A 56161-nucleotide genomic window follows, 5' to 3' on the forward strand; every position below is an offset into this window, starting at 1 on the left:
GCCAGCCTCCTGGTGGTGACGCTGCCGGCAGCCCTCGTCGCCATGGCCCGGGTCTCGGTGGCTTTGGTGGAAGATCGCAACACCTATCTCCTCAGGGACTTCACGGAAGCGTTCCTGCGCTATTTCTGGCGCGCCACAGCCTGGGGCCTGGCACTGGCGGGCGGGCTTGCAATCGGCATCCATGCGATCCTCACCTATGCCGCTGGCGCGCGCGACAACCTGTTGCTGAGCGTGCCGCTGGCGATTGCCCTCGTCGCCACTGCCTTCCTCGCCGTGCTGGCATGCCATCTCATTGTTCTGATGGTGATGCGCGATCTGCCGGCGCTGCGGCTCCTGCGCCTCGCCGCCCTCGCATCCGTCATCCGTCCGCTCCCGGCGCTTGCAGCGCTCGCCTTCGTCGCCAGTCTCTGGCTGGCGCATATCCTCTTCTATCCGGTTTCCGTGTTCATGCCGGCAACCTTCAATTTTTCACTTGGAATGTTCGCCGCCGCATTCGGCGTCCATCGGGCGTCGGTGTTGGTTCTGGACCTGCCAGAGGCAATGCAGCCGCACCGACGCTTCATAAAATAACTGATCCACAGACGATCCAGGGAAGGAGAACGGGAATGTATTTGGATAAATTCGGGAGGACGATGAAACTTGCCTTGGCGGGTTTCACCTTGGCCGCGACGACGGCCGGCGCAGCGCTTGCTGAGGACGCCGTGACGCTCAAATGGGCTTTGTGGGACTGGGACAAGACCGCCTACTACAAGCCGTTGATCGAGGCCTATCAGGCCAAACACCCCAACGTGAAGTTCGAGCCGATGGACCTCGGCTCGCAGGACTATCAGCAGATGATCTCGACGCAGCTGACAGGCGGCTCGAAAGACATCGACATCGTCACCATCAAGGACGTGCCGGGCTACACCAATCTGGTGCGCGCCGGTAATATCGCCGATCTCAGCAGCTTCGTGACCGAGCAGAAGATCGATCCTGCACCCTATGGCGGTCTGATCGCGGAGCTTACCATCGACGGCAAGATCTATTCGCTGCCGTTCCGCTCCGACTTCTGGATCGTCTATTACAACAAGGACATATTCGACAAAGCCGGCGTCCCCTACCCCACCAATGACATGACCTGGGCGCAGTTCGACGCGACCGCCGACAAGCTTGCAGGCGGCATGGGCACCAACAAGACCTATGGCGCGCTGCTGCATACCTGGCGTTCGACCGTCCAGCTGCCCGGCATCCTCGACGGAAAACACACGCTCGTCGATGGCGACTACGCCTTCCTCAAGCCGTGGTACGAGCGGGCGCTCACCCTGCAGAAGGATGGCGCCATCCCCTCCTATGCCTTCCTGAAGACATCTAACACCCATTATTCGGCGCTGTTCTTCAACGGCACGATCGGCATGCTGCCGATGGGAACCTGGTTCGTCGGCACCCAGATCGCCAAGGTGAAATCGGGTGAATCGAAGAGCAAGAACTGGGGCATCGTGAAGTTCCCGCATCCGGACGGCGTGGCAGCCGGCACAACGGCTGCGCAGATCTCGGGCCTGGCGGTCAATACAAATTCCGAGCACAAGGCTGCAGCTCTCGATTTCATCAAGTTCGTCACCGGTCCCGAGGGCGCAGCCGTCATTGCGTCGACAGGCACCTTCCCGGCGCTCAAGACCGCTGACGTCAGCGCAAAGATCGCAGCAACGCCCGGCTTCCCGCAGGACGAGGCCAGCAAGGAAGCGCTGATACCATCGAAGGCCTATCTGGAGATGGCGGTCAATCCGAACGCCGCCAAGATCGAGGTCGTGCTCAATCGCGTGCATGACGCGATGATGACCGACAACACCTCAATCGACGACGGATTGAAGGAAATGACCGAAGGCGTGAAGGCCATCAAGTAGGCCCAAGAAATATCGACGGTCGCGGGTCAGCATCTGCCCGCGGCCGATCCCGTTTTGAGGTATTGAGCTTACAATGATATATGATCCCGCCCGGGCCAATCCGCTTTTCGGTAATCCTCTGAAGACACGCGACGACCTCGCCAAGGCCGTCACCGATCTCTTCGAGCCGTTGCTGCCGTATTTTTCCGAAGGCCGCGCCCGTGTGCGCCTCGGTGCGGCCGGCGCGATCTTCGATCGGGCGGCGGCGGATCTGGAGGGATTTGCGCGGCCGCTCTGGGGGATCGTGCCGCTCGTTGCCGGCGGCGGCGCGTTCCCGCACTGGGATCTCTATCGCCGCGGGCTGGCAAACGGCACCAATCCTGCTCATCCCGAATATTGGGGCGATCTTGCCGACCGCAATCAGCGGCTGGTCGAACTCGCCGCGGTCGGCTTCGCCCTGGCGCTCGTGCCCGAGCACATCTGGGAACCGCTTGACGACAGCGAGAAGAAGACGGTCGCCGCCTATCTTCTCAGAGCGCGCGAGCTGGAATTCATCGACAACAACTGGAAATTCTTCCGTGTGCTCATCGATCTCGGGCTGGAACGCGTGAGCGTGGCGTTCGATCACCGGAAAACCCTCGCCTATCTCGACGAATTGGAAGCTTTCGACCTCGGGGACGGCTGGTATCGCGACGGGCCGGTCCGGCGGGTTGATCATTACATTCCCTTCGCCATGCATTTCTACGGCCTGATCTATGCGGTGCTGGCCAAGGGTGACGAGGCGCGCAAGGAGCGCTTCCGGGATCGCGCGCGGACATTCGCCAGGGATATCCGCCACTGGTTCGGCCCCGATGGAGCAGCCCTTGCCTTCGGCCGCAGCCAGACCTACCGCTTTGCGGCGGGAGGTTTTTGGGGCGCGCTTGCCTTTGCCGGCGTCGAAGCCCTGCCCTGGGCTGAGATCAAAGGCTATTACATGCGCCATATCCGCTGGTGGTCGACAATGCCGATTGCCGAGCGCGACGGCGTTCTCTCCATCGGCTACGGCTATCCGAATCTCTTCATGAGCGAGAGCTACAACTCGCCCGGTTCGCCCTATTGGGCGCTGAAATTCTTCCTGCCGCTCGCTCTTGCGGGGGATCATCCGTTCTGGACCGCCGAGGAGGCGCCGCAGCCGGAATTTCCGGAGCCGGTTGTGTTGAGGCCGGCGGGAATGGTCGCCGTGCACACGCCGGGAAACGTGGTCGTGCTCTCCTCAGGGCAGCAGCACGACAAGATGCTCAGCGCAAACGAGAAATATTCGAAGTTCGTCTACTCCACGCGCTACGCCTTCAACATCGAAGCCGACGACCGGAATTTCTCCGCTGCAAGCTTCGACGGCATGCTCGGCCTCTCCGACGACGGCGTCCACTTCCGCATGAGGGAAACCCTCGAAGAGGCGTTAATCGCTGACGACCGGCTCTATTCGCGCTGGCGCCCCTGGAGCGATGTCACAATCGAAACCTGGCTGCTTCCCGAAAACCCGTGGCACATTCGCATCCACCGCATTGCAACGCCGCACACCCTCAGCACGATAGAAGGCGGCTTTGCGATCGAACGCGCGGATTTCAATGCCGACCGCTCCGATGCAAGCGATGGCCGGGCCGTCTGGTACGGACAAACCGACGTTAGCGCCATCATGGATCTATCGCCCAATCCGAGGGCCGGCCATGCGATGAGCCCGATCCCGAACACCAACCTCATCCACGCCAAGACCCAGTTGCCGCAGCTGCGCGGTAACGTCGGTCCCGGAACCACCGTGCTCGTAACCGCCGCGATGGCCCTGCCCAACCGCGAGAACTGGGCAAAAGCGCTCGATAATCCGCCAGCCTGTCCTCGCCTCGACAAGGTAGAGCGGCTCTTCCGCGAGAAAGGTACCCGGGTGCCGGCATTCGACCTTCAGCTGTAACCTGAGGTTGGAAGAACAGGGGACGACGGAGGTGTGCGGGCATTCGGACTGCAGACGCCCATTGCAATCGACTTTGCATGACTTAAGTGATATTGTGATGTCATCACCAATCTCACGTGGCCGAAATGACCGAAGCTCTCTTTTCCGAATTTCTCATGATTGACAGGTCGTTCGCCAACGAGGGACGAACCGTGCCATTGGCTGGCCGCCAGCGCAAAGGCGTTGCTCCAGAACGGACCTCAGATGAAAACGCTCTGCGTGATGCGTTCGCGGATGCCTTCCTGCAGACCCTGACGAAGTTCGCCATCGATCGATCTGCCTTTCCTGAGAAGGCGGACCCCGAACTCGCGAAGCTCGCCAGGGCGATGGCAAATGTTGCGGTCGGGGATTCCGTGGTAATCCGCTTGAAACCCGATCTCCCGGAAGGACATCGCAGATCCGTTAAGACCTTCTTCCAGACGATGGTCCGCGTCAGCGGCTCGCTGGAGGAGAGCCGGCTGGAAGACGCGATCAACAAGCTTGCGGACGTTATTCTGCCCGATGAGCTTGGTGAGGCTCGGGGAGCGCTCGCAGCGGACAATCTGGAACTCAGGGACCGCTTCATCGCCGAGGTCCCGCAACTTACCAGCGCCGAGATTGGAAACCGCGCCGGTTCTAGCGCGAGAAACCTGTACGCGACTGCGGCGCGCTGGAAGAAAGCCGGCGACATTTTCTCGGTACATCATCGCGGCACCGAATATTTTCCCGCGTTTCAATTCCGGGACGGACGGCCGCATCCTGCGATCAAGAAGGCGCTTGTAACGCTTCCGGAGAACCTGTCTCCATGGCAGCGCGCATTCTGGTTCGTTTCGACGAATGGCTGGCTGGGCGGCAAGGCACCCATGGATGTGCTTGACGATATCGACGCGGTGGCTGCTGCCGCGGCCCGTGAACGGCAAGAGGTCATTGGGTGAGCCACCCTCCTTTGCCAAGCCCGCCGTCGCCTTTTCCAACGATCAACATCCGGACGATGAAGGCAGGTACGGCGTTTCATCGAAACCATCTGTCCTCATTCCGGGCAGGGCAATTCAATCCCTGCAAGGGACAGCCGACGCGCTTTGCGCCGTTCAACGACGCGCAAGGCAATTGTGTCGCGACGCTTTATGCGGCAACGAGCAGAGAGGCAGCCGCTTTCGAGTCGATCTTTCACGACATCGAACCAGCCGCCGCTTTCAAGACGGTCCGGCTTGCCGTCGTCGAAGCGCGGACGGTGAGCGTCGTCGCGCCGAAGCGTGATCTACGGTTGGCAAGCCTTTTCGCCCCCGATTTGAAGGCCTGGAAACTCAGCCGAACGGATCTCATCGAAACACCGAAGTCGTCATATGGCGGGACCGTGCTGTGGGCCGAAGCCATTCATCGTGCACGCGCAGACGTTGACGGGTTGATCTGGACGTCCCGCCAGTGCGACCCCGAGCAATGCATTATCCTGTTCGAGGATCGCATGGCAGAGGACCGGCTCGACGTCGTTCAATCCATCGACGTCGGTGCGGACGCCGATCTCCTTCTCGAACTGCGGGACTATGGGCGCCGTGCGGGCATCACGATCATATCCTAGATGCAGTAACCGCGGCTGATCATCTGATCGCGTGCCTGCATATGTCGCCCTGCCAACCCTGACTGCTACCGGCCATTGGAAGCGCTCCAACGAACAGTCACGGACTGCGGAATTATGGCCAAAGGCATTCAACAACGCACAGTCAAACCGGCTGAAAAACTATAATATTTTCGGATTACTCATAATAATCATATTTATATATTCGACGAACCAATCACTAAACCACGTTTCGACGCAATATTATTGAACTGAAACTCAGTCAATTTTGGTGGTATACTCGAATTTCATTTTCAAACGATGAGAGGAGAACGCAATGCCCACCATAATGATCTGTCACGACGTCAAAGACACGAAGCACTGGCTCGCTTCACCTGTACGCAAGCAGGTATTGGAACCCGTTGGCGTCACGAACATTCGCACGTTTACAGACCCTCAGACGTCCAACCGCGTCGGCTTGGTCATGGACGTTGCAGACATGGATAGGTTGATGGCCTTCATGCAGACCAAGGCAGCGGCCGATGCGATGGCGAGTGACGGCGTCTTGCCCGAAACCATGGTGTTCCTCGTTCAATCGTAACATGTGTCTCGACCAAACCCGGAAATGCAACGCGGGAGGATGATATGACGACGTTATTCGTAAGGCACGAGGTCTCCGACTACACCGCCTGGCGCAAGATATATGATGCCTTTTCGCCAGTGCAGAAGGCCAATGGGGTGACAGCGCAAGCTGTTTATCGTGCCGTCGACAATCCGAATGACATTACCGTCACCCACGAGTTTGCCACGCTGGAAGCGGCTCAGTCGTTCAGCAAGCTGGACGAGCTGAAGACGGCGATGCGCACGGGAGGCGTACTCGGCGCCCCGACGGTGTGGTTTACCAACAAAGCATGAAATAGGGCCAGAAGGCCTCCGCCGCAGCGGAGCAGGTTACGGTCGCTCCCGGGACATGACATGGAAGCGGGGTTATGCGCGCGATCGCGCCGACCGCCGACCGGGCAGGCAGTTGTCACCGAATTGGCAAATCCATCCGTGGCTCTATTGTTTGTTGCTGATGTCATGCAGGAGATCCAGGCCGCGCTGGTATTTTTCCGTTTTCTTGCCGGACTGTTCGGCCTGCCGGAGATTATCTTCGAGATCGGCCTGTTTGACGGGCAAGGCCAGCGGGTTTGATGCCGCACGTCTGACGAAATCGTCATCCGACTCGTCCGGCCGCCGTGTCAGAGCATTCACCGCCGAGATGATCGCCGGCGGAAAGCCTTCTTCCCTCAGCCTGTCGAGCGTCCAGCCGCTGCCCTTCTCGACGACGTCATGAAGGTAAGCAACCGTTCGCGTCTCGTCACCGGAAACCAGAAGTGCTACGCGCTGGCAATGCTCGAAGAACGGCCGGCCGGTTTTGTCCGCCTTACCTTCATGGGCCGTAAGAGCGATCTGAATGGCATGGTCGAGATGCTGCATGGCGATCACGGTCCCTCGGTCTTCCTGATCTTGCGCCGGGAAGGCCTTTCGCCCGTCGTCATCTCGATGTCAGGGACGGCAACCACGTCGGTCTGGACAGGCCTCGCCCGTCGCTGATCGAGATCGCCGCTCTCACCGGCGCCTTGAAGCAGTGCCGCATCATCCCTGTCGTCTTCATCAAGCAGGTCCTGCAGCGTCTCATTCTCATCCTCGCCGGCCAGTTCGTCGCAGGCTTGCAGCCAATGGCGCTGGTCAGCGCCGTCCGGGCGACCCTCGGCCTCCCAGATTTCGTAGGCGCGTTGGCGTATCTGCTCGTGCTTGTCTATAGCCATGATCTCCTCCAAGCGCATTTAAATGAGCCGTTCGAAGAGCGGCCCGGCCGCCTATCAGGGCGTGTTGATGGTTGGAAGAAAATCCTCCACCTGTTTGCGTTGATCCTTTGGAAGCGTCTCCACCCGTTCCTTCCAGAACCGTTCGGCCTCCGATGTATCCTCATCCCATTGGCGAACATCGGTGATATTGTCGTCGATCATGGATCGGCGGTGGCCGCCGAGACTGAGATATTCTTTCGCTAGCTTGAGGCTTGGGGTTTCGGTGCCGCTATCGCGGCTCAATACCGAACTCGCGTTGCGCCGGGCAGTTTCCAATGCCCTTTTGCGATCGGTCTCGGCCCGTTCAGTATCGGCGGACCGGGCATCGTCTGTGCCGCTCTCTGGCGGCACGTTGGATTTGGAAGTCGTCATGGATCACCTTTCGATGTTGTGATCCAATAACCTTTGCAAACAGGGAGAGTTCCGCGCGCGCAGAGAATGATTTGAGCGGGTGACGAGCCGCGTCGCCCGGGGGCGCGATCAATGAACGGCCATACTCACCATGCGATAAGGATGCACGGCCTCGAATTGCGAAATCATCGCCGTTGCCTGTAGCAGCACGCGCTCGGCATTTTCGGGGTCGTCACGGGCGAGTTCGTCGGCGTTAATGCGGATCGCTTCAGCCATGTTGTTGGAAATTGCCGCAAAATGCGTATTGCCTTCGACAAGCGCCTCACGCGCCGTATCCTCCAGCGTCCGCGCAATATCGACGAAGATTTCCTCGCGTTCCGCGATACTGAGGTCTTTGATTAGTTTTGTGTTCTCTTCCATGTCACTCACTCCTAAAGACGTGGGACGGTGACCGAGCTCATCAAGCCTCGGCCACCAAAGAACTGGGAATGCCGAAATCCGGATTCAAGCCTCAATGCCATGCGCCTTTTATTCGAACGCTGGAGCCGATTGTCTGTTCCCTGTCGGGCATTAGCAGTCACCGGCAGAGAGTGCCAATTTTTCTTTCGTCCCCTCTTGAAATTGCCGAATCGTCGAACCAGATCATTCGCGCAAGGCGCGCGCGCGAACCTGCACCCGCCCGGATTGGTCATCCGGTCCGGCTAGGGGACAACGTCATCACTGTTCATCGATGGAGGAAGACATGTCGTTCCGACCGCTTCATGACCGCATTCTCGTCCGCCGGGTCGATTCAGAGGAAAAGACCAAGGGCGGCATTATCATCCCTGATACCGCCAAGGAAAAGCCGCAGGAAGGTGAGGTCATCGCCGTCGGCCCCGGCGCGCGCAACGACGCAGGCCAGATCCAGGCGCTCGACGTCAAGCCCGGCGAGCGCATCCTGTTCGGCAAATGGTCCGGCACCGAGATCAAGATCAATGGCGAAGACCTGCTGATCATGAAGGAAAGCGATGTCATGGGCATCCTCGAGGCCCGGGGCGAGAAAAAGCAGGCCGCCTGAGATCCTGCGGACATCCGTCAATGCTGGAGCTTCAGCCTTTCATGGAAACGCAGAACCGCTCCAACCTTTCATTTCTGACGCAATTCCAAACGGAAACCGCATTGCACTTTTCCTGGAATTGCTCTGGCTGCCTATGAAGGAGTGAGGACATGGCTGCTAAAGAAATCAAATTCAGCACCGAAGCCCGCGAGAAGATGCTGCGTGGCGTCGACATCCTGGCCAACGCCGTGAAGGCGACTCTCGGCCCGAAGGGCCGCAACGTCGTGATCGACAAGTCGTTCGGCGCGCCGCGCATCACCAAGGACGGCGTTTCGGTCGCCAAGGAAATCGAACTCGAAGACAAGTTCGAAAACATGGGCGCCCAGATGGTTCGTGAAGTTGCTTCGAAGACCAGCGACGTCGCCGGCGACGGCACCACCACCGCAACGGTGCTGGCCCAGGCGATCGTCAAGGAGGGCGCCAAGGCGGTTACCTCAGGCATGAACCCGATGGACCTGAAACGCGGCATCGATCTTGCGGTCAGCGCTATCGTCGCGGAACTGAAGGCCAATGCCCGCAAGATCTCCAACAATTCCGAAATTGCCCAGGTCGGCACAATCTCCGCCAACGGTGATGCCGAAATCGGCCGCTTTTTGGCGGAAGCCATGGAAAAGGTCGGCAATGATGGCGTCATCACCGTCGAAGAAGCCAAGACTGCGGAGACCGAGCTCGAAGTCGTCGAAGGCATGCAGTTCGATCGTGGCTATCTCAGCCCCTATTTCGTCACCAATGCCGACAAGATGCGGGTGGAGTTCGAAGACCCCTATATTCTCATCCACGAGAAGAAGCTGTCGAACCTGCAGTCGATGCTGCCGGTCCTCGAAGCCGTCGTCCAGTCCAGCAAGCCGCTGCTCATCATCGCTGAAGACGTCGAAGGCGAAGCGCTTGCGACGCTCGTCGTCAACAAGCTGCGCGGCGGCCTGAAGATCGCTGCCGTCAAGGCGCCCGGCTTCGGCGACCGCCGCAAGGCCATGCTCGAAGACATCGCCATCCTGACCGCCGGCACCGTCATCTCCGAAGATCTCGGCATCAAGCTCGAGAACGTGACGCTCGACATGCTCGGCCGGGCCAAGAAGGTGTCGATCGAGAAGGAAAACACGACGATCGTCGATGGGGCAGGCGCCAAGACCGACATTGAAGGCCGTATTGCCCAGATCAAGGCCCAGATCGAAGAAACCACCTCCGATTACGACCGGGAGAAGCTGCAGGAGCGCCTCGCCAAGCTCGCCGGCGGCGTTGCCGTCATCCGTGTCGGCGGCTCGACGGAAGTCGAGGTGAAGGAAAAGAAGGACCGTGTCGACGACGCGCTTCATGCAACCCGTGCCGCCGTCGAAGAAGGCATCTTGCCCGGCGGTGGCGTTGCCCTTCTGCGCGCCGTCAAGGCGCTCGACAACGTCAAGACCGCCAATGGCGACCAGCGCGTCGGCGTCGACATCGTTCGCCGCGCGGTCGAGGCACCGGCTCGCCAGATCGCCGAAAACGCCGGAGCGGAAGGCTCGGTCATCGTCGGCAAGCTGCGCGAGAAAAGCGAGTTCTCCTACGGCTGGAACGCTCAGACAGGCGAATATGGCGACCTCTATGCGCAGGGCGTCATCGATCCGGCCAAGGTGGTTCGCACCGCGCTGCAGGATGCGTCCTCCATCGCCGGGCTTCTCGTCACGACGGAGGCCATGATCGCCGAGAAACCCAAGAAGGACGCCCCGCCGCCATTGCCCGCCGGCGCCGGCATGGACTTCTAAAACAACTGCCGGCCCGCCTGTACCCCAGGCGGGCCTTTTCTGAGGGAATAGAGATGGTTCAAACGATCAAAAACCGATCGCAGGTACCGCTGGACTCCCGCGATCTTGAAATATGCCAGCGGGTCTTCGACAAGATCAGATCCGATTACCAGGTGGAAAAGGACAGCGACGAAGCCGAACGAACGGCGAGCATCATCATCGAACTCTACCGACAGGGCGTGCGCGACCCCGATCACCTGCAGTCAATGGTCGAGGCGGCGCGCGGCCTCTTCGAAACGGGCGAGCGTTAATGAATCCCGCGCGCAATAAGCATGGCGCGAGACCATGCTGACGATGGTGTCAGCGCGGATGCCGTCCGGAGGATTTACCCAGAACGGTCATCTGCTCCTGCTGCACTTCATTTTCATCGTTCAAAACCGCTTGCCAGACCCTATTGCCAAGCCGAAGCGATACCCGTTTCGTCCCCTCGTGTTCAGCAGTCCCGATTTCCACGGAGCTGACGACGGAGCCATGGCGCATGTGGCGGCGAAGATCGACCAGCGACAATCCGAACCGTTTCGCCAGCTCCGATGATTCCAGGATAAAATCGCCATTTGAATCGCGCTCGATCAGCACCGATTTTTTCTCCAGCTAAGTTCCACACTCACGGCTCAGGCCACCGCCGGAATCGCATTGTCTTCCTTTGGCAGCAGCCGCGCTACTGCGCTCAGCAGATCCGTCTGCGATATCAGGCCAAGGATCCGGGAATCGTCATCGACGATGATGACGGCATGCGTGCGCCCGTCCGTCAGGACGGGCAACAGCGACAGAGCAGGATCCGAAGGTCTCGCCACCGCCGGCCTCGAGATCGCATGCCCGATGGTCTCGGTGCTCATCGACAACTCCCGCAAGCCGACGGCGCCGACGAGACGGCCCTCCGGGTCCCTGACCGGCAGCGTACGGATATTATGCTTCAAGAGAAGATGCCGTGCGGCATCCGCCTCCGAAGCTTCGCCAATGGCGATCACGTCACGCGACATGATATCGGCACAGCTGATCTTGCCGTTTGAGCGGATGGCCGCTTGCAGCTCGACCTGCTGCAATAGCCGGCCGAGGTCTGCCCGATCGATATCGAAGGTTTCGTCGAGCGCCTCAAGGGCCGCATCGACATCCTCCTCGCGAAAACCCACCCGCACGGCCGAGGGCAGGTCAATCGTCTGATGGGTGTTCTCCGCGGGTTTCGGAACGACGTGCGGATAATTCCGCTTGGAAAGCTTGTGGAACAACAGGCCAAGGCCGACGAGAATGCAGGAATTCAAAGCGACGGGCACGAAGGGAAAGAGAAATCCCCAGCCGGCAACGACAGGACCGCCGAGCACAGCGGTCAGTGCGGCGGCTCCTCCTGGCGGATGAAGGCAGCGCGTGAAGGACATCGCGCCGATGGCAAGCGAAACGCCGACGCCGGTCGCGATGATCGGATCTCGAATGAAATAGGCGGCAATAATCCCCATCAGGGCGGAAATGGTATTGCCGCCGATGATCGACCATGGCTGCGCCAGCGGGCTTGCCGGCACCGCGAAAAGAAGCACTGCGGACGCCCCCATCGGCGCGACGATCAGTGGAAGATGCGGCCCCTGGCCGAACAGATAGCCGCTGATGACGCCGGTGAGACCAATGGCCAGCAAAGCGCCGAGACATGCAATCAATCGCTCTCGCAAGGTCGCACCGGCCAAAATAGGTGAGAACAAACGGAAGCGGCGGAAGCGGCTCGGTCCCACCTTCGGAGAAACGGGATACTGCATGACAAGACCAATTTTAAGCGAGGATTATCTGGCGGCGAAGGAGAGAGGCGTGCGAACTAGTTTGTTGTCAGCCTGACATCTCTGCCTTTTGTCGCGCTGAGAACTTCGTGGAACGCGTTGAAGGCGCTGGGACGATCATTCTTGCGATAGACGAGCAGCGTCTCGACAGGGCCCAACTGATGGGTCTGGACAGGCGTCGGCCAGTGCATGAGGTCAAGGACGGATCGCGGCATGACACCCGCCGTATTGCCGGTCGCTACGCTCGCCAGGATCGCGTGGTAGGAACCGAGCTCGCTCGTCGGCAGCGCGCTCGATTTACGCGCCCAGTTTTCGGCGATCCGGCGATAGGTGCAGCCGGGCTCTAGAGCAGCGAGCGATCCGACACGCAGGTCGGCGGCGGATTTGATGGAGGGATGCCCGGACGGCAACACGATCAACAGGTCCTCGACGAAGACCGGCTCGATCTCGAGTGCCTTGAGTTCGGCATCGAAGCTCGAGTCTTCCTCGCGCATCGTCTTCGGCGGGCGGGCAATCAGCGCGCAATCCAGCGCATCGGAGAGAACGTCGCGGGCAAGATCGCGGGACGCCCCCATCGTCAGATGAAGCGACACATCAGGCCACATCTGATTGAATTGCGTCAGCGCCGCCGGCAGCCTGCTTGCCGCCGTGCTCTCCATGGTGCCGACCCGCAATGTCCCCGATGGGGCGAGAGGCCGCACGGCCTGCCGCGCTTCGAGCGCAAGCGCCATAAGCCGGTTGGCATAGCCGAGAAACGTCTCACCCTCGCGTGTCAACGTCATCTTCTTGCCGTCACGGCTGAAAAGGGAAACGCCGAGGTCCTCCTCCAATTGCTGGATGCGCGTCGTCACATTTGACGGCACCCGCCCTACGGCCTTCGCCGCTTTCGTAACGCTGCGGTCGCTGGCGACAGCGAGGAATATCTCGATCGATGAAAGGTCCAATGAAAGGATCTCGTTTCCGGAATTAAGACGACAGATAATTCTCTATATAGAAATCATTATGCCATCTCAAGCCGGTTTCGGTATCGGACGAAAAAACGCGGGCCGGGTACCGGACAGGCAAGCAATTGCCGAAAAAAGGATCGCGACGCCGAGGAAATAGCCATGCAAGCCGCGGCATTGCCTCTGCAGGATAACGATTTTCAGGTTTGAGGCTGGCATGTGGTTTGCATCCGCAAGGCTATCTGCAGATCGATCGGCGACGACCTCATGTTGCACCTTGTCTTGACTTGTCTTCTTCTGAGCATCGCTTCCGGCTTGAGCATGCGGCGTTTTCTTCTGCCGTATTTTTCAAGCGGCGATCTCGCGGAGAAATCCGCCCCTGTGACCATCGTCGCCAGCGCCGTCTTTCTGGCGGCAATCGCTTTCACTGTCTCCGATCAGGATCTTTGGGCAAAATCCGTCATTCTGATGATCGGCCTTTCGCTGGCTGCCATGTTCGACGATGCGAGACCAAGGCTGACGATCGCTCTCTCCGCCGTCAGTTTGGCGGCCTATCTCGGGCTGCGTTCGATTAGCTGAGCCATCCAACCATCACAAAAGCAGATCAGTGGTGATTGAACACCGCAGCTCATCGCCGGTGTCCTAAGCCCGATCGAGGCGTTGTATCCGCCGGCGAAATCATTCGTCAACAGAGCCACATCTTACAACCTGAAACATCCCCCGACGGCGGAGAGGAAAGACTTCGCGCAATACGGGAAAATGATCTCCATTGAAGAATATTCCATCGCTGTTATTCTCCACAATAGAACATTTGCCGAGGCACGCCGGGATCGCAACAGCTCCCGTGCCGCACGGATGTTCGATGTGCCGGTATTGAGGAGGAGAGCGGCGATCATGGGCAGCGACCCGGCAGGAAAAATCTGGTCGGAGTGGTATGCGTGGCACCCTGTCTTGCCGATCGATGACTCAGTGTTCTGGCTCGAGACCGTATATCGACGGGAAAGCCCGGAAGGTCTGTGGCAATATCGTTCGTTCCGGCCCGAATTTGAACGCCGGCAGGCTCTGACGGACATACCGGTCTGTCCGGGCGCTTAAAACCCGACAATGATCGCCAGGTAGGTTTGCGTCAACCGAGTGCCTGGCTGACGAGCGCATAGGTCTTCGGCTCGGGCGCCACCGCGCGTCCGGCAACCGGAAGCCAGGGGCCACCCAGCGACATGGTCGTCACGATATCGTAGACAGGAAGACCACAGCGGGAGAGGAAATCGGAAAAGGCTCCGCCCTGCTCGCGGGTGTCGAGGCGTAGGAACGCTCCTGCGTGCTCGGCAGCATGCGGGCGGACGACGGCGATCGCGTCTGCGTCACTGCGCGCCACCACGGGACCGATGACATGGCCGCGCCCGAACCGTCGGCACAGCGAGAACGCCTCGATCCGGCCGGCGCGGCTCAACACGATGCCCTTGGAATTTGCCATAAGCCGGGCCAGGAGCAGTTTGCGATCCGTGCCGAAGGCCACACAATCCAATTCGGCGATCGCTTCCAGATCGCCAGCCTCCACGGCCCGTATCACGGCACCGGACGGCGGCTCCACATCCGGCGGCAATATCGCTTCGCCATGGCATTGAAAGACCAGCGCCTCCCGAACAAAATTCAGGGACCGATAAAGGCGGCGCGCTGCGCGCGTCGCATTCAGCCCGAGGTTCCGCCCGGCGACCTGATTCAGCGCGTGGCCCATCAGCCATTGCCCGGCGCCATTGGTTTGAAGACGCGGCGAGGTGATGACCATACCGATCGTGGCAAATTGCGCGTCATAGGGAAACCACATCGCAGAGCCCAGGATGCGGCCGATTTCATCGATCGCCACGATGCCCTGGCCGAATTCCCGCAAGAACTGCCAGTCCTCACCACGATGCGGCCAGGCGACGGTCATCGACAGCGCATGCAACTTGTCGAGGGCAACGCTGTCGATCCCGGCGATATGCGTCTCGAAACTATCGACGAACCTGGATTCGGATGTCAGTTCACTCACTCCCACCCCCTGCCGCATTTTCTGGCCAAGTCTGCGCCCGGAAACTTCTCCGTCCAGACTAGAGCAGATCGTTCGATACAATTCACTGGTGAAGCCTGCGCAAACACAACAATCGACCAAATCTCGATGCGCTTTCGGCAAGTAACGCCTGCGGCTCCCTCTAGACTGATTGACAGATCCAGCGGCCGGAGTCGCTTTTCACTGTAAGAGCCCGGAAATGTCACCTCCCTCAGCCCGATTGCGAACACCTCTAACATCTCGCTGGGCCGCATTGTCGTTTCCGTCGGCGGCATGGGCGCCGTCTCGGCAGGCAGGGCATGCTTGTGAGGTCGCCGATGCAGGCAATTGAAATTCTCGAAAGGCTCGTCGGCTTCCCCTCCGTCGTCGGCACGCCGAACGGCGAGATCGTGGCGTGGATCCGGCACTATCTGCAAAGCCACGGCGCTGTCGTCACGGAGCTTCCCGGCCCGGAGGGCGACCGGTCGAACCTCTTCGCGACGATCGGCCCGAAGGAAACGCCGGGCTATATTCTCTCCGGCCATATGGACGTGGTCCCCGCCGCCGAAAGCGGCTGGACCAGCGATCCGTTCCGCCTGCGCGCCGAAGCGGACCGCCTCTACGGTCGCGGCGCCACCGACATGAAAGGTTTCCTGGCCGCCGTTCTCGCCGCCGTCCCAGCGCTTGCCGCCATGCCACTTCGCCAGCCCGTCCACCTTGCCTTTTCCTATGACGAGGAGGCCGGTTGCCGCGGCGTGCCGCACATGATCGCCCGCCTGCCGGAACTCTGCGTAACTCCGCTTGGCGCGATCATTGGCGAGCCGAGCGGCATGAGGGCGATCCGCGCCCACAAGGGCAAGGCCGCCGCCCGGCTGACGGTCAAGGGCCGGTCCGGCCATTCCTCGCGTCCGGACCAGGGACTGAACGCAATCCATGCCATCACCGATGTTCTGGCGCGCGCTCGCACCGAAGCCGAACGGCTTGCCTGCGGCCCGTTCGAGCATGTCTTCGAACCGCCCTACTCCTCCCTTCAGGTCGGCACGCTGAAGGGAGGCCAGGCGGTCAACATCATTCCCGACACCTGCGAGGCCGAGTTCGAGGCGCGGGCCATTTCCGGCGTCGATCCGGTCACACTATTTGCACCGCTGCGAGTGGCGGCCGAGGCGCTGTCGCCGCTCGGCTTTCAGGTGGAATGGCGCGAACTCAGCGCCTATCCGGCACTTTCGCTGGCCGCCGACGCGCCGCTTGCGGCCCTGCTTGGCGAACTGACCGGCATCGAGCCGCTCGCCGCCGTGAGCTACGGCACGGAGGCCGGGCTTTTCCAGCGCGCCGGCATCGATGCGATCATCTGCGGACCGGGCGACATCGGCCGCGCCCACAAGCCGGACGAATTCATCCTCGCCGGCGAGCTCCTGGCCTGCCAGGCGATGGTCGAGGCGCTTGGCCGCCGCTGCGCCTGATGACATCGAGATCAAGGAGCCGACGCATGACCTTTCTCTTCAATTCGGATGCGAAACGCGGCGCCATATTCGCGGAAGCCTTCGCGCGCGAACTGCCCGACATTGCCTTCTCCATGGATCCGAAGTCAGTCGAACCGGATGCCGTGCGCTACCTGATCACCTGGACCGTACCGCAGGATCTCGCCCGCTATCGCAATCTCGAAATCCTCTTTTCGATCGGCGCGGGCATCGACCAGTTCCGCATCGATGCCGTGCCGGTATCGGTCAAGGTCGTGCGCATGGTCGAGGACGGCATCATCAGGATGATGCAGGAATATGTGACGCTGGCCGTGCTTGCGCTCCATCGCGACCTACCGGCCTATCTCGACCAGCAGCGGCGCCGGACTTGGGAGGCGATCGCATCGGTGCAGGCCTCGGAGCGCCGCATCGGCGTGCTCGGCCTCGGCATGCTTGGCGGCGCAGTGCTCGAGCGGTTGCAGCCCTTCGGCTTTCCACTTTCGGGCTGGAGCCGCAACCCGCGCGAGATCGACGGCATCCGATGCCTGAGCGGCCGCGACGGCCTCGATATTCTGCTTGCAACCACCGACATTCTCGTCTGCCTGCTGCCGCTGACGGACGAGACGCGGGGCTTCCTGAATGCCAAGCTTTTCGCCGGACTGCCGGCCGGCGCCGCACTCGTCCATGTCGGCCGCGGCCCTCAGCTCGACCATCAGGCGCTCATTGGCGCGCTTGACGCCGGGCATCTCTCCGGCGCCGTCGTCGACGTCACCGATCCGGAGCCGCTGCCTGCGGATCATGCCTTCTGGAGCCATCCGAAGATCTTGCTGACGCCGCATATTGCGAGCGTCACCCAAGCGGAAACCGCCGCGGCCGCCGTGATCGGCAATATTAAGCGGCATCAGGCGGGCCTCGATCCAATCGGCCTGATCGATCGCAGCCGCGGCTACTGAGTTCTCAACCTAGGAAGCAAAATCATGTCCCTCCTCAAGACGATCGACACCAACCCGACCTTCGCGCCCCGCGAGTCCGGCCCCCTCCCCGAGAGGCTGATCTCGGGCAATCCGGCCTTCAAGACCTGGGCGCAGGATGTCGCCCGCGGCGAGACTATTCATAGCGGCGTGTGGGAAGCGACACCCGGCGAGACGCGCTCGATCAAGGGGGAGACCTTCGAGTTCTGCCATATCCTGTCCGGCCTGGTCGAACTCACGCCGGAAGGCGGTGAACCGGTGACCTACAAGGCCGGCGACAGTTTCGTCATGAAGCCGGGTTTCGTTGGCATCTGGAAGACGATCGAAACGGTGCGCAAGATCTACGTCACCGTGACGTGACGCCGTAGATTTGACTGCGGCAGCGGCGAAAACGCAATTTTTCGCCGCTGCGGCATCGCCGGTCGACGCATGCTGCTCGCCTTCCCCGGTTAGGCTTGCCTCAGCCCATCCCGAGGACATGCGATGACACTCAGCTTCGATCCGAACACGATTTCCCTGCCCGTCGGACATTTCATCGGCGGTCGGCTGGTTTCGGCCGAAGCCGTCATCGACATGCATCGTCCATCCGACGGCAAGGCCTATGCCGGCTGCCCGCTAGCCGACGAAGCCCTGGTCGACCAGGCCGTCGAAGCCGCCAGAGAAACACTGAAGACGAGCAACTGGGGTGGCGTGCGGCCGCGCGAGCGCACCGTGGCGTTGCAGCACTGGGCGAACCTGATCGAAGCCGAGGCGGAGACCCTCGCCAGGCTCGAAGCGCTCTCCTCGACACGTCCCGTTGGTCATCTTGTCGCCGGCGACATCGCCGTCACCGCTGAACAGATCCGTTTCTTTGCCGAATTCGCCGACAAGGAGGGCGGCGACCTCGTCCCGACCGACGACGCGAACTTCGGCATGATCATGACGGAACCCTATGGCGTCGTCGGCGCCATCACACCCTGGAATTTTCCCTTGTCCATGGCCGGCTGGAAGCTCGGCCCGGCGCTGGCGGCAGGCAATGCGGTGGTGCTGAAGCCATCGGAAATGACGCCGTTTTCGACGCTCTATCTCGCCGAACTTTCGGTGCGGGCCGGCCTGCCGGCCGGTCTCGTCAACATCGTGCTCGGCGACGGCCCGACCACGGGAAATGCGATCACAGGACACCCCGGCATCTCCAAGGTCAGCTTCACCGGTTCGACTGCGGCCGGCGCGGCAATCATGACCAACATCGCCCGCACCGGCGTCAAGCCGATGACGCTCGAACTCGGCGGCAAGAGCCCGCAGCTGGTTTTCGCCGATGCCGATCTCGAGCTTGCGGCGGGCGCAATCGCCGGCAGCATTCTCTCCAACGCCGGTCAGGCCTGCGTTTGCGGCTCCCGCCTCATCGTCGAGGCGAAGGTGGCGGACGCGCTCGCAGCCGCTCTCGTCGAGAGGCTGGCGGCCATCCGCCCCGGCCCCACCTGGGACGAGGCGACCGATTATTCGCCCGTCATCTCCGAACGCCAGATCGCCCGCATGGACGGTATCATCCGCGCCGCGATCGACGGTGGCGCCGAATGCCTCACCGGTGGCCGCCGCCTCGACCGCGAAGGCTATTTCTACGCACCGACCCTGATTTCGGGGGTGACGGCAACATCGCCGGCGGTTCTCGAGGAGATCTTCGGACCGGTGCTGACCATTCAGACCTTCGAGGACGAGGAGGAGGCGCTGAGCCTCGCCGACCATCCGGCCTATGGGCTCGCCGCCGGCCTCTTCACCCGCGACCTCTCGCGTGCCATCCGCGTGACCCGCCGCCTCCAGGCCGGCACCGTCTGGGTCAACCGCTACGGCCGCTCGCGCGACCATATCCTGCCGACCGGCGGCTACAAGCAGTCCGGCATCGGCAAGGATCTCGGCCGCGATGCCTATCTCGCCAACCGCAAGAGCAAGAGTGTGCTCATCAGCCTGTGAGGATCTGCGATGAAAACCTACAAGATCGCCCTTCTGCCCGGAGACGGGATCGGCCGCGACGTGACGGCAGCAGCCTGGGCCGTGCTCGAAAAGGCAGCTCGCCTGAACGGATTTTCTCTTGACGCAACCAGCTATCCCTGGTCCTGCGACTACTATCTGGAGAACGGCAGCATGATGCCCGCCGATGGCATCGAAACGCTCAGACCCTTCGACGCCATCTTGCTCGGCGCCGTCGGTTGGCCTCGCAAAGTACCGGATTCGGTGTCGCTGCACGGACTTCTGCTGCCGATCCGCAAGGCTTTCGTGCAATATGCCAATATCCGCCCGCACCGGCTGCTGCCGGGTGTGCAGGGGCCGCTGAGGGCTGACCGCTTCGATATCCTCTGCATTCGCGAAAATACCGAGGGCGAATATTCCGGCGCCGGTGGCCGCGTCCACCAGGGCACCGACAATGAGGTGGCGGTCGAGACCTCGATTTTCACCCGCACGGGGGTCGAGCGCATCCTGCGTTTCGGCTTCGAGCAGGCGCGGGCACGACGCGGCAAGCTTGCTTCGGTGACGAAGTCCAACGCCCAGAAATATTCGATGGTCTTCTGGGACGAAATCACCCAGAGGCTTTCAGCGGAATATCCCGATGTCGAAGTGACCAGCTATCATATCGACGCCATGGCTGCCCGCATGGTCATGGCGCCGGATAGTCTCGACGTCGTGGTCGCCTCCAACCTGTTCGGCGACATCTTGACCGACCTCGGCGCCGCCATCCAGGGCGGGCTCGGCTTTGCAGCCTCCGCCAATATCAATCCCGATCGCTCGGCGCCATCGATGTTCGAACCGGTCCACGGCTCCGCGCCCGATATCGCTCATCTCGGCATCGCCAATCCGATCGCCGCCATCTGGTCGGGCGCGATGATGCTGGAGCATCTCGGAGAAACGGCTGCCGCTGCAAGGGTGATGGCATCAATCGAGGCGACGACGGCACGCGGCATCGGCGCAATTCCCGGCAAGGACAAGACCGACGCGATCCTCGCATCGGTGCTTTCGGCACTTGGCTGATCAATGGAGAACAGAATGAACGGATTAAGGGATAGCAGTCTGTTTCGTGAGCAGGGATTGATCGACGGAGAATGGCGCGGGGCTGAAACGGGGCGCACGATCGAGGTGATCGACCCCGCAGCGCAGCATGTGCTGGGTACGGTGCCCGACATGGACGAAGCCGATACGAGGGCGGCAATCGCGGCGGCGGAGAAGGCCTTTGCTCCATGGCGCGCAAAGACCAATGCCGAGCGCGGCGCATTGCTGGAAGCCTGGCATGATCTGATGCTCGACAATATCGAGGATCTGGCGCTGATCCTCACCCGTGAGCAGGGCAAGCCGCTGACGGAAGCGCGCGGCGAAATCCGCTACGGCGCCTCGTTCATCAAATGGTTCTCCGAGGAGGCGCGCCGCATCGGCGGGACGACCGTTCCCTCGCCGACGACGGACCGGCGGATCGTCGTTCTGAAGGAGCCTGTCGGGGTATCGGCGATCATCACGCCGTGGAATTTTCCGAATGCGATGATCACCCGCAAGGTCGGGCCGGCGCTCGCCGCAGGCTGCACCGTTGTCGTCAAGCCGTCGGACCTGACCCCCTTTTCGGCGCTGGCGCTCGGCGTATTGGCGGAGCGCGCCGGCATTCCGAAGGGGGTGATCAATATCGTCACCGGCATGCCGGCCGGCATCGGTGACGAACTGATGGCGAACCAGACCGTCCGCAAGATCTCTTTCACCGGCTCGACCCGCGTCGGCTCGCTGCTGATGCGCGGCGCGGCCGACAGCATCAAGCGGCTCAGCCTCGAACTCGGCGGTAACGCGCCCTTCATCGTCTTCGACGACGCCGATCTCGATCTGGCCGTGGAAGGCGCAATCGCCTCGAAATTCCGCAACGGCGGGCAGACCTGCGTTTGCGCCAACCGCCTTCTCGTCCAGTCCGGCGTTTACGAGGCCTTTGCCGCCAAACTTTCCGCACGCGTATCGGCCATGAAGGTCGGGGCCGGCACGGATACCGGCACGGATATCGGGCCAATGATCAACAAGGCGGCGATCGAGAAGATCAAGCGTCATGTCGACGATGCGGTGGAAAAGGGAGCCAGGATCCTCGCCACCGCGGGTTCCGTGCCTGAAGGCGATCAATATGCGGTGCCGATGGTGCTCGGCGGTGCGACGACCGAGATGCAGCTTGCCAGCGAAGAGACCTTCGGGCCTGTTGCCCCGCTTTTCCGTTTCGACACCGAGGAAGAGGCGATCCGCATCGCCAATGCCACGCCCTTCGGCCTTGCCGCCTATTTCTACACCGAGAGCCTGAAACGCTCCTGGCGTGTCGCCGAAGCGCTCGAATTCGGGATGCTCGGCCTGAACACAGGGGCGATCTCGACGGAGGTCGCTCCCTTCGGCGGCATCAAACAATCCGGTCTTGGCCGCGAGGGCGCGCAATGCGGCATCGAGGAATATCTCGAAATGAAGAGCTTCCACATCGGCGGGCTCGCCTGACTACAGGAAAATAAAAGAGCGCCGGGAACATCATCCCGGCGCTGGATGATCGGAGCGATGGTCGATGCTCCTGCTGGAGCAACTCCGACACATCGTTTTGAGTACTCCGCAGCCTTTGGCGAATCCTCGCAAAATTACGGTGCCAAAACAACATTTCTTTGACGCTGCTTTGACGGCAGGATGCTACGGCCGGTTTGCGAAGTTACGCAAAGGGATTTCAACCGGTTATGCTTCAGTTCGATCATCGTCATAGCATAGATTTACATTTCGCAATCCCGGTTTCCCTTCCCGGTTGCTTGCCAGGAGCCGAAGTTGTGGCAGACTGGCCCCTGGATGCTAGGTTTTCCGGCCGCCAAACGAGCGTATCGGAGGCAGCGGGGGCGGGGCCGGTGGATCGCATGAACAAGGAGCACTATCCGTTTCGGATGTTCCTGCTCGGGCCTTTTGCCCTTGTGGACGCCGGGGGGCGGTCGGTTGCTCCGAAATCCAAGAAGGCACAGGCTCTTCTGGCAATGCTTGCATTGTCCACCCGGGGCTCGCGCTCGAGAATCTGGCTTAGGGACAAATTATGGAGCGATCGCTCCGACGACCAGGCGGCAGCCAGTCTGCGCCAGGCGCTGTTGGACATTCATAAGAGTCTGGGGCCGGCACGTGATCTCCTGATTGCGGATAAGAATACCGTTTGGTTGGATACGGACCGACTCGTGCTCGATACCGACCTGGTGATTCGGACTGAGCGGTCTCCGGATCAAGTCACCGACGAATTGCTCGAAGGTATCGACATCCGCGATCCCGAATTCGAGGACTGGTTGGCGCTGGAACGGCAAAACTGGTATCGCCGCCTCGATGAAGGACAAGTCCACGACGTATTCGAGCCGCGACAGCAGCCGAGCCGCGATGTCGCCAAACATTCCGCCCTGCTGCCGTTAACAGGCGCCCCGGATACGTCGAGCACAGGCAAATCCGTGGACATCGCCAGCAGCGGCCCATATGGGCGGCGGGGTGGCGGTGGCTGGCAATGGATGATGGCTCTTCTGTCCCCCATCGTGGTGGGTGCCGGAGAGGGCGGACAAATTGCTGCGACACGGTTCCAGAACCTCATTGCAAAAGCCATTATCGATGGGCTGGGATTTGGCGTCACTGACCTCTCCTTCACCTTGCCGGATATTGAAGGGAACGAACAGCAGATCAGCCTTCCCATATGCCTGCAGCTTCGCCTGACGTTTGATGGTGACATGGTGCTGATCGAACTGGTGATGAAGCACCTGATCAACAACCGTATTCATTGGCTGGGCAGTCAGGCAATCAACCGCACGCAGTTCGAGCGGGGCGAGTTCGGCATCGCCGCTGCGTTGATCAGCCAGGCCGTCGATCAGCTGGCCTATTTCCAGGAGATCCAGGCAACCGACAGCCGATTGTCGCAAGACGGTCTCCTGATCGACGCCGTCAATGCGATATTTCGGCTGTCGCGCGATGACCTCGATAACGCGGAGCGGCGCCTGGAAGAACAGATCCAGTATCAGCCGCGATCATCGACTTTTGCCTGGCTGTCGTTCATTCGGACTTTCCAGGTCGGCCAACGTTTCAACGCGCTTGACGCGCATCTGATCGAGGAAGCCCAGGCCTATGCACGCAAGGCGCTGGAACTCGATCCGCAGAATTCCGTGTCGCTCGCGCTCGTCGGCCACGTCCATTCGTTCCTGTTTGGCGAATACGACTATGCGGCCAACCTGTTCGAAAAATCGATCCGCCTGAATCCGGCCCTGCCTCTCGGTTGGGACCTCTACGCGATGCTGCACTGCTATGCAGGCCAGCCCGATAAGGCGGTGGCGATGGCGCGTTGGGTGCAAGAGCTCGGCGTCTATAGCCCGCATAAATATTACTTCGATACGACCAAATGCATTGCGGCAGCGCTTGCAGGCGATCATGCCGCAGCCATAGCTGCAGGCGAAGAAGCCCTGCGGACACGGCCGAACTTCAACAGCTTGCTGCGCTATCTTGCCTCCAGTCATGCCCATTCCAACGATCTCGGCGGCGCGCGGCATTATCTGGAGCGTCTTGAGGCAGTCGAGGGCGACTTTTCCATCACCGCCTTCCGCGGCAGCGGCTATCCGCTGCTCGACACAGGCGGCGGCCAGATCTTGATCGACGGCCTGCTCAAGGCCGGCGCCAAGCTGCGCTGAACCCCGGACAATTCTTCACATCATCGCGCAAGGAGGCTGCAATGGAAGCGGACACTGCCAACGAATCGCAATCAAAATTAGTTCTTTTTCTAAACAGTTATAAATTCAGGATTGAGCCGGATACGGTCCTTCCATGCGAGCCGAGGGACGACGCCGGTGCTGATCCTCTCGCCGGCGCGTCGCCGGCTGCACCTGATGCAGCCTCCGAACCTGCGCCTTTCCCCGGTACGGGAGAAGATGCATCGCCTCTGGCCGGGCCTATGAAGGCGACGATGGCCGTAGCCTCGGTCCTCAACAAGAGCGTGGCGAACAAGTCGGTGCTCAACAAGGCGTCGCTGAACAAAAACAAAAATAAGAACAAAAATAAAAATAAAAATAAGAACAAGTCGACGATGGACGGCGCCAGCCTCGGCGTGTCGCAGCTTATCCCCTCCTTCGAGCTGCGCAGGCTGCACCAGCAGCCGTCACGCAACGCCTATACCGCGGCGCGGCGCTTCACCTGGGAAATGCTGGATATACTTCCGCCGCCCGGCCCGGATTATACCCGCCTTGAAACGACGGTGCTGCTCTCTATGCAACGCCGCGACCGCGAACGCGTGCGGCGCCTGCCCGACATCCAAATCGAGTCGACGATCTCCGTGGGGGAATTCACCCGCGCATTGCATATCGAGGATCTCGGCGGTTTCGAGCAGACGGAAGGCCTTTTCCAGGCGATCCTGACGGCCTGCGAATATGTCGGACTGATCTACAAGAGCCAGTTCAACCGGCTGCGGCCAAACCAGTTTGAGCCCATGCTGCGGCCGTTGCTGGCCGTGCCGGTCCATGAGTCCTATCCCAGCAACCATTCGTTCCAGTGCTTTTCGATCGCCTTCGCGTTCTCAACGATCCTGCCGGAACATCCAGCCACCGACGAGCTTGCCCGCATCGCCCAGAACGTCGCCGAAAATCGCGAATGGGCCGGCCTGCACTATCCGAGCGACACGCAGGCAGGGCGAGATCTCGCCCGACGCTTCGCTCCCTACCTCCACGACGCGTTCGGTCCTTTGTTCCAGGCCGTACACGACGAATGGGTCTGAATTCTCCAGCTGCTGCTCATTAGGGTTACAACCATGACGGATCAAAGACAAATGCCTGAGCCTGCGCCGATCAACTACTACTATCTCTGGCACCTGACTGCTCTTGGCGTCGTCGACGCGGAATACGGATCGGCTCCGCCGGCGCCTCCAGCGCCCGATGCGAGCGCCGCACGCGCGCTCCCCGATCCCCTCATCACCGGCACGGTCTGGGATGCTATCGTATCCGCCGGCCCGCTGCGACCCGCCCGGGTCGCGCTGATCGATGTCGGCGTATCTCCGGATCATCCCAACCTGGCAACCCGGCTTGACCGGGAGGCGTCAATCGATTTGACGACCCATCGCTACGGCGCGCGCGTGCTCGAAATTCTCGATACGACCACGTCCTTTGACCGCGAGGAAAGACATGCCTTCTTTGCCGGGCTCGACATCGCTCCGCTCGGCAATATGGGCCTTTCGAACGACGACCGAGACTATCTCGGTGATCTGGTTGCCGAATACGCCGCGTCGGAGGGTGTTCTCCGGCGGCTCTACAATCCGGAATCGCTGTTTGCGTCGCATGGTACCTGCTGCGCAGGGCTGATCGTCGGCGAACCCGCCGTTGTTGCGGAAGAAGGCACGTCAAGCCTTCCGCCGGAAGGGGCCTTCTACGGGAATGGCGACGAGCTGCGTACGAGCGGCAATCGCAATGTCATCCCCTATTTCGGCGTTGATCCTTTCTCAAGGCTCATCTCGATCAGAACCTCCTTCGAAGACGATGTCAGGCAGTTCATTGCGGCCTTCCTTTATGCCTATCTTCAGAAGGCAGACGTGATCGTCTTGCCGCGTGGTCTGCCTGACCCGAAACGCAGCATCGTTGATCCGAAAAACGAGCTGAAGGCCGACCTGGAATTATGGAAAAACCAGGATGCCGCCAATCTGTTCACGCGCATTGCCCTTGCTGATCAAGGTGAGCCTGAACTGGAGCCGAAGGCTGCGCAGAAAGGCTCCAATCCGGATCGCCCGTGGCATGTCCTCAAACAACTCATCCTCGCCATCAGCCGGCACATCCCGATTGTCTGCGCCGCAGGAAACAGTGGCGAGAGCCAGCTGATCTATCCAGCAAGTCTAGCCGCCGACAACAACGGCATTATTGCGGTTGGAGCCGTTACCGTCGAAGGTTTCCGTTCGGGCTACAGCAATTACGGCGAAGGATTGACGGTTGTCTCTCCCTCTGACGACGCGGAGGTCTTCAACAGGCATCAGTTGCGCCTCGACCGGCTTTCTCCATTTGCCGCGCAGCACGACTACAGCGTTTTTCGAACGCGGGAATACTGCTATTCGCACTTCTCGCTACTGACGACGGACCTATCGGGGACTTTCGGCTATGATCATGGCTCCGATCCGTGGTCGGCCATCGTGCCGTTCGGAACCAATCCCGGCATCGGGGGCGGATACTACACCACCTTCGGGGGCACATCAGGCGCGGCGGCGCAGGTGGGCGGGCTATGTGCCTTGATACAGCGGGCCTACAAAAGCCGCCACAACCTGGGTGACCGCCTCTCGGGGCCTCAAGTAAAGTCAATTCTGAAGACCGCATCCCGCCTGGACGCCATTGTCGCGCCCGGAACGAGGAAATTGACGGCGGATTGCATGAACGCCGAAAGCGAGGACGCCGTCGAGATGGCCTATTTCTTTGGATCGGGCCTGCCGAATGCGCGGGCGGCAGTACAGGCGGCTCTGGCCATCTGAATCCCGGGGATGCTTTTCCCCAGATTCCAAGCCTCCTCCATCGAGGGGGCTTTTTCTTTGTTTACGCCCTTTTTACGGATTTTTAACGCGGTACTGGCGGGCGAATGACGCCCTTGGGCAATAGTGCCTCTCAACGAACGGCGCATACCGTTCCGATGCCGACGAAGCCGACCCGAACCGGGGGCATCTTCGCCCGACATGCAACCTAGATCCATCAGAAGACAAACCCACGGAGGCTGTCGATGTCCGCGTCTCGCATTCAACAATTGGCAGATGAGGCGTGCCACCTGCTTAAGGGCAATCCCCTGATGGCTAGCACCGCCTCCCTGCAGCGCGTCGCAACTCGCAACCTTTTAAAGCGACGCTTCCAATATGGGTCTACGCTCGCAGCGGCTTCGAAGCTCACCGATTGTTCGGCCGGGGTAGAGGCGCTGTCACGATATTTCCCCGACCTTGCAAATGGCGGATACACTCGCCTGCTGGAACTTCCCCCAGCGGTTGCCGGACCGGTTACCGCCGACCCTTACCGTTCATCCGTGCTTGCAGCCTGGATGAATGGGCTCGCGCGGAGCCTGGAATGGCAGGCGGGAGGCCCCGATGTGCAGATCGTCAGCGGCTGTTTGCAGTCGGATCTCATCGCATCGGATCTTGAGCTCGAACGTCAGCCGGCGCGCCGACTCTCTTGCGGCATCGGCCTCGTCTGCATCGAAAGCCTGGCACGGAGCCGTGTCATGCAAGCCCTCCTCCGCCAATGCATGCCGAACTACCGCGGCTCCGACTATCCCATCGCTGACGACGCTGAATTGGATCGCATCGCCGATCATCTGGAGAGCGCCTTCGCGCTAATCGCGGGATTGGACATGTACGGCTATCAGCGCCTGATCGCCGGCCTGCACACGCTTTACATTGGCGTGCGACGCGAATCGCCGTGTTCGTTCTCGAGTTCGAACGAATTGCCGGGCAGCGCGATGATCGTGCTTTCCAGAGAAAGATTGCGCGATGGCGATCATGCCGCGACCGCGGCCCAACTGCTTCACCAAGCGGGGCACGTCCTGCTCGGGCTTTATACGACCTCGGCGGCGGCATCCCTGCCTGGCGAGTTCCAATATGTTTCCCCATACAAGGAGGATCTACAAACGTTCGAGAGCATCCTGCACGTGGTGTACACCGTTCCCTGGGAGTGCGCCTTCGGCATGGCATGCCTATCCAACGAGACGAATCCTGAGCGTCGCGCCTGGAAGACGGCATTCATAATTACCTATGCCGCGCGGCAGGTTCCGCTCATCGATATCGCTCGGAAAGGAATCGAACGTCTCGGCGGCGATGTCCTCCTCGACCTCTCAGACATCGCCGCCATTCCTTCCTGGAGTAGCCGGATCTTGTTCCTCGTGGGCCAGTTGCTTGCCGAAGAGCCCATTGCGCACCGTCAAGCGCACTTTGCCGAGCGCCAGCGAGTTCTCGATCGCCAAGCCTGGGATATCGGACAGATGCTGCTGCGCGGCAAAGAGCCGGTCGATCCTCGGATGGGCCGGCGAGAGATCGATGACAGCGGCGACAATGTCAGCCTCTGGTACGACGGCAAATTCCACGTCATCCCGAAGGCCTCCGACCATCCGATGGGCAAGGACTACGGTCGCTACCGCGGATATGCGCCCAGCGAGATGGAGGCGATGTGATGGTCAATGATCGGTCCAAACGATTGTCAGCGACCGCCACCGCGTCCGTCGACTTCCCGAGCCTCGTCACCCACAGCCTCGGGCGGGGCGGCCGGGGGGCTCTGTTCACCGGCAATAGTGCCGATTCTGTCGAAGAACAGAGCCCCCATGCTACTAGGTCTGCATTCGTCGTCTCGTTGAAGGCTTCCGATATGCCGGCCGAGGACGAATATGACTCCACCGCAATCGATCACCACGACGCCATCCTGACGCCTCTTTGCCATCAGCAACGCGACCTCGCACGGTTTGGCGATATCGACTTCGTCATCGTCGGATGCGGCGACTTGGGTTCACAGATCGCCATCCAGCTTGCGGCCCTCGGCGCGCGCCGTTTCCTTCTTGTAGATGCGGATCGTATCGACGAGAAGGATTTGAACCGTCTCCCTTGGGCGGGCGAGGCTGATCTCGGGTGGCTGAAGACGGACAGGCTGGCGAGCCGTCTGGCCGCGGGTTTCTCGGCCAATGTCTTCGTACTGCCCGAATTTGCGGAAGGCGCCTCGGCGCTGCGGTTAATCGCAGACTATGCCAATAACCCGTTCTTCATTTTCGCCGGCGACGATTCTGGTCCAGCACAAGATCTCCTGTCGACCTGCCGAGCATCGAAAGCCGGCCTGCCGCCGCATCTGCATGTGGGCCGCTCTGCAAACTATTGCATGGCAGGTCCTTTGGTCTTGGTGCATGAGGACGCATGTTCCGTCTGCCATTGCGCCGCCCAAGTCGCAACCGACGGCAGCTTTCGCAGCCCGCCGGCCACCGTCGACAACCCATTGGTCGCCGGCCTTGCCGTGTCGCTGATCGCCCAAAACTGCCTTTCGATGCACTCGGTCGCCCGGGGACGCCAATGGATATTGGACCTTAAAGGCGATCAGGCCGAGCTGCGCTCTCTTAAAACACCCCGAATGTAAGGTATGTCCATGATCGCGCTATTTTCCTCGGAATATTGTTGCTCCGTTGGCGCAACTGCCGGAAAGAACGATGAGCTGACGATAACCGAAGCTCTTCGTGATCCACTGATCGCCATCGTGATGCGCGCCGATGGCGTGACCTCCGAAGAATTCAAGCGGCTCCTTGAGGCGGCAGCCCGCGAGCTAAAAGCCAATCTAGCGAACTCCTCCTTCCCACCAGCGGGAGGATAGGCACGTGATTGTCGAAACGACACGGGAGATGGTTGACGAGCATGTGTGGCCAATCCCGGTCCAAACCATGACTCGGCACTGGCCGTCCCGCGGAGTTCAGGGGCAATGAGATTCGATATGGTGAGAAAGTTCCCAACGATAATTCTCGTCTTTGCCGAAGGGAAAGATCGCAAGGTGATCCGTACCGCTCACGAGGCTGCCCAACTGTTGCTGAAGGAATGGCCCACCGACGATGGTGAGGAATTCCTCACAGCAGTGAGAATCTGTTTGGAGGTCCTTACCGGAGAGAGCGAACCCGAGCAATTGCAAGAGGCAATCGTCCGCGCGGCATATGAAGCGGGTATTGCAGTGATCACGACTGATAACCGCCTTGGGATTCTCAGGATCTATCCAGTCAGCGAGGCCAGATAGTTAACCGCCGCGCAGGCGCTCATCGCAATCCTGCCCCCATCGAGCCGTTTCGGCTGCAATCGGACTGATCCGGTCCGTTACTGGAAGCGATCGAGGGTCTTGTAATAGAGCCCGACGAGCGGCAGGAACCACGGCTTTCCGAAATGGCCGGGAACGGCCGGCCATTCGAGCCCCTTCATCGGGTTACGATCGGCCGTGCCAAGGATGGCGTCGGCCATGATCATGCCGAGATGGGTGGAGAGTTGGGCACCGTGGCCGGAATAGCCCATGGCATACCAGACACCATCGACATAGCCGGCGCGCGGATAGCGGTCCTTCGTCATGTCGACGAGCCCGCCCCAGCAATAGTCGATCTCGACGCCGGCAAGCTGAGGGAAGATCTCAGCCAGGCTGGCGCGCAGAATGTCGCCGCTCCTTGCGTCCGATCGCTGATCCGATGTGGCGGAAAAGCGGGCGCGACCGCCGAAGATCAACCGCCTGTCGGGCGACAGCCGGAAATAATTGCCGATGTTCATCGACGTCACACAGGTGCGGTTGCCCGGCATCGTAGCGGCGATTTCGGCGTCGGTCAGCGGACGGGTTGCAATCAGGAAGCTGCCGACGGAAACGATCCGGCGGCGGAAATAACTGAAGAGCGACGGCGTATAGGCACCTGTCGCGACCAGGACGTGGTCTGCGGTGACGGTGCCGCGTGCCGTCTCAAGGCTGTGGCGGCCGTTGCCCTGCCGGTGCGCGGTTACTGCCGCCTTTTCGAAGATGACGGCGCCATGACGGGCGGCTGCAGTGGCGAGCCCGGCGACATAGCGGCCCATATGCATCATTGCGCTCTTCTTGGACAACATAGCGCCATGGAAAGGCGAGCCGACCTCGCTTTTCAGCTCATTCGCAGTAAGAAGTGCGGTGTCCGGATCGACTTCTCGGTGGACAGCCTCAAAATTGCGGGCAATGGCATCGAAATGCTGCGGCTTGGAGGCAAGCTTCAGCTTGCCAGCACGGCGGAAATTGCAGTCGATTCCCTCTTCGGCGATAATCGCCTCGATCGTGTCGATGGAATCGTCGAACGCCTTGTAGAGGGCGACGGCCCCCTCCACGCCGAGCGCGGACTTGGCGGACAGGAAACTGTGGGCGAGCCCATTGTTAAGGTGGCCGCCATTGCGCCCTGACGCTCCCCAGCCGACCCGTTCGGCCTCCAGCACGACGACCTTGACGCCGGCCTTTGCAAGCTGGCGCGCTGCGGCAAGCCCGGTGAAGCCGGCGCCGATGACGGCGACGTCATAATGTCCCTCGACGGGGCCTTGAGCGCCGCCGGCAAAGGCTGGTGCCGTGTCGTGCCAGTAGGATTCGAACTGCATCCGCGTGTCTCCGTCAGAGCCCGACGATGCCAGGCAGACCCGAGATGTCAGGAATTTCGACATAACCGTAATAGGGGTTGGCCGGCTCATGACCGCGATTGACCCAGACCTTGTTCTTGATGCCGAGATCGTGGGCCGACATCAGGTCGTAGCGGAACGAGGACGAGCAATGCAGCACGTCTTCCGGCCCGCAGCCCAGCATATCGAGCATATATTCAAAGCCCTTGAAGCGTGGCTTGTAGGACTGCGCCTGCTCGGCGGTATAGACCGCATGGAAGGGCGCGCCCAGTTTTTCGACGTTCGACATGATCTGCGAATTCATGGCGTTGGAGAGGATCACCAAAGGGATTTCCTTGGCGACCTTGGCGAGACCGGCCGGGACATCTGAATGCGGCCCCCAGGTCGGAACCCGCTCATAGATCATTCGGGCGGCTTCGTCGCGAAATGTCACGCCGTTGCGCTTGCATGTCCGCTCGAGCGAATTGTGCACCACCTCGGCATAGGGTTTCCAGTCACCCAGTATCTCGTCTAGCCGATAGGCTGCGAAATTCTTGATGAACTCCGCCATACGCGGCTCGTCGAGTTCTTCGCCGTAGAGGTCACGCGCCGCTTCCGCCATCTGAAAATTGGTCAGCGTGCCGTAGCAGTCGAAGGTGATGTATTTCGGACGGAACGTCGTCATTTGCGTATCCTTGAACGATCGGAGCTGTCACGATCATAGGCATCGCTTCACCCACAGCTCGGCTGAATTGCTGGCATCGGAAGCAGAATCTATCGTATCGAATGCGGGGTTTGGCAGAAGGTTGCGCGCTTGCCCGCGGTCAACGGCCGGCGGAGTGACGCCTTCAATCGCCGTCGTGATCGTGATCGTGATGCGACGGAAGGTCGAGGCCGAAGGCGTTGACGAGATCAGCCACCTGCGCCGGGCTGAGGAAACGGGGATTGAGGTTGCGCAACAGCAGATAGAGCTTCGCCGTTTCCTCCAGTTCCTCGGTCGCAAAGACCGCCGCCTCCAGGCTGTCGCCGGCGACAACAGGTCCGTGATTGGCCAGAAGCACAGACGAATACCTGCCCGCCAGCCCGCGGATGGCGTCGGCCACCGCCGGATCGCCGGGACGATAATAGGGCACCAGCGCGGTTTCGCCGGCGCGCATCAGATAATATGGCGTCATCGGCGGCAGGGCGGCGCGCGGATCAATCTCCGGCAGCATGGTCAGTGCCACCGCGTGGGTGGAGTGAAGATGGACGATGGCACGGGCGCTACCGCGCGTATCATAAAGAGCGGTGTGCAGCGGGATCTCCTTGGTCGGCTTGTCGCCGGACAGGAGCTGGCCTTCGGCATCGAGCCTGGAGATCCGTGCCGGGTCGAGAAAGCCGAGCGAGGCGTTGGTCGGCGTGACCAGCCAGCCGCCATCCTCCAGCCGCAACGATATGTTGCCCGACGAACCAGGCGTCAGCCCGCGCTCGAACAGCGAGCGGCCGTATCGGCAGATTTCCTCACGCAGGCGCGCGTCGGACATGACAGTTCCTCCAATATTACGCGGTTGCCCCTTCGATCAGTTCAAAGCCGAGATCGACTGCCTGCGGCGGCGCGTTGCCGACGACAAGCTGGGCGGCTATCTGCCCCGTCGCCACGCGCGGCGTTCGGATGGTCGACAAGGGTTGCGGTGTTGCCCGGCCGATATCGAGGCCGTTATAGCCGAAAATGGCGAGCTTCGAGGGGATCGCGATCCTTTCGGCCAGACAATGAAAATAGCCGCCCAGCGCCATGTCGTCGTTGGAAAAATAAACCGCATCGAGATCGGTCGTCCGGGCAAGCAGCCGCTCCAGCCCCAGCCTGCCGTTTTCCACGGACGAAGCGCCGGCGAGAATTTCGCGGGCGATGAGGGGGGCGTCATGCGCATCGAGCGTTTCGCAAAAGCTGGAAAACCGCTTGCCGGCACGGGTATCGCGGTTCAGGTCGTGACCGACATAGCCGATCCGGCGATACCCCCGCTTCAGCAGGAAGGCAGCGCTCTCCCGTCCGGCCGCACGGTTCGAGAAGCCGACCGCGATATCGAGAGCATCGCCGTCCAGATCGAGCAGTTCGACGACCCGGCACCCGCTGGCGCGCAGCATCTTCACCGTACCCTCGGTATGCTCGCATCCCGCCAGCATGACCGCCGCCGGCCGCCAGGCGAGCATCGCCGCGGCAAGCGCTTCCTCCTTGCTCGGATCATAGTCGGTCACGGAAAAGACCGCCTGGTACCGGTTTTCCTCCAGAACAGCACTGGCGCCGCGCAGCACATCGGGAAAGACGATGTTGGACAAAGAGGGAATGACGAAGGCAACGAGACGCGAACCGGTGGAGGCGAGCGTTCCCGCAATCCGGTTCGGCACATAGCCCAGCCGCTCGACGGCAGCCATCACCCGCTCGCGCGTCTTGCCGGAAAACGAACCGTGGTTGCGCAGCACGCGCGACACCGTGCTCTCGCCGACACCGGCCGCTTGCGCCACCTCCGCAAGGGTCACCGTTGCCTGATGTTTGAATTCCATAGTCAATGTTGAACCCGGCATCTGGAAGCTTCAGGCGCGCGAAGAGTCCTTGGAACGCCGCCGCTGCCTCATCATGTTTCACCAGTTTCGGCGAGAAGCAAGGTATTTTTGGCAGCGCTGCCAATTTTCGGTTGGCGGCGCCGCTAAAACAGAGTAGGAAAATGGCAGCGCTGCCAAACAAGGTGGCAGCCACCACGACCCTCTTCGGATGACGTCCGCAGGGGTATGGATATTTTCTCACCAGACCGGAGAAACGCCCTATGACATCGCTTGCTGAAAATCCGGGCCGTGCCGTCATCGCGGCCGTCATTGGTCTTGGCTCCATGGGTTTGGGAATGGCGCAGTCGATGAAGCGCGCAGGTCTCGATGTCGTTGGGTATGACATCATGCCGGCGGCAGTGGACCGCTTCGTCGCCGAGGGCGGACGTGGCGCGACGACCCCTGCCGCTGCGGCAAAGGATGCCGACATCGTCGTCTCCGTGGTCGTCAACGGCGCGCAGACCGAGGCCGTGCTGTTCGGGCCTCAAGGCGTCGCAAATGCGATGAAGCCCGGTGCCGTCTTCATCTCGTCGGCCACCATGGATCCCGCCGTCGCGCGCGATCTGGCCGGGCGGGTGGAGGCTCTCGGCCTGCATTACCTCGACGCGCCGATTTCGGGCGGCGCGGCCAAGGCGGCGCGTGGCGAACTGACGGTCATGGCCTCCGGCTCCAGACAGGCCTTCGACACGGCACGCCCGGGTCTCGACGCCATGGCCGCAAAAGTCTACGAGCTTGGCGACGCGGCCGGAAAAGGTGCGGCCTTCAAAATGATCAACCAGCTTCTCGCCGGCGTGCACATCGCGGCCGCCTGTGAGGCCATAACGTTCGCCGCCAAGCAGGGCCTCGACCTCGACAAGGTCTATGAGGTGATCACGGCTTCGGCCGGCAATTCGTGGATGTTCGAAAACCGTGTGCCGCATGTATTGGCCGGAGACTATACTCCGCTCAGCAGCATCGAGATTTTCGTCAAGGATCTCGGCATCGTCCAAGACATGGCCCGCTCCGAGCGTTACCCGGTGCCGCTCGCGGCAGCAGCCTTGCAGATGTATCTGGCCGCCTCCGGGGCGGGCATGGGCCGTGACGACGATTCCTCGCTGGCGCGGCTCTATGCCAAGCTTTCCGGCGCTGAATTGCCCAGTTCCACCAAAGAGCCGCAGAGCCTGTAAAAGGAACGCTAGACATGCCGGTTTTCGCCGCCAACCTGACGATGATGTTCAACGAATGGGCGTTCCTCGACCGCTTCGACGCCGCAGCCGATGCCGGCTTTGCCACCGTCGAATATCTCTTTCCCTATGAAGCCGCGCCGGAGGCAATCGCCGAACGGCTTGCCCGCAACAATCTGCAGCAGGCCCTGTTCAACCTGCCGCCGGGCGACTGGGCAGCAGGCGAGCGTGGCATCGCTGCCCTCCCTGGACGGTTCGATGCGCTGAAAGCGGATGTCGAGCGGGCACTGGACTATGCTGAAGCAACCGGCGTCAAACGGTTGCACTTGATGGCAGGCATCGCCGACCCTCGAGACGAAGACGCCTCCTCCACTTATCGGCGCTCCGTCACCTATGCCGCCGCGCGGCTTGCGGAAAAGGGCATCGATCTGCTGCTCGAGCCGATCAACGGGCGAAACATGCCAGGGTATTTCCTCAACGACTTCGGCGCCGCCGAGCGGCTGATCGCCGAATGCGGTCTGCCGAACCTGAAGCTGCAGTTCGACATCTACCACCGTCAGATCATCCATGGCGACGTCACTATGGCGTTACGACGTCTGCTGCCGATTACCGGCCATATCCAGATCGCCAGTGTGCCGTCCCGCAACGAGCCGGATGGGGAGGAGCTGAACTATCCCTATCTGTTCGGTGAAATCGATCGCCTTGGTTACGACGGTTTCGTCGGCTGCGAATACGTCCCGCAAGGCCACACACTGGACGGTCTTGGCTGGTTCAAACCTTTTGCACGGAGCTAGACGATGGCTATTTTGCTCGGATCAATCGCTGACGACTATACGGGCGCCTCGGACCTCGCCAACACCTTGACGAAGAACGGCCTGCGCACGGTGCAGACGGTCGGCATCCCTGATCCGTCGCTCGCCCTACCGGATGTCGACGCCGTGGTCGTTTCCCTGAAGATCCGCTCCGTCCCGGCCTCGGACGCCGTGACGGCGGCGGCGAGCGCCGAGCGATGGCTGCGCCAGCGGGGGGCCGGCCATGTGCTTTACAAGATCTGCTCGACCTTCGATTCCACCGATGCCGGCAATATCGGTCCGGTCACCGAGGCATTGAGCGATGCAGCGGGCGGCGGCATCGTACTGGTGACACCAGCCTTTCCGGAAACGGGACGCACCGTCTATCTTGGCCATCTCTTCGTCGGCGGACAGCCGCTGAACGAAAGCCCGCTCAAAGACCACCCCCTCAATCCAATGCATGACGCCAATCTCGTGCGGGTTCTCACCCGACAATCGCGCTACGCTGTCGGGCTGATCGATCTCACGACCATCACGGCCGGACCCGGCGCCATCAAGGCGAGGCTCGATTCCCTGCGCACCGCAGGCTGCACTGCTGTTATCGCCGATGCCATTTTCGAACGGGATCTTGAAACGCTCGGCGAGGTCGCGTTGGAAACGCCGGTGTCCACCGGTGCGTCCGGCCTCGGCCTCGGCCTTGCCCGCGCGCTCGTCCGCTCCGGTCGGATTTCCTCCGGCAGCGCGCCGACGGCGGACGCCATTCGCCCCGTCGGCGGGCTTTCCGCGATCGTTGCCGGCAGTTGCTCCAAGGCGACGCTCCACCAGCTCGAGGTCGCCGAACGGTCGATGCCCGTCCTGCGGCTCGACCCGGAGCGGCTGCTTGCCGGTCCCGATGAGATCGCCGCGGCGATTTCCTGGGCCGGAGACCGCATCTCCGTCGGCCCCGTCGTCATCGCTGCGAGTGCGGCGCCCGAAACCGTGTCCCGGCTGCAATCACTATACGGACGAGAGGCTTCCGGCCATGCGATCGAAACCGCGACGTCGATCATCACCACCGAACTGGTGGAGAGAGGCGTGCGGCGCCTGGTGGTCGCAGGCGGCGAAACCTCAGGCGCGGCCGTCGACCGGCTCGCCATTCCGGCATTTCTAATCGGCCCGGAGATTGCGCCCGGCGTACCGGTGCTGCGCACGGTCGGCAATGCGCAGGGCGACATGCTTCTGGCGTTGAAATCAGGAAACTTCGGAGGCGAAGATTTCTTTACGGCAGCGCTGGCGATGATGCACTGACAGGATCTGGATCGGATCGACATAGATCGGTTCTAGCATAAGATGCGGCGACCCATGACAGCAAAGCCATAAGATACTGCTTGAACCATGGCCTTCAGACGATCTGCCCGCCGGCGCTCCGGCAGACTGGCGGGCACGATATGAAGGACGCCCCCAATGCAAGCAAGTCAGATCGAAATCGTCCCGTTCGGGCCTGACCATCTGGAAGCCGCCGTCGCGCTCTCACGACAGGCGGGCTGGCCGCATCGGACGGAAGACTGGCAGTTGGCGCTCGCCTTGAGCGAAGGGATGGTTGCGGTCGAGGACGGCAAGGTCGTCGGCACCGTACTCGTCACGCCGTATAAGGAAGATTGTGCGACCATCAACATGGTCATCGTCGACGAGACGATGCGCGGCAGGGGCCTCGGCCGTAAGCTAATGGACGCCGCACTGCTGACCGCCGGAGACCGGCCGCTGAGGCTGGTGGCGACGACGGCAGGTCTGCCGCTCTACCAGAAGCTTGGCTTCCACGAGACGGGAACCGTGCTGCAGCACCAGGGCCTCGCCGAAGAAATTGCCGCGCCGGCGGAAACGGAAGCCGCCACCGGTGCCGACCTCCCTGCTATCGCAGCCCTCGACCGACTTGCCTTCGGCGCCGATCGCGAAGGGCTGCTCTCTTATTTCACCGGGATCGGCGCATTCGCCGTCATTCGCCGCGACGGCCACGTTTCCGGGTTCGCTTGCCTGCGTCCCTTCGGCCGCGGCGAAGTGATTGGACCCGTGGTGGCCGCCGACCTCGGCGAGGCCCGGAAACTCATCGAACATTTCATCGCCAGACGGCCCGGACGGTTCCTCAGGGTCGATACCACTGCCGAGACCGGGCTTTCCCCGTGGCTCGCCGACCAGGGGCTCGCCCATGTCGGCGGCGGAATCACGATGAAAAAGCCCTTCGTCCATCACGCCGGGGACCCGGCCGTTACCACCTTTGCCCTCGCCAGCCAGGCACTCGGCTGATCCGGAGATCTCCATGTACAGCAATTCCCTCATTGAACTCGATCGCGCCCACCTCATCCATCCAGTCGCCTCCTATCGCGGCCATGAAAAGCTTGGTGTGCGCGTGCTGGCCTCGGCCAAGGGCGCGACGGTCACCGACGCCTCCGGCAAGCAACTGATCGACGGCTTCGCCGGTCTCTGGTGCGTCAATGCCGGTTACGGCCACGAGAGCATCGTCGAGGCAGCGGCCCGGCAGATGCGCGAGCTTCCCTATGCGACAGCCTATTTCGGCCTAGGCTCCGAGCCCGCGATCCGGCTTGCAAGCGAACTCGCCGACCGCGCACCGGGCGATCTCAACCACGTCTATTTCACGCTCGGCGGCTCGGATGCGGTGGACAGCACAGTCCGCTTCATACGCTACTATTGGAATGCCCGTGGGCAGCCTCAGCGCGATCAGTTCATCTCGGTGGAACAGGGCTATCATGGCTCCTCGACGGTTGGAGCGGGTTTGACCGCGCTGCCTGCCTTCCATGCAGGCTTCGGTCTTCCCTTCGATTGGCAGCATAAGATTCCGTCTCACTACGCCTATCGCAACCCGGTTGGCGACAATCCGCAGGCGATCATCGACGCCTCGCTTGCGGCGCTGAAAAGCAAGGTCGAGGCGATCGGGCCGGAGCGCGTCGCCGCCTTCTACGTCGAGCCGATCCAGGGCTCGGGCGGCGTTCTGGTGCCGCCGAAAGGCTGGTTGAAAGCCATGCGCGAATTCTGCCGCGCGCACGACATCCTTTTCGTCGCGGACGAGGTGATCACCGGCTTTGGCCGCACCGGCCCGCTTTTTGCCTGCACCGAGGATGAGGTCGTGCCCGACTTCATGACGACCGCCAAGGGCCTCACCTCCGGCTACGTCCCCATGGGCGCCGTCTTGATGGCCGATCACGTCTATGAAACGATTGCCGAGGGCGCGGGTGCTGCTGCCGTCGGCCATGGCTATACCTATTCGGCCCATCCGGTCAGCGCCGCGGTCGGTCTCGAAGTCCTGAAGCTTTATGAAAACGGCCTTCTCGAAAACGGCGTCAGGGCCGGTGCACGGCTGATGCAGGGCCTGGAGTCGCTGAGGGATCACCCGCTCGTGGGCGATGTCCGTGGCCGCGGCATGCTCGCCGCCGTGGAACTGGTGGTCGACAAGGTGAACAAGACGCCTTTGCCAACGTCCGCCGAACCCGCCCGCCGCATCTTCGATCGCGCCTGGGAGAACGGCCTCGTCATCCGCGCCTTCGGCAATGGTGCAATTGGCTATGCTCCGCCGCTTTGCTGCACAGAAACGGAGATTGACGCGATCGTCGAGCGCACCCGCATCACGCTGGACGAGACGCTGGAGGACCCGGATGTGCGTCGGGCGCTGCAGTCCTGAGAATATCGCGAAACGGCCAGATTCGGTATTTTGTGCCGCGTCGTGATGCCTATTCGGCGAATCCGGCGCAGTGCAGGTGACAAACTGAAGTCAACGAAAAGGCCTGGATCCCGGCAATGCGGGCCTTCCATACAAGAGCGGGACAATGATCCCGCCAGCGGAACAGAATTTTCTTCTTCGAGAAGCCGAGCTCCCATCGGAGCCGAACACTGGGGAATTCACGTGAGCAAGAGCCTTTCGGAATTCAAATACATGACCTTCGATGTCGTCGGCACGCTCATCGACTTCGAAGGCGGTCTCAAGACCTGCCTCGCCGAGATCGCGGCCGAGGCAGGGACTGAAATCGACGGCGAGCAGGCGCTTGGCCTCTACCGCGCAGCCCGCTACTCCAAGGATGCCGACCTCTTTCCCGACGATCTCGTGCGCGTTTATCTCGCGATCGCGCCGAAGCTCGGCCTGCCCACTGACCAAGAATATGGCCAACGGTTGCGGGATTCGGCCAAGAGCTGGAAGGGTTTTGCAGACAGCGCCGCAGCGCTGGCCAGTCTTGCGAAGAATTACCGCCTCGTGGCGATGACCAATGCCCGCCGTTGGGCATTCGATTTCTTCGAGAAGGAACTCGGCAATCCCTTTTATGCAGCCTTCACCGCGGATGATACGGGGACCGAGAAACCCGATCCCGCATTCTTCGAGACGGTATTCGACTACGTCGCCGCCGCAGGACATTCGAAGGACAACGTCCTGCATGTCGCCCAGAGCCAGTACCACGATATCGGGATTTCCAGGAAACTCGGGCTGACCAATTGCTGGATTGAGCGGCGCCATGCCGAGAAGGGTTACGGCGGCACGATCGAACCGGCCGAGTTCACCAAACCCGACTACCATTTCACCTCCATGGCAGGCCTTGCCGATGCCGTGGCCGCCGCGCGCGCCTGACTTTGAAAGCAGATCGGGCCTGCCCGCAACGGGCAGCCCGCCACAGAAGAAAAGGGGAATGAGATGAACGACAAAATCACCAATTGGACTAGGTCCGACGATGCCAGGATCGAAACCGCCATCCGTCGTGGCGCCACCCGTCGTGAGTTGCTGCATATGATGCTTGCAGGCGGCGTGGCCCTGTCTGCCGGCGGGCTCGTGCTTGGCCGCGCCGGCAAGGCGCTCGCCGCCACGCCCGTTTCCGGCGGCGCGCTCAAAGCGGCCGGCTGGTCGTCCTCCACGGCCGATACGCTCGACCCCGCCAAGGCGTCGCTCTCCACCGACTATGTCCGGTGCTGCTCCTTCTATAACCGCCTCACCTTCCTCGACAAATCAGGCACGCCGCAGATGGAGCTTGCCGAAGCGATCGAGTCCAAGGATGCGAAGACCTGGACGGTCAAGCTGAAGAACGGCGTTACCTTCCATGACGGCAAGCCGCTGACCGCCGATGACGTGGTTTTCTCGCTGAAGCGCCATCTCGACCCATCCGTCGGCTCGAAGGTCGCCAAGATCGCCGCGCAGATGACCGGCTTCAAGGCGGTCGACAAACAGACCGTCGAGATCACGCTCGCCAGCCCGAATGCCGACCTGCCGACCATCCTGTCGATGCATCATTTCATGATCGTCGCCGACGGCACGACCGATTTCACCAAGGCCAACGGCACCGGCGCTTTCGTCAAGGAAGTCTTCGAGCCGGGCGTTCGATCGGTCGGGATCAAGAACAAGAACTATTGGAAATCCGGCCCGAACGTCGATTCCTTCGAATATTTCGCGATCAGCGACGACAATGCCCGTGTAAATGCACTGCTTGCGGGCGACATCCACCTCGCAGCCACGATTAATCCGCGCTCTATGCGCCTCGTCGAGGCCCAGGGCGACGGCTTCACCTTGTCGAAGACGACGTCCGGCAACTATACCAATCTCAACATGCGACTGGATATGGAGCCCGGCAACAAGCGCGATTTCATCGAGGGCATGAAGTATCTCGTCAACCGCGAACAGATCGTCAAATCGGCGCTGCGCGGTCTCGGTGAAGTCGGCAACGATCAACCCGTTTCGCCGGCGAACTTCTATCATGACGCAGAGCTGAAAGCGCGAGCCTTTGATCCTGAGAAGGCGAAGTTCCACTTCGAAAAGGCCGGCGTGCTTGGCCAATCCATCCCGATCATCGCTTCCGACGCGGCGAGCTCGTCGATCGACATGGCCATGATCATCCAGGCGGCCGGCGCAGAAATCGGCATGAAGCTCGATGTCCAGCGAGTGCCATCTGATGGCTATTGGGACAATTACTGGCTCAAGGCGCCGATCCACTTCGGCAATATCAACCCGCGGCCGACCCCTGATATCCTCTTCTCCCTGCTCTACACCTCGGACGCTCCGTGGAACGAAAGCCACTACAAGTCGGAGAAGTTCGACAAGATGCTGATCGAGGCGCGCGGCTCTCTCGATCAAGACAAGCGCAAGGCGATCTATAACGAGATGCAGGGCATGGTCGCCCAGGAAGCCGGCACTATCATTCCGGCCTATATCTCGAACGTCGATGCGACGACCGCCAAGCTCAAGGGCCTGGAAGCCAACCCGCTCGGCGGCCAGATGGGATACGCTTTTGCGGAGTATGTCTGGCTTGAAGCCTGATTAGGCAGGAGACTGGGGCTGCAGCCGCGCCCCAGTTCCTCCATCTGCATTGATGGAACTTAACTCGAACGCAAAGGGAAGACGCCCGTGAACCGCCAGGTCTTATCCCTTGTACTGAGCAGATTGTTCGTCGCCGTGATCACCCTGGTGATCGTCTCGTTTGCCGTCTTCTTTGCGACAACGCTGTTGCCTGGAGATACGGCGACGATCCTGCTCGGCCAAGCCGCCACGCCGGAAGCCGTCGAAGGCCTGCGCAAGGCCATGCATCTCGACGAACCGGCGCTCTTTCGTTTCCTGCGCTGGTTAGTCGGGCTGCTCCAAGGCGACCTCGGCACGTCCTATGCCAACGAAATGCCGATCGCCGCTCTCATCGCCGGCCGCTTCGTCAACACGCTGAAACTTGCCGGCGTCACCGCGCTTTTCTCCGTACCGATCGCGCTGACGCTCGGGATCACTGCGGCAATGCTGCGCGGCACGCTTTACGACCGGATCGTCACCGTGATCACCATCGGCGTCATCTCCGTGCCGGAGTTCATGGTCGCGACCTCCGCGGCGCTCATCTTCGCCGTCTATCTGAAATGGCTGCCGGCGCTGTCCTTCGCCAATGAAGTCCACAGTCTGGCCGACCTGTTGCGTGTCTATGCCATGCCGGTGATCACCCTCACCTTCGTCGTCTCGGCCCAGATGATCCGCATGACGCGCGCGGCTGTCATCGAGACGCTCAACACACCTTATGTTGAAATGGCATTGCTCAAGGGCGCCTCCCGGCCGCGCATCGTCTTTCGCCATGCGCTGCCCAATGCGCTGGGTCCGATCGTCAATGCCGTCGCGCTTTCCCTGTCCTATCTTCTCGGAGGCGTCATCATCGTCGAGACCATTTTCAACTATCCCGGTATCGCCAAGCTGATGCTGGATGCCGTCGCCACCCGCGATCTGCCGCTAATCCAGAGCTGCGCGATGATCTTCTGCCTGGGCTACCTGCTGCTGATCACCATCGCGGATATCATCGCCATCCTTTCCAATCCGAGGCTCCGATGACCATGACCAGTTCCGAAACCACCTCCGGCCGGCTGTCCGGAACCCGGTTTGGCTATCGCTTCAACATCGTCGGCGCGATCGGCTTCACGGTCATCTTCTTATGGGCGCTCGTCGCGATCTTCGCCCCATGGATTATTCCCTACCCCGTCGGCGAGATTATCGATCTCGACTATTTCGGCCCGATGAGCCGGGAGCTCTGGCTCGGCTCCGATTATCTCGGCCGCGACATGCTCTCGCGGATTCTGATGGGGGCGCGCTACACGGTCGGTATCTCGCTGGCGGCGGTAACGATCGCATGCTTCAGCGGCGTCGTGCTCGGCATGATCGCAGCGGTGGCCGGCGGCTGGCTGGACACGATCCTCAGCCGCTTCCTCGACGCCCTCAACTCCATCCCGAGCAAACTGTTCGGCCTGGTGGTCGTCGCTGCCGTCGGCTCCTCGGTCCCGGTGCTGATCATGACGCTGTCGGTGATCTACATCCCCGGCGCTTACCGTTTCGCCCGGGCGCTCGCCGTCAACATCAATGCGATGGATTTCATCACGGTCGCGCGCATCCGCGGGGAAAGCACTCTCTATCTTATTCGCTCGGAAATCCTGCCCAACATCGTCGGACCGGTGCTTGCCGATCTCGGCATCCGCTTCGTCTTCATCGTTCTGCTGCTCTCCGGGCTTTCCTTCCTCGGCCTTGGCGTCCAGCCGCCCTATGCCGATTGGGGTGCGCTCGTGCGTGAGAACATCGGCGGCCTGCCATTCGGTGCGCCGGCGGTAATGTTTCCCTCGTTTGCCATCGCCAGCCTCACGATCAGCGTCAACCTGCTGATCGACAACCTGCCGCAGAAAATCCGCGACCGGAGTGTGTCATGAGCAATCTCATCGAAATCCGTGACCTGAAGGTCGAGGCCACCACCGATTCCGGCCGTCGTGTCGAAATCATCAAGGGTGTCAGCCTCGATGTTGCCGAGGGCGAGATCGTCGCGCTGATCGGCGAGAGCGGCTCGGGCAAGACTACCATCGCCCTGACCCTGATGGGCCACACCCGTGCGGGCTGTCGTATCTCCGGCGGCAGCGTTTTGGTCGGCGGTAAGGACATGGTCACGCTCAGCGAAAAGCAGCGCGCCAAGGTGCGCGGCACCGAAGTCGCCTATGTCCCGCAATCGGCCGCCGCCGCCTTCAACCCGGCCACATCGATCATGGATCAGGTGATCGAAGTCACTCGTATCCATCACCTGATGTCGCCGGACGATGCGCGTGCTCGGGCAGTCGAGCTCTTCCGGGCGCTGTCGCTGCCGAACCCCGAGACGATCGGCAGCCGTTATCCGCACCAGGTTTCCGGCGGCCAGCTGCAGCGTCTGGCGGCCGCCATGGCGCTGATCGGCGACCCGACCCTCGTCATCTTCGACGAGCCGACGACGGCGCTCGACGTCACGACCCAGATCGAAGTGCTGCGTGCTTTCAAGTCGGTCATGAAGAAGGGCGGCATAGCAGGTGTTTATGTCTCGCACGACCTTGCCGTCGTCGCCCAGATCGCCGACCGTATCGTTGTCTTGAAAGGCGGAGAGACCCAGGAAACGGGCACCACCGAAGATATCCTCAACAACGCCAAGCACCCCTATACCAGGGAGCTGCTTGCAGCCTTCGAGCCGAAACTGCGCGCAGCAGCAGCCCCCGTCGAGAAAGCGGCGGCTCCGCTTCTGAAGATAGAAGATCTCGTCGCTGGCTATGGACAGCGCCAGGCTGACGGGCTGCCGCTCGTTCGCGCGGTCGAGCACGTGAGCCTGAAGGTGGAAAAAGGCCGCAATCTCGGCATCATCGGCGAATCCGGTTGCGGCAAGTCGACACTCGCCCGTACCATCGCCGGCATCCTGCCGGCCGCGATCGGCAAGATCACCTTCGACGGCACCGAACTGCATCGCAACGCGCGCAAGCGTTCACGTGATGAGTTGCGCGAGATGCAGATCGTCTTCCAATATGCCGATACCGCACTCAATCCCGCAAAATCGGTCGAGGACATACTCGACAGACCTTTGGTCTTTTACCACGCTATGGATAGAAAAGCGCGGAACGCCCGAATCGATCAACTGCTCGATATGGTACGCCTGCCCCGCAACCTGCGCCATCGCCGGCCGGGCGAACTCTCGGGCGGCCAGAAGCAGCGTGTCAACTTCGCCAGGGCGCTCGCTGCCGATCCGAAGCTGATCCTCTGCGACGAGATTACCTCGGCGCTCGACACCGTGGTTGCCGCCGCCGTCATCGACCTGCTCAAGGAATTGCAGCGGGAACTCGGCCTCTCCTACATCTTCATCAGCCACGACCTCTCAGTGGTGGAGGCGATCTGCGACGAGATCGTCGTGATGTATGGAGGCAGGAAGGTCGAGGAAATCACCTCCTCAACAGTGAGGGCGCCGCAACACCCCTATTCGCAACTGCTCTTCTCATCGGTGCCGACACTCGATCCGGCCTGGCTCGACGGGCTCCAGCAGGATCCGGAACTGGTGCGGGCTTATTGCCGGCACTGAGCGCCGATTCAAGGCGTTGCCGCGCTGCCCTCCTCGGAGCCAAAAGCGAGATACTTGCCGGACTCAGCGCGCACCCGGTCAGGTCATGTTGAAAAGGCTAGGCTTCACGGCAAGAGATCTGCAAGTGGCGGCGAACATGGCTTTGGAAAGACGGCCCGAAATTCTGTCGCAAGTCCTTCCAAACAGTATGAGACTCCTAATTATGGGGAGAACAACCTGCGACAGAGATAATCGGCCTCTCAATTGGGTCGAGGAGATGCAGTTGGGTAAGGTCGATTTGCCCCCCGGACAGAGTGCGTTGGGACATTCGGCCACAGGGGCGGATGAAAGAACATCCAGCCGTGATATCAGGAGCGGCCCCGGTGCGGTCCTTCTCGCCAACTAATGCGGAAACAAGGTGGTGAGCGGCATGTGGGCTTTGATGATCGGCGATTTCAGCACGACGAAGCTGAAATATTTGTCGATACCGACGTCCATGTCGGTGAGGCGCTCCATGATCGTCTGGTATTCGTCGATGCCGGCGGTGACGAATTTCAGCAGATAATCGTAGCCGCCCGAAACCAGATGGCATTCGATCACCTGGTCGACTTTTTCGATCGCCGCCAGGAAGCGGGCGAAATCGATCTGCCGATGGTTCTTCAGGGTGATCTCGGTGAATACAGTCAGCGTCTGCCCCAGTTTGCTGACGTTGATTTGGGCCGAATAACCTTCGATATAGCCCTCCGACTGCAGCTTCTTCACCCGCATCAAGCAGGGGCTCGGCGACAGATTGACCAGTTCGGCGAGTTCCACATTCGTGACGCGGCCATTCTTCTGCAGTTCGTAAAGGATTTTTACGTCGATCCGGTCGAGTTTCATCTCACACGCCCTCACTTGCTGGAGATCGCCAATGACGCAGCAGATTATGCTGCTTGTTCCCGACACCAACCTTAGCACATGGCGTCGGCCTGTCGATCGCGTTGCGAGACAGGCCGAAGCACAAACGGCTGCTGGCATCCTCCCAACACGGAATCTTCTGCTGCCACCAACCGATCTCCGGCAAAGCCGTGGCGTCAGATTCGCTACACTACGGTTAAAACGGAGACTCTCCCATGCCCGCACCGCTCAATCGCGTCGACACGACGCCGGAACTGCCTTCCACCGCTGATGTCGTGGTCATCGGCGGCGGCATCGTCGGCGTCTTCACGGCCTATTATCTCACTCGGCGCGGATTGAAGGTGGCCCTCGTCGAGAAGGGACTGATCGGCGCCGAACAATCGAGCCGTAACTGGGGCTGGTGCCGCCAGCAGAACCGCGACGCCCGCGAATTGCCGATGTCGACGAAGAGCCTCCATCTGTGGGAGCGCTTCGCCACTGAGACCGGTGAGGACACCGGCTTCCGCCGTTGCGGCCTCTTCTACCTCAGCAATAGCGACCAGGAACTGTCCGGTTGGGCCCGTTGGCGCGATTTCGCCCGCTCGGTCGGCGTCACGACGCATATGCTGAGCAGCGCAGAGGCAACCGAACGCGGGCATGCCACCGGCACCTCATGGAAAGGCGGGGTGTTTTCGCCGACCGATGGCACCGCCGATCCGGCGAGCGCTGCGCCGGCCGTGGCGCGCGCGATCCTGAAGCTCGGCGGCACGGTGCATCAGTCTTGTGCTGCCCGCGGCCTCGACATCGAAGGCGGCAGGCTCTCGGGCGTCGTCACCGAGCATGGCACGATCCGCACGAAAATCGCGATCCTGGCCGGTGGCGCCTGGGCCTCCTCCTTTTGCCGCCAGCTCGGTATTCGATTTCCGCAAGCCTCGATACGCTCCTCGATCCTCTCCGTATCTCCAGGGGCAAGCAGCCTGCCGGATGCGCTGCATACATCAGCCGTTTCGGTGACGCGACGCCGCGATGGCGGCCACACGCTGGCGATCAGTGGCCGCGCCCGCGTCGACCCGACACCGCAGCAGTTCCGCTTCGCGCGGCAGTTCCTGCCGATGTTCGCCCGGCGCTGGCGCAGTCTTGCACCCGGCGGGTTGGAAGGGTTTCGCTCCGGTCACGAGTCTCTGGCACGCTGGCGGCTCGACAGGCCGACGCCGATGGAGCGCATGCGCATCCTCGACCCGGCGGTCGACGAGGCCACCATTGCCCTCACCCATGCGCGGGCGCTCGAGCTTCTGCCCGACTTGAAGAAGACCGCCATCAGCGCGACCTGGGCAGGCTATATCGACAGCACGCCCGATGGCGTGCCGGGGATCGGCGAGATCGCCACCTTGCCCGGTTTCATCCTTGCTGCCGGCTTCAGCGGTCACGGCTTCGGCATCGGGCCGGGCGCCGGTCATCTGATCGCCGATATCGTCACGGGCGATGAGCCGATCGTTGATCCCAGGCCCTACCATCCCGACCGCTTCGGGGGATCCGCCTGGGGCAAAGTCGCCGATTTTTAGGGCACGGTCGGCTTTGCGCGACGTTCGACGACGCCGATCGGCACGACTTGGTACCGGCCACAGGAGCTGATGCATCACGTTTTGATTGCCACGATCACGACAAACCGGCGATCAGAGGAAGAGTGATCGCTTCGGTTCCTCACCGGCATCATTGACAATCAAGGCGTGCAATGCCGCCGCCACAGGTGTGCCGAGGACGGCGAGATCGCGTACTGTGCTCATGTGATTGCCCTCTGCGACCTGCGATGCCCGCACGTCAAGCCCTTGGGCGGCAAGAATGTCCCTGAAAGCATTCGCCTGGATTTTGAATGGACCGGTTTCCCGTTCGCCGATCATGATAGCCACACGCGTTGCAGGATCGTGCTCGTGACGCATGGGCGTAAACCGTCGCACCTCCTCGTCGCTCAATGCAATTTCGTCGCGCAGGAAAGACCTCTGCAGGGGGGCGAGATCGTATAGCCCGCCAAGCAGGAAAGCAGCGACTACGTCCGAAGGCGCTGGCGAGCGATGGAAGAGAAAGGTTGCAAGATGTGCACCGGCGGAGTGGCCGCTGACGGAGAACCGCTTTGACGTGGCGCCAAAACGATCGGCATGCGCCAGCAGGAATGCCTTGGCTTTCAGGACCTGACCAACCAGGACGTCCATTCTCGCCGTGGGCATCAAGGAGTAATCGACGATAGCTGCGACCGCGCCGGCGCCGGTAATGGTCTCGGCGACGCAGGAATAGTCCTCCTTGGAAAACATCCGCCAATAGCCGCCATGGATGAACATGTGGATCGGCAAGTCCGAGCCGGCGCTATCTGGCATGAAGATGTCGAGCGTCTCGCCAGGTCCAGCCCCGTAGGCGATGTTGGCCTCCATGGCGACAGTGCGCCGCGTTGCAAGGCTGCGAGCTCGGATATCGCCAACGATCGCGTCGAAATCTGCGACATGGTCACGAATGCGGAACGGATCGGCGACCACAGGTCCCTCCCTCAGAAACTTGTCGCAATGTACTTGGCTTCCATGAACTCCGCGATACCGTGATGCTGCCCTCCTTCACGTCCAAGGCCGCTTTGTTTCACACCGCCAAAGGGGGCAGCGGGATCGGAGACCAGTCCACGATTTAGCGCAATCATGCCCGCCTCGACCTTGGAGGCGACCCGCATGCCGCGGCCAATGTCGCGGGTATAGATGTAGGCGGCGAGGCCATATTCCGTATCGTTGGCAGCAGCGATGACCTCGGCCTCGGTCTCGAAACCATAGAGCGGCGCGACGGGACCGAAAATCTCCTCACAGCCCATGTCGGAGTCCGGGGAAACATCGACAAGCACCGTCGGCGGATAAAAAAATCCGCGCCCTGCCAATGTTCGTCCGCCGCAGAGGGCGCGCGCGCCGCGCGAAATGGCGTCCGCGACCAGGCGCTCGATCTTCTCCACCGCCTTGCGCGTGATCATCGGACCGCATTCCGTATCCAGGCCCACGCCCGGGCCAACCCTAAGGGCGGCCATGCGTCGGGTGAATTTTTCCGCGAAGGCATCATGGATACCGGACTGGACGTAAATGCGGTTTGCAGCCGTGCAGGCCTCACCCGCATTGCGCATTTTCGCGACCATCAGACCTTCGATCGCCGCGTCAATGTCCGCATCGTCGAAAACGATGAATGGCGCGTTGCCGCCGAGTTCCATGGAACAGGAGATGACATTTTTCGCCGCTTCGGCCAGTAGCGTGCGGCCGACGCCGGTCGAACCTGTGAAGGAAAGTTTTCGCACGCGCGGGTCGCCCAGCATCGCGGCGATGACGGGGCCCGGCGTCGATGTTGTCATCACGTTCACGACGCCCGGCGGCACGCCAGCCTCCTCGTAGAGAGCCGCAAGCGCGTAGGCCGTCAGCGGCGTCTCGCTCGCCGGCTTCAGGATGATGGTGCAGCCTGCGGCAAGGGCAGGCGCGATCTTGCGGGTCGCCATCGCGGCCGGGAAATTCCACGGTGTGATGAGAACGCAGATGCCGATAGGCTGGTAATCGACGACGATGCGGTTTCCACCGGCCGGGGCAAGGCCGAACTCTCCGGAGATGCGCACCGCCTCCTCGGCGTTCCAACGAAAGAACTCAGCCGCATAGGCGACCTCGCCGCGCGCGTCGCGCAACGCCTTCCCGTTCTCGAGCGAAATGACCCTGGCAAGCGTTTCGGAGCGCTCCACCATAAGTTCGAAGCAACGGCGCAGAATCTCGGAACGCTTTCTCGGCGGCATCTCGCGCCAGCCTTCCGCCGCACTTGCGGCAGCTTCCACGGCCGCCGCGGCATCCGCGACCGTGGCATCGGGCACAGAGGCAATGACCGCCTCGGTCGAGGGGTCGATCACCTCGATCCGGCCCTCGCCCGCCGCAGGCCGCCAGGCGCCGCCAATATAGAGGCCGCGGGAGAACGAATTGAGCCCGAAGGGATCATGGTCTGGATGCGACGAATGCTGGTTGACGTTCATGATGGTATCCCAAGTCAGAGGGCGGAAGCGGCCAGATCGCCGTCATAGGCGGCGCGCACCAGGCCACGCATGGCGGCGGTATCGAAGGAGCGGGGATTATTCTTGATCAGCCGGCCGATGCCGAGCGCCTGCTCGGCTGCCCAGTCGATCCGGTCTTCCGGCAGGCCGAGCTCGGCAAGCGTCGGCGAGATGCCGATCGCGGCGAAGAGCCGGCAGACCTCGCCGATCGCGGCATCGGCAATCGTTTCATCGTCCTCCACTCCGGTGGCATCAAGGCCGAGCGCCCTACCGACAATGGCGATGTCCGCGCTCGCGACGCGGCGATTATATGTCATCACATAGGGCAGCATGGTCGCAACCCCGAGGCCGTGCGGCGTATGGGTCAAGGCACCGACCGGATATTGCACGGCATGGGCCGCAGCGGTGCCCGCCGTTCCGAAGGCGCAGCCGGCTGCGAGCGCGCCCATCATCACATCGGCGCGCGCATCGATGTCGGCACCGTCGACGAATGCCTTTTCCAGGCTCCGGCTGAGGAGCCGGATGGCATGCAGCGCGAACTGGTCAGAGAGATCGCTCTTGCCGATGAAGACATGCTGCTGTGCGAGTTCAGGATCGCCGGGGCGGCGCATGGCCGTGAAGGCTTCGATGGCATGTGTCAACGCATCCGCACCGGCAATCGCTGTGAGCCCAGGCGGGCAGGATAAGGTCAGTTCCGGGTCGCAGATCGCCGCTGCGGCGATGAGATATGGGCTGGAAATGCCAACCTTCAGGATACGATCGGGATCGGAAACAACCGCAACCGGCGTCACCTCGGACCCGGTCCCTGCCGTCGTCGGCACGGCGATGACCGGCAGGACGGGCGCCGGCACCTTGAACTCACCGTAATAATCGGCGAGCGCGCCTCCGTGAGCGAGCAGGAGCGAAGCGCATTTGGCCATGTCGAGACAGCTGCCTCCACCGATGCCGATCACCATATCGGGCTCAAAACCGCGCGAGGCTTCAACGCAAACCGCGACCGTATCTTGCGGCACGTCCGGCAGCGTGCGGTCATGCACCAGGACGACGATGCCGGCTGTTTCAAGCGCGGCGATCATTTCCGCAAAGACCGGCGTTGCGGCAAAACGCGCATCCGTGCAGACGAGTGCGCGCCGGCCGGTTCTGCTGGCGACGCTCGCCAGCGCATGGCGCTGGCCGACGCCGAACAGGATTTCCCGCGGCAGCCTCAAGGCGGCAAACAGGCTCATGATCTTTGTCCCTCGAAGGCCAGAATGCGCGGGCGCGAAAGCGCGTTGAGGTCTTCCCAGAGGCGCTGGTCGATCTCGAACCCGTTGCGGCTTGCCGCCGCTCGTCGCCCGCGGGCACGATCGCCCGGGACGAGAACCGGTTCGCCGGCGCTGGCGGGTGGTGAAGCGCGCACGGCATCGAGATAGGTCGACAGCCGCTCCGGCAGTCCCGGCGCCAGACTGGGTTCGATCAAGATGAAGACGTCGCCCTTGTTGCACGGCGACTGGCTGTCGAGCGTACCGCGCGCATCCGGCGCGAGCGCCGAGCCGGCAAGAGCTGCCACCAGCAGCTCAAAAGCAATGCCGAGGCCGTAGCCCTTCGCGTCGCCAAAGGGCGCAATCGCGCCGGCCTTCGCACGCCCGGGATCGGTCGTCGGGTTACCGGCCGCATCGCGCGCCCATCCCTCGGGAATGGGCCTGCCGGTCGCCGCGTGGTGGTGGATCCTGCCCATCGGCACGAGGCTGGTGGCAAGATCGAGCACGAGCGGTTCCTCGGCGGTCGGCACGGCGATGGCGATGGGGTTGGTGCCGAGCATGGCCTGGGTACCGCCGAAGGGATGGACCAGCGCCTCGCTCGAGGAGAGCGCGATGCCGACGAAACCCATTGCGGCGATGGCCTCCACATAATGCGCGAGCATGCCGAGATGGTTGGCATTGCGCACGGCGACTAGGCCGATGCCAAGATCCGGAATGTGAGGCGCCAGCCGCTCGATCGCGGCCATGGCAACGACGGGGCCAAATCCCGACGAACCCTCCACCTCCAGCACCGCATCCGCGCGCCAGCGCTGCGTGCCCTTCGTCTGCGGGTCAATGACCCCGCGCTCGATCCGTTCTACCAGCCGCGGAAGCCGGTACAGGCCATGCGAGGGGTGCCCCTTCATCTCTGCCGTTACCAGGACGCGAGCCTGCAGGGCCGCATGGTCAGGCGGTGCGCCATGCTCTTCCAGCAGCCGGGTGGCAAGCACAAGCGCCGCCGTTTCGGATATGCGCATGATTTCTCCTCCCTATATAAAATCGTATAGGATATAGGATTGTCTTGGCCGCAGCATCGTGCTAGCGATTGAACCTGTCAAGAGGCAAGGCAGCAGATGATTTCGACGAGACCGAAGGAACCCTCAACGGGCACAACCCAGATACCGCGCGCCAACAGCCTGGCGGGCGACGTCTACGAGGCAATCTTCAACCAGCTCATGTCATTGAAGATCGCCCCGGGGGCTCGGATTACCGTCGACAACCTGGTCAGGGAATTCAACGTCTCACACACCCCTATCCGCGAAGCCCTCGGCCGGCTTGAAGGCGAAGGCCTCGTCGTCAAGCAGCATCTCGTCGGCTATCGTGCCGCGCCGCAAATCACACGCCACCGCTTCGACGAGCTCTATGAACTGCGCCTACTGCTGGAACCTGCCGGCGCTGCGAAGGCCGCCGAGGCGATGAACGACGAAAAGCTGGCCATCCTGACGGAGGCCGCCGGCGTGATGACACGCAGCGACAACAGGGACGAACGAGCGAACTATTCGGCCTTCGCCCGCAAGGACGCTATTTTCCACGACCGCATCATGGAATTTGCCGGCAACGAGTTGATCCGCGAGATGCTGACATTCCAGCACACGCATTTCCATATCTTCCGCCTGATGTTCCATCGCCGCGTCACCGAGGAGGCGCTCGCCGAGCATCAGACGCTGCTCGATGCCTTCGCGGCGCGCGACCCCGGCGCAGCTGCGAAGGCAATGCGCATCCATATCGAACATTCGCGCGACCGGCTGTTGCCGGCCTTCGACGAAATCTGAGCAACCGCGCCGGGCAAGGACGAGCCTGCCCGGCCTGACAACGAGGAGGAGAACCCATGCCAGGCAAGAAAATCCTGATGCTCACCGGCGATTTCACCGAGGAGTACGAAATCTTCGTCTTTCAGCAGGCGATGGAGGCGGTCGGTCACACGGTGCATGTCGTGTGCCCTGACAAGAAGGCCGGCGACATCCTCAGGACGTCGCTGCACGATTTCGAGGGCGACCAGACCTACACCGAAAAACTCGGGCACAACGTCACCATCAACAAGACGTTTTCCGAGGCCGAGGACCAGCTCGACCAGTATCATGCCGTCTACTGCGCCGGCGGGCGGGGACCGGAATATATCCGCACCGACAAGCGGGTGCAGGCGATGGTGCGTCATTTCCACGAACAGAAGAAGCCGATCTTCACCATCTGTCACGGCGTCCAGATTCTGATCGCGGTCGACGGTGTCGTTCGTGGCAAGAAGGTGGGTGCACTTGGGGCATGCGAACCGGAGGTCACCCTGGCGGGCGGAACCTATATCGACCTGTCGCCAACCGAAGCCTATGTCGATGGCACGATGGTTTCGGCCAAGGGCTGGACGGCGCTCGCTGCCTTTATCCGCGAATGCCTGAAGGTACTGGGAACAGAGATCCACCACAGCTGAGACGACGGCACCAAGCAACGAAAGGCCCGGCAGGTGATTTCTGCCGGGGACCTTTTTGCAATGGGCCTGCAATCACGCTCCGCCGCGGTTCCAGCCGCGGCCACGGTCGCCGAACATTTCATAGCCGCCATCGGTGATTGCGAGCGTATCCTCCAGCTTGATGAATCCGCGCTTCGGGTGAAGCATCGTCGTCTCGACCGAGATCACACTCCCGGCTTCCAGCGGTTTGTCGGCATCGATGCCATCATAGGTGACGGGGTGGTTCGTCATGAGGAATGGCGCTTCGTGGGCGATGATGCCCATGCCATGGCAGAAAAAGTCGGTGAAGGCCGCCGACGGCGAGGCCTTGAGCTCGGCCTCCGCTGCCACGATCATCTCCCTGCCCGCAGCCCCTGCCCTGACCTTGGCGAAGGCCGCTTGCTGGATGCATTCGACTTCGGCCAGAAGGTCCTCCAGCTCCGCATCCGGCTCGCCGAGCACACCCATGCGGCAGAGGTCACCGATATATCCGTGATAGTTGCCGCCGGAATCGATCGACAGGATCTCGCCCTCGGCCCAGGCCTGCGGCGAGCCCGCGCGATTGTGGCTGGAGCCGAGCGTCAGCAGGCAATATTCGAAGTGCAGGCCGCGGTTCGTTTCCTCCCGGCGCAACTGCTCGATGATCTCCATCTTTGTAGAGCCGGCGCGTGCCGCCGCGATCGTCGCCAGCATCGAGTCGGTAATCAGTTCGGAGGCGCGTCTCAGCCTTGCCAGTTCATCCGGCGTCTTGACCGCCCTTAGCCGCTCCAACACATGCGTGGCATCGACAAATCGAGCGCCATCCAGCCGAGAGGCAAGAAGGTCGCGGGCGTCGGATGGCATGAAGGCTGGCTCGATGCCGATGCGCCCACCGGCCTTGCCGATTTTCTTCAGGTGCTCGGCGGCGAGCCCGGCGGCGTCCTGCGTGCCCCAGCTCGCCGTATGCACGGCGGGCGTCCAGAATGGATTGTTCTGGTGCTCCGCGCCCTCCATGCGGTTGCCCACATAGGCGGAGTGATCGGGCGCGCCTTTCTCATAAATCACCATCGGCAGGTACCGGCTATGCCCGATCGCATCCATGGCGGCGAAGAAGATGAACTTATAGCCGCCCATGAGATATTGCGTGTTATGTTTGGAAGTGGCGACGATGACGTCGATACCGGCTTCCTCCATGAGACGGTCGAGCTTGGCCGTATCGAACGGCGTCACGGCGGCCTGCCTTGTTTGCCCTGCATTGTCGTTCATTGTCTTTCCTCCCAGAAATGGATGCGCCGCCTCAGAAGCCCGGCGGCAGCAGGCGGAAGTCCGGCAAATTGCGTAGCGCAAGCTCCGGCCCGGCCGGTGAGTACACCACGAAAAGGAGCATCTTCCCGCCACCAGTGTTCTTCGTCGAATGAAAGCGACTTTCCGGAATATAGATCGTGCAGCCGCTGGCGACCTTCTGCGTGATCGGATTACCATTCTCGTCCTCGACCATCTGCTCGCCCTCGCCGGAAATCACA

General features: G+C 61.6%; 57 protein-coding genes (2 of these 57 running past the window's edge). 38 read left to right on the forward strand and 19 right to left on the reverse strand.

Features of this window, described 5'->3' with window-relative positions; translation table 11 throughout:
- From G9X64_RS02970 to G9X64_RS03000, 7 genes are all read left to right on the forward strand, one after another.
- A protein-coding gene (locus G9X64_RS02970; RefSeq protein ID WP_168308339.1) for a DUF624 domain-containing protein crosses the window boundary here: on the forward strand, nt 1-570 show its 3' portion. 144 nt of this gene lie to the left of the window's left edge; only the last 570 of its 714 coding nucleotides appear in the window; its start codon lies beyond the left edge, outside the window; the stop codon is at nt 568-570.
- Nucleotides 571-605: 35 nt separating this feature from the next.
- Nucleotides 606-1880, forward strand: a complete 1275-nt coding sequence (locus G9X64_RS02975) for an ABC transporter substrate-binding protein (protein ID WP_171375896.1) — start codon at nt 606-608, stop codon at nt 1878-1880.
- 73 nt (nt 1881-1953) lie between these two features.
- Complete coding sequence (locus G9X64_RS02980) at nt 1954-3804, forward strand: DUF2264 domain-containing protein (RefSeq protein WP_168315966.1); 1851 nt, start codon at nt 1954-1956, stop codon at nt 3802-3804.
- A 125-nt stretch (nt 3805-3929) separates the two neighbouring features.
- Nucleotides 3930-4757: a hypothetical protein gene (locus G9X64_RS02985; protein WP_168308342.1), complete on the forward strand. Its 828-nt coding sequence runs from the start codon at nt 3930-3932 to the stop codon at nt 4755-4757.
- Nucleotides 4754-5398, forward strand: coding sequence for an RES family NAD+ phosphorylase (locus tag G9X64_RS02990; protein WP_168315965.1), 645 nt, complete (start codon nt 4754-4756; stop codon nt 5396-5398). The genes G9X64_RS02985 and G9X64_RS02990 overlap by 4 nt, the downstream gene beginning before the upstream one ends.
- A 313-nt stretch (nt 5399-5711) precedes the next feature.
- Complete coding sequence (locus G9X64_RS02995; protein WP_168315964.1) at nt 5712-5975, forward strand: hypothetical protein; 264 nt, start codon at nt 5712-5714, stop codon at nt 5973-5975.
- Nucleotides 5976-6019: 44 nt separating this feature from the next.
- Entirely contained in the window at nt 6020-6289 is a 270-nt protein-coding gene (locus tag G9X64_RS03000; RefSeq protein WP_168308345.1) for a cyclase, read from the forward strand.
- A 144-nt stretch (nt 6290-6433) separates the two neighbouring features.
- Here G9X64_RS03000 and G9X64_RS03005 read toward each other — a convergent pair whose 3' ends face one another.
- The 4 genes from G9X64_RS03005 to G9X64_RS03020 form a co-directional block, all read right to left on the reverse strand.
- Entirely contained in the window at nt 6434-6853 is a 420-nt protein-coding gene (locus G9X64_RS03005; protein ID WP_168316082.1) for an HD domain-containing protein, read from the reverse strand.
- A gap of 5 nt (nt 6854-6858) precedes the next feature.
- Nucleotides 6859-7185 (reverse strand): DUF2934 domain-containing protein, encoded by a 327-nt coding sequence (locus G9X64_RS03010; RefSeq protein WP_168315963.1) that lies wholly within the window; start codon nt 7183-7185, stop codon nt 6859-6861.
- A 54-nt stretch (nt 7186-7239) separates the two neighbouring features.
- Nucleotides 7240-7596 carry a hypothetical protein gene (locus G9X64_RS03015; RefSeq protein ID WP_168315962.1) on the reverse strand — a complete coding sequence of 119 codons (357 nt, stop codon included), beginning with the start codon at nt 7594-7596 and terminating at the stop codon, nt 7240-7242.
- A 108-nt stretch (nt 7597-7704) separates the two neighbouring features.
- Nucleotides 7705-7995 (reverse strand): hypothetical protein, encoded by a 291-nt coding sequence (locus tag G9X64_RS03020; RefSeq protein ID WP_168308348.1) that lies wholly within the window; start codon nt 7993-7995, stop codon nt 7705-7707.
- A 322-nt stretch (nt 7996-8317) separates the two neighbouring features.
- On the opposite strand from G9X64_RS03020, the gene G9X64_RS03025 reads away from it, so the two are divergent.
- From G9X64_RS03025 to G9X64_RS03035, 3 genes are all read left to right on the forward strand, one after another.
- Complete coding sequence (locus tag G9X64_RS03025) at nt 8318-8632, forward strand: co-chaperone GroES (RefSeq protein WP_168308349.1); 315 nt, start codon at nt 8318-8320, stop codon at nt 8630-8632.
- A gap of 149 nt (nt 8633-8781) precedes the next feature.
- Nucleotides 8782-10410 (forward strand): chaperonin GroEL, encoded by a 1629-nt coding sequence (groL, locus tag G9X64_RS03030; RefSeq protein ID WP_168315961.1) that lies wholly within the window; start codon nt 8782-8784, stop codon nt 10408-10410.
- Nucleotides 10411-10463: 53 nt separating this feature from the next.
- Entirely contained in the window at nt 10464-10700 is a 237-nt protein-coding gene (locus G9X64_RS03035) for a hypothetical protein (protein ID WP_168308351.1), read from the forward strand.
- Nucleotides 10701-10749: 49 nt separating this feature from the next.
- Here the strand turns inward: G9X64_RS03035 and G9X64_RS03040 are convergent, their stop codons facing one another.
- Genes G9X64_RS03040 through G9X64_RS03050 form a run of 3 tightly spaced genes read right to left on the reverse strand, consistent with a single transcriptional unit; the run spans nt 10750 to nt 13153 of the window.
- A complete protein-coding gene (locus G9X64_RS03040; RefSeq protein WP_168308352.1) occupies nt 10750-11025 on the reverse strand; it encodes a DUF6522 family protein in 276 nt (91 codons plus the stop codon).
- Between the two features lie 35 nt (nt 11026-11060).
- On the reverse strand, nt 11061-12191 hold the full coding sequence (locus G9X64_RS03045; protein WP_171375897.1) for an HPP family protein: 1131 nt from the start codon (nt 12189-12191) through the stop codon (nt 11061-11063).
- Nucleotides 12192-12247: 56 nt separating this feature from the next.
- Nucleotides 12248-13153: a LysR substrate-binding domain-containing protein gene (locus G9X64_RS03050; protein WP_168315960.1), complete on the reverse strand. Its 906-nt coding sequence runs from the start codon at nt 13151-13153 to the stop codon at nt 12248-12250.
- 267 nt (nt 13154-13420) lie between these two features.
- On the opposite strand from G9X64_RS03050, the gene G9X64_RS03055 reads away from it, so the two are divergent.
- Together G9X64_RS03055 and G9X64_RS03060 are read left to right on the forward strand one after the other, a co-directional pair.
- A complete protein-coding gene (locus G9X64_RS03055; RefSeq protein ID WP_168315959.1) occupies nt 13421-13732 on the forward strand; it encodes a hypothetical protein in 312 nt (103 codons plus the stop codon).
- A 315-nt stretch (nt 13733-14047) separates the two neighbouring features.
- A complete protein-coding gene (locus tag G9X64_RS03060) occupies nt 14048-14248 on the forward strand; it encodes a hypothetical protein (RefSeq protein WP_168316081.1) in 201 nt (66 codons plus the stop codon).
- Between the two features lie 31 nt (nt 14249-14279).
- On the opposite strand, the gene G9X64_RS03065 is transcribed toward G9X64_RS03060, so the two are convergent.
- The gene (locus G9X64_RS03065) at nt 14280-15200 is read right to left on the reverse strand and encodes a GNAT family N-acetyltransferase (RefSeq protein ID WP_168308422.1); all 921 of its coding nucleotides are present in this window, start codon (nt 15198-15200) and stop codon (nt 14280-14282) included.
- Nucleotides 15201-15517: 317 nt separating this feature from the next.
- Between G9X64_RS03065 and argE the strand changes: the two genes are divergently transcribed.
- The 13 genes from argE (at nt 15518) to G9X64_RS03130 (ending at nt 30329) form a co-directional block, all read left to right on the forward strand.
- On the forward strand, nt 15518-16639 hold the full coding sequence (gene argE / locus G9X64_RS03070; protein ID WP_168315958.1) for an acetylornithine deacetylase: 1122 nt from the start codon (nt 15518-15520) through the stop codon (nt 16637-16639).
- A 26-nt stretch (nt 16640-16665) separates the two neighbouring features.
- Complete coding sequence (locus G9X64_RS03075; protein ID WP_168315957.1) at nt 16666-17589, forward strand: 2-hydroxyacid dehydrogenase; 924 nt, start codon at nt 16666-16668, stop codon at nt 17587-17589.
- 24 nt (nt 17590-17613) lie between these two features.
- On the forward strand, nt 17614-17967 hold the full coding sequence (locus G9X64_RS03080) for a cupin domain-containing protein (protein WP_168308359.1): 354 nt from the start codon (nt 17614-17616) through the stop codon (nt 17965-17967).
- 123 nt (nt 17968-18090) lie between these two features.
- Nucleotides 18091-19554: an aldehyde dehydrogenase family protein gene (locus G9X64_RS03085; protein ID WP_168315956.1), complete on the forward strand. Its 1464-nt coding sequence runs from the start codon at nt 18091-18093 to the stop codon at nt 19552-19554.
- Nucleotides 19555-19563: 9 nt separating this feature from the next.
- Nucleotides 19564-20607 carry a tartrate dehydrogenase gene (locus tag G9X64_RS03090; RefSeq protein WP_168308361.1) on the forward strand — a complete coding sequence of 348 codons (1044 nt, stop codon included), beginning with the start codon at nt 19564-19566 and terminating at the stop codon, nt 20605-20607.
- Between the two features lie 15 nt (nt 20608-20622).
- On the forward strand, nt 20623-22080 hold the full coding sequence (locus G9X64_RS03095) for an NAD-dependent succinate-semialdehyde dehydrogenase (protein WP_168315955.1): 1458 nt from the start codon (nt 20623-20625) through the stop codon (nt 22078-22080).
- A 227-nt stretch (nt 22081-22307) separates the two neighbouring features.
- Nucleotides 22308-24263, forward strand: a complete 1956-nt coding sequence (locus G9X64_RS03100) for an SARP family transcriptional regulator (RefSeq protein ID WP_168315954.1) — start codon at nt 22308-22310, stop codon at nt 24261-24263.
- A gap of 41 nt (nt 24264-24304) precedes the next feature.
- Nucleotides 24305-25339, forward strand: coding sequence for a phosphatase PAP2 family protein (locus G9X64_RS03105; RefSeq protein WP_168315953.1), 1035 nt, complete (start codon nt 24305-24307; stop codon nt 25337-25339).
- A gap of 33 nt (nt 25340-25372) precedes the next feature.
- Complete coding sequence (locus G9X64_RS03110; protein WP_168315952.1) at nt 25373-27067, forward strand: S8 family serine peptidase; 1695 nt, start codon at nt 25373-25375, stop codon at nt 27065-27067.
- Nucleotides 27068-27309: 242 nt separating this feature from the next.
- The gene (locus G9X64_RS03115; protein WP_168315951.1) at nt 27310-28743 is read left to right on the forward strand and encodes an aKG-HExxH-type peptide beta-hydroxylase; all 1434 of its coding nucleotides are present in this window, start codon (nt 27310-27312) and stop codon (nt 28741-28743) included.
- Between the two features lie 191 nt (nt 28744-28934).
- Nucleotides 28935-29687: a ThiF family adenylyltransferase gene (locus G9X64_RS03120; RefSeq protein ID WP_246270873.1), complete on the forward strand. Its 753-nt coding sequence runs from the start codon at nt 28935-28937 to the stop codon at nt 29685-29687.
- A gap of 9 nt (nt 29688-29696) precedes the next feature.
- The gene (locus G9X64_RS03125) at nt 29697-29918 is read left to right on the forward strand and encodes a hypothetical protein (RefSeq protein ID WP_168316080.1); all 222 of its coding nucleotides are present in this window, start codon (nt 29697-29699) and stop codon (nt 29916-29918) included.
- A 105-nt stretch (nt 29919-30023) separates the two neighbouring features.
- Complete coding sequence (locus G9X64_RS03130) at nt 30024-30329, forward strand: DUF982 domain-containing protein (RefSeq protein WP_168308368.1); 306 nt, start codon at nt 30024-30026, stop codon at nt 30327-30329.
- Nucleotides 30330-30406: 77 nt separating this feature from the next.
- Here G9X64_RS03130 and G9X64_RS03135 read toward each other — a convergent pair whose 3' ends face one another.
- The 4 genes from G9X64_RS03135 to G9X64_RS03150 all read right to left on the reverse strand — a co-directional run bounded on the left by G9X64_RS03135 (nt 30407) and on the right by G9X64_RS03150 (nt 34216).
- Entirely contained in the window at nt 30407-31681 is a 1275-nt protein-coding gene (locus G9X64_RS03135; protein WP_168308369.1) for an NAD(P)/FAD-dependent oxidoreductase, read from the reverse strand.
- A 13-nt stretch (nt 31682-31694) separates the two neighbouring features.
- Nucleotides 31695-32363, reverse strand: coding sequence for a haloacid dehalogenase type II (locus G9X64_RS03140; protein WP_168308370.1), 669 nt, complete (start codon nt 32361-32363; stop codon nt 31695-31697).
- Nucleotides 32364-32526: 163 nt separating this feature from the next.
- Entirely contained in the window at nt 32527-33201 is a 675-nt protein-coding gene (gene otnC / locus G9X64_RS03145) for a 3-oxo-tetronate 4-phosphate decarboxylase (RefSeq protein WP_168315948.1), read from the reverse strand.
- A gap of 16 nt (nt 33202-33217) precedes the next feature.
- Nucleotides 33218-34216, reverse strand: coding sequence for a LacI family DNA-binding transcriptional regulator (locus tag G9X64_RS03150; protein WP_168308372.1), 999 nt, complete (start codon nt 34214-34216; stop codon nt 33218-33220).
- Nucleotides 34217-34476: 260 nt separating this feature from the next.
- On the opposite strand from G9X64_RS03150, the gene ltnD reads away from it, so the two are divergent.
- The 10 genes from ltnD (at nt 34477) to G9X64_RS03200 (ending at nt 46042) form a co-directional block, all read left to right on the forward strand.
- Nucleotides 34477-35421, forward strand: coding sequence for an L-threonate dehydrogenase (gene ltnD, locus G9X64_RS03155; RefSeq protein WP_168315947.1), 945 nt, complete (start codon nt 34477-34479; stop codon nt 35419-35421).
- Nucleotides 35422-35435: 14 nt separating this feature from the next.
- On the forward strand, nt 35436-36212 hold the full coding sequence (gene otnI, locus G9X64_RS03160) for a 2-oxo-tetronate isomerase (protein WP_168315946.1): 777 nt from the start codon (nt 35436-35438) through the stop codon (nt 36210-36212).
- 3 nt (nt 36213-36215) lie between these two features.
- A complete protein-coding gene (otnK, locus tag G9X64_RS03165) occupies nt 36216-37496 on the forward strand; it encodes a 3-oxo-tetronate kinase (RefSeq protein WP_168315945.1) in 1281 nt (426 codons plus the stop codon).
- A 156-nt stretch (nt 37497-37652) separates the two neighbouring features.
- Nucleotides 37653-38489 carry a GNAT family N-acetyltransferase gene (locus G9X64_RS03170; RefSeq protein ID WP_168315944.1) on the forward strand — a complete coding sequence of 279 codons (837 nt, stop codon included), beginning with the start codon at nt 37653-37655 and terminating at the stop codon, nt 38487-38489.
- Between the two features lie 13 nt (nt 38490-38502).
- On the forward strand, nt 38503-39879 hold the full coding sequence (locus G9X64_RS03175) for an aspartate aminotransferase family protein (RefSeq protein ID WP_168308377.1): 1377 nt from the start codon (nt 38503-38505) through the stop codon (nt 39877-39879).
- A 222-nt stretch (nt 39880-40101) separates the two neighbouring features.
- Nucleotides 40102-40815 (forward strand): HAD-IA family hydrolase, encoded by a 714-nt coding sequence (locus tag G9X64_RS03180; RefSeq protein WP_171375898.1) that lies wholly within the window; start codon nt 40102-40104, stop codon nt 40813-40815.
- A gap of 63 nt (nt 40816-40878) precedes the next feature.
- The gene (locus G9X64_RS03185; RefSeq protein ID WP_168308379.1) at nt 40879-42489 is read left to right on the forward strand and encodes an ABC transporter substrate-binding protein; all 1611 of its coding nucleotides are present in this window, start codon (nt 40879-40881) and stop codon (nt 42487-42489) included.
- An 87-nt stretch (nt 42490-42576) separates the two neighbouring features.
- A complete protein-coding gene (locus G9X64_RS03190) occupies nt 42577-43527 on the forward strand; it encodes an ABC transporter permease (protein ID WP_065283213.1) in 951 nt (316 codons plus the stop codon).
- Nucleotides 43524-44390 (forward strand): ABC transporter permease, encoded by an 867-nt coding sequence (locus tag G9X64_RS03195; RefSeq protein WP_065283214.1) that lies wholly within the window; start codon nt 43524-43526, stop codon nt 44388-44390. Before G9X64_RS03190 ends, G9X64_RS03195 begins: the two co-directional genes overlap by 4 nt.
- Nucleotides 44387-46042 (forward strand): ABC transporter ATP-binding protein, encoded by a 1656-nt coding sequence (locus G9X64_RS03200; protein ID WP_168308380.1) that lies wholly within the window; start codon nt 44387-44389, stop codon nt 46040-46042. The genes G9X64_RS03195 and G9X64_RS03200 overlap by 4 nt, the downstream gene beginning before the upstream one ends.
- 381 nt (nt 46043-46423) lie before the next feature.
- Here the strand turns inward: G9X64_RS03200 and G9X64_RS03205 are convergent, their stop codons facing one another.
- Nucleotides 46424-46900, reverse strand: a complete 477-nt coding sequence (locus G9X64_RS03205; protein WP_003549758.1) for an Lrp/AsnC family transcriptional regulator — start codon at nt 46898-46900, stop codon at nt 46424-46426.
- Nucleotides 46901-47133: 233 nt separating this feature from the next.
- Here G9X64_RS03205 and G9X64_RS03210 point away from each other — a divergent pair, with 233 nt between their 5' ends.
- A complete protein-coding gene (locus tag G9X64_RS03210) occupies nt 47134-48459 on the forward strand; it encodes an NAD(P)/FAD-dependent oxidoreductase (RefSeq protein ID WP_168308381.1) in 1326 nt (441 codons plus the stop codon).
- Nucleotides 48460-48570: 111 nt separating this feature from the next.
- Here the strand turns inward: G9X64_RS03210 and G9X64_RS03215 are convergent, their stop codons facing one another.
- The 4 genes from G9X64_RS03215 to G9X64_RS03230 are packed head-to-tail and all read right to left on the reverse strand — an operon-like array spanning nt 48571 to nt 53196.
- Nucleotides 48571-49422 (reverse strand): alpha/beta hydrolase, encoded by an 852-nt coding sequence (locus G9X64_RS03215; protein WP_171375899.1) that lies wholly within the window; start codon nt 49420-49422, stop codon nt 48571-48573.
- 11 nt (nt 49423-49433) lie between these two features.
- Nucleotides 49434-50921, reverse strand: a complete 1488-nt coding sequence (locus G9X64_RS03220; RefSeq protein ID WP_168315943.1) for an NAD-dependent succinate-semialdehyde dehydrogenase — start codon at nt 50919-50921, stop codon at nt 49434-49436.
- Between the two features lie 14 nt (nt 50922-50935).
- Nucleotides 50936-52165 (reverse strand): iron-containing alcohol dehydrogenase, encoded by a 1230-nt coding sequence (locus G9X64_RS03225; protein WP_168308384.1) that lies wholly within the window; start codon nt 52163-52165, stop codon nt 50936-50938.
- Nucleotides 52162-53196 (reverse strand): Ldh family oxidoreductase, encoded by a 1035-nt coding sequence (locus G9X64_RS03230; protein WP_168308385.1) that lies wholly within the window; start codon nt 53194-53196, stop codon nt 52162-52164. The genes G9X64_RS03225 and G9X64_RS03230 overlap by 4 nt, the downstream gene beginning before the upstream one ends.
- A 96-nt stretch (nt 53197-53292) precedes the next feature.
- Here G9X64_RS03230 and G9X64_RS03235 point away from each other — a divergent pair, with 96 nt between their 5' ends.
- On the forward strand, nt 53293-53991 hold the full coding sequence (locus G9X64_RS03235; RefSeq protein ID WP_168308386.1) for a GntR family transcriptional regulator: 699 nt from the start codon (nt 53293-53295) through the stop codon (nt 53989-53991).
- Between the two features lie 56 nt (nt 53992-54047).
- Nucleotides 54048-54641 carry a DJ-1/PfpI family protein gene (locus tag G9X64_RS03240; protein ID WP_168308387.1) on the forward strand — a complete coding sequence of 198 codons (594 nt, stop codon included), beginning with the start codon at nt 54048-54050 and terminating at the stop codon, nt 54639-54641.
- A 72-nt stretch (nt 54642-54713) separates the two neighbouring features.
- On the opposite strand, the gene G9X64_RS03245 is transcribed toward G9X64_RS03240, so the two are convergent.
- Nucleotides 54714-55904: a M24 family metallopeptidase gene (locus tag G9X64_RS03245; RefSeq protein ID WP_168315942.1), complete on the reverse strand. Its 1191-nt coding sequence runs from the start codon at nt 55902-55904 to the stop codon at nt 54714-54716.
- Nucleotides 55905-55935: 31 nt separating this feature from the next.
- Nucleotides 55936-56161, reverse strand: partial view of a cupin domain-containing protein gene (locus tag G9X64_RS03250; RefSeq protein WP_168308389.1) — the 3' portion only. Its footprint extends 188 nt past the window's final position; 226 of the gene's 414 nt are visible here — the last part of the coding sequence; the start codon falls outside the window, past its right edge; the stop codon is at nt 55936-55938.

This window comes from Rhizobium sophorae (assembly GCF_013087515.1).
GTDB lineage: Bacteria > Pseudomonadota > Alphaproteobacteria > Rhizobiales > Rhizobiaceae > Rhizobium > Rhizobium sophorae.

Excerpts from the sequence above, each read along its gene's own strand:
- G9X64_RS02975 (WP_171375896.1), top strand. The coding sequence starts at position 606 with ATGTATTTGGATAAATTCGGGAGGACGATGAAACTTGCCTTGGCGGGT.
- G9X64_RS02980 (WP_168315966.1), top strand. The coding sequence starts at position 1,954 with ATGATATATGATCCCGCCCGGGCCAATCCGCTTTTCGGTAATCCTCTG.
- G9X64_RS02985 (WP_168308342.1), top strand. The coding sequence starts at position 3,930 with ATGACCGAAGCTCTCTTTTCCGAATTTCTCATGATTGACAGGTCGTTC.
- G9X64_RS02995 (WP_168315964.1), top strand. The coding sequence starts at position 5,712 with ATGCCCACCATAATGATCTGTCACGACGTCAAAGACACGAAGCACTGG.
- G9X64_RS03000 (WP_168308345.1), top strand. The coding sequence starts at position 6,020 with ATGACGACGTTATTCGTAAGGCACGAGGTCTCCGACTACACCGCCTGG.
- G9X64_RS03005 (WP_168316082.1), bottom strand. The coding sequence starts at position 6,853 with ATGCAGCATCTCGACCATGCCATTCAGATCGCTCTTACGGCCCATGAA.
- G9X64_RS03010 (WP_168315963.1), bottom strand. The coding sequence starts at position 7,185 with ATGGCTATAGACAAGCACGAGCAGATACGCCAACGCGCCTACGAAATC.
- G9X64_RS03015 (WP_168315962.1), bottom strand. The coding sequence starts at position 7,596 with ATGACGACTTCCAAATCCAACGTGCCGCCAGAGAGCGGCACAGACGAT.
- G9X64_RS03020 (WP_168308348.1), bottom strand. The coding sequence starts at position 7,995 with ATGGAAGAGAACACAAAACTAATCAAAGACCTCAGTATCGCGGAACGC.
- G9X64_RS03025 (WP_168308349.1), top strand. The coding sequence starts at position 8,318 with ATGTCGTTCCGACCGCTTCATGACCGCATTCTCGTCCGCCGGGTCGAT.
- groL (WP_168315961.1), top strand. The coding sequence starts at position 8,782 with ATGGCTGCTAAAGAAATCAAATTCAGCACCGAAGCCCGCGAGAAGATG.
- G9X64_RS03035 (WP_168308351.1), top strand. The coding sequence starts at position 10,464 with ATGGTTCAAACGATCAAAAACCGATCGCAGGTACCGCTGGACTCCCGC.
- G9X64_RS03045 (WP_171375897.1), bottom strand. The coding sequence starts at position 12,191 with ATGCAGTATCCCGTTTCTCCGAAGGTGGGACCGAGCCGCTTCCGCCGC.
- G9X64_RS03055 (WP_168315959.1), top strand. The coding sequence starts at position 13,421 with ATGTTGCACCTTGTCTTGACTTGTCTTCTTCTGAGCATCGCTTCCGGC.
- G9X64_RS03060 (WP_168316081.1), top strand. The coding sequence starts at position 14,048 with ATGGGCAGCGACCCGGCAGGAAAAATCTGGTCGGAGTGGTATGCGTGG.
- G9X64_RS03065 (WP_168308422.1), bottom strand. The coding sequence starts at position 15,200 with ATGCGGCAGGGGGTGGGAGTGAGTGAACTGACATCCGAATCCAGGTTC.
- argE (WP_168315958.1), top strand. The coding sequence starts at position 15,518 with ATGCAGGCAATTGAAATTCTCGAAAGGCTCGTCGGCTTCCCCTCCGTC.
- G9X64_RS03075 (WP_168315957.1), top strand. The coding sequence starts at position 16,666 with ATGACCTTTCTCTTCAATTCGGATGCGAAACGCGGCGCCATATTCGCG.
- G9X64_RS03080 (WP_168308359.1), top strand. The coding sequence starts at position 17,614 with ATGTCCCTCCTCAAGACGATCGACACCAACCCGACCTTCGCGCCCCGC.
- G9X64_RS03085 (WP_168315956.1), top strand. The coding sequence starts at position 18,091 with ATGACACTCAGCTTCGATCCGAACACGATTTCCCTGCCCGTCGGACAT.
- G9X64_RS03090 (WP_168308361.1), top strand. The coding sequence starts at position 19,564 with ATGAAAACCTACAAGATCGCCCTTCTGCCCGGAGACGGGATCGGCCGC.
- G9X64_RS03095 (WP_168315955.1), top strand. The coding sequence starts at position 20,623 with ATGAACGGATTAAGGGATAGCAGTCTGTTTCGTGAGCAGGGATTGATC.
- G9X64_RS03100 (WP_168315954.1), top strand. The coding sequence starts at position 22,308 with ATGCTTCAGTTCGATCATCGTCATAGCATAGATTTACATTTCGCAATC.
- G9X64_RS03105 (WP_168315953.1), top strand. The coding sequence starts at position 24,305 with ATGGAAGCGGACACTGCCAACGAATCGCAATCAAAATTAGTTCTTTTT.
- G9X64_RS03110 (WP_168315952.1), top strand. The coding sequence starts at position 25,373 with ATGACGGATCAAAGACAAATGCCTGAGCCTGCGCCGATCAACTACTAC.
- G9X64_RS03115 (WP_168315951.1), top strand. The coding sequence starts at position 27,310 with ATGTCCGCGTCTCGCATTCAACAATTGGCAGATGAGGCGTGCCACCTG.
- G9X64_RS03120 (WP_246270873.1), top strand. The coding sequence starts at position 28,935 with ATGCCGGCCGAGGACGAATATGACTCCACCGCAATCGATCACCACGAC.
- G9X64_RS03125 (WP_168316080.1), top strand. The coding sequence starts at position 29,697 with ATGATCGCGCTATTTTCCTCGGAATATTGTTGCTCCGTTGGCGCAACT.
- G9X64_RS03130 (WP_168308368.1), top strand. The coding sequence starts at position 30,024 with ATGAGATTCGATATGGTGAGAAAGTTCCCAACGATAATTCTCGTCTTT.
- G9X64_RS03135 (WP_168308369.1), bottom strand. The coding sequence starts at position 31,681 with ATGCAGTTCGAATCCTACTGGCACGACACGGCACCAGCCTTTGCCGGC.
- G9X64_RS03140 (WP_168308370.1), bottom strand. The coding sequence starts at position 32,363 with ATGACGACGTTCCGTCCGAAATACATCACCTTCGACTGCTACGGCACG.
- otnC (WP_168315948.1), bottom strand. The coding sequence starts at position 33,201 with ATGTCCGACGCGCGCCTGCGTGAGGAAATCTGCCGATACGGCCGCTCG.
- G9X64_RS03150 (WP_168308372.1), bottom strand. The coding sequence starts at position 34,216 with ATGGAATTCAAACATCAGGCAACGGTGACCCTTGCGGAGGTGGCGCAA.
- ltnD (WP_168315947.1), top strand. The coding sequence starts at position 34,477 with ATGACATCGCTTGCTGAAAATCCGGGCCGTGCCGTCATCGCGGCCGTC.
- otnI (WP_168315946.1), top strand. The coding sequence starts at position 35,436 with ATGCCGGTTTTCGCCGCCAACCTGACGATGATGTTCAACGAATGGGCG.
- otnK (WP_168315945.1), top strand. The coding sequence starts at position 36,216 with ATGGCTATTTTGCTCGGATCAATCGCTGACGACTATACGGGCGCCTCG.
- G9X64_RS03170 (WP_168315944.1), top strand. The coding sequence starts at position 37,653 with ATGCAAGCAAGTCAGATCGAAATCGTCCCGTTCGGGCCTGACCATCTG.
- G9X64_RS03175 (WP_168308377.1), top strand. The coding sequence starts at position 38,503 with ATGTACAGCAATTCCCTCATTGAACTCGATCGCGCCCACCTCATCCAT.
- G9X64_RS03185 (WP_168308379.1), top strand. The coding sequence starts at position 40,879 with ATGAACGACAAAATCACCAATTGGACTAGGTCCGACGATGCCAGGATC.
- G9X64_RS03195 (WP_065283214.1), top strand. The coding sequence starts at position 43,524 with ATGACCATGACCAGTTCCGAAACCACCTCCGGCCGGCTGTCCGGAACC.
- G9X64_RS03200 (WP_168308380.1), top strand. The coding sequence starts at position 44,387 with ATGAGCAATCTCATCGAAATCCGTGACCTGAAGGTCGAGGCCACCACC.
- G9X64_RS03205 (WP_003549758.1), bottom strand. The coding sequence starts at position 46,900 with ATGAAACTCGACCGGATCGACGTAAAAATCCTTTACGAACTGCAGAAG.
- G9X64_RS03210 (WP_168308381.1), top strand. The coding sequence starts at position 47,134 with ATGCCCGCACCGCTCAATCGCGTCGACACGACGCCGGAACTGCCTTCC.
- G9X64_RS03220 (WP_168315943.1), bottom strand. The coding sequence starts at position 50,921 with ATGAACGTCAACCAGCATTCGTCGCATCCAGACCATGATCCCTTCGGG.
- G9X64_RS03225 (WP_168308384.1), bottom strand. The coding sequence starts at position 52,165 with ATGAGCCTGTTTGCCGCCTTGAGGCTGCCGCGGGAAATCCTGTTCGGC.
- G9X64_RS03230 (WP_168308385.1), bottom strand. The coding sequence starts at position 53,196 with ATGCGCATATCCGAAACGGCGGCGCTTGTGCTTGCCACCCGGCTGCTG.
- G9X64_RS03235 (WP_168308386.1), top strand. The coding sequence starts at position 53,293 with ATGATTTCGACGAGACCGAAGGAACCCTCAACGGGCACAACCCAGATA.
- G9X64_RS03240 (WP_168308387.1), top strand. The coding sequence starts at position 54,048 with ATGCCAGGCAAGAAAATCCTGATGCTCACCGGCGATTTCACCGAGGAG.
- G9X64_RS03245 (WP_168315942.1), bottom strand. The coding sequence starts at position 55,904 with ATGAACGACAATGCAGGGCAAACAAGGCAGGCCGCCGTGACGCCGTTC.